The organism is Acinetobacter sp. RF15B, from assembly GCF_007558235.1.
GTDB classification, from domain to species: domain Bacteria; phylum Pseudomonadota; class Gammaproteobacteria; order Pseudomonadales; family Moraxellaceae; genus Acinetobacter; species Acinetobacter lwoffii_C.
In genome coordinates this window covers 1-46,449 of the sequence record NZ_VLSR01000020.1, presented here as the reverse complement: position 1 = coordinate 46,449, position 46,449 = coordinate 1, and the positions used below count along the sequence as shown (strand labels likewise).

Here is a 46,449-nt window from a genome sequence, read left to right as displayed (position 1 = left end):
AAGACTTCAACTCTTACGCAACGCACCGCGGTGACCATTTGACGGCGCAGCGTGCAACCTTTGCCAATCCGAAACTGTTTAATGAAATGGTGGTGCGTTCTGACGGCAGCATCAAACAGGGTTCAAAAGCACGGGTGGAGCCGGAAGGTGAAGTGATGCGGATGTGGGAAGCGATTGAAACCTATATGAACCGCAAACAGCCGCTGATCATTATTGCCGGCAAGGACTATGGTCAGGGTTCAAGCCGTGACTGGGCGGCCAAAGGGGTGCGTCTTGCCGGGGTGGAAGTGATTGTAGCAGAAGGGTTTGAGCGTATTCACCGTACCAATCTGGTCGGTATGGGAGTATTGCCGCTGGAGTTTAAACCGGGCACGGATCGTAAGACCCTGAAGCTGGACGGGACGGAGCTGTATAGCGTGATGGGGAATATTGCACCGCGTTCTGACCTGACTTTAGTGATTGAGCGTTCCACTGAGGATGGCAAGAATCAGATTATTGAAGTCCCGGTGACCTGTCGTCTGGATACTGAGGAAGAGGTGTCTGTCTATGAAGCCGGTGGAGTATTGCAGCGCTTTGCACAAGACTTTTTAGCAGCAAAAGCAGCCTGATGAATCAAACAGCCTAGAGCTATTCATGGGTCAAATAATTTTGAGGATGCTTAAATGGATCATAAGCCACAACTAAAAATTCCAGCCACTTATATGCGTGGTGGAACCAGTAAAGGTGTATTTTTTAAGCTGGATGATTTGCCGGAACAAGCTCAAATTGAAGGCGCAATAAGAGATCAACTCTTACTGCGCATAATGGGAAGCCCGGATCCTTATGGTAAACAAATTGACGGTATGGGCGGTGCAACATCGAGTACCAGCAAAACTGTCATTCTTTCTAAAAGCACTCAAGCAGAGCATGATGTCGATTATCTGTTTGGCCAGGTGTCTATAGATCAGCCTTTTGTAGACTGGAGTGGAAACTGCGGTAATTTAACTGCTGCGGTGGGGTCTTTTGCCATTTCGAATGGTCTGGTTGAGGCATCCCGTATTCCAGAGAATGGGATTTGTACTGTTCGAATCTGGCAGAAAAATATTCAAAAGACGATTATTGCACATGTGCCGGTTAGCAATGGCCAGGTTCAGGAAACGGGAGACTTTAAGCTGGATGGAGTAACTTTTCCGGCAGCTGAGGTGCAAATTGAATTTTTAGACCCGGCTGATGGAGAAGGCGACGATATGTTTCCTACCGGGAATGTGGTTGACCAGCTCGATGTTCCGGATATTGGCAGTTTTCAAGTAACCTTTATCAATGCCGGCATTCCCACTATTTTCTTAAATGCCAAAGATTTAGGCTACCACGGCACCGAATTACAAGATCATATTAATAGTAATGCCACGGCACTGGCACGTTTTGAAAAAATTCGTGCCCATGGCGCTGTCAAAATGGGATTGATTAAAGATATTTCGGAAGCCGCCACCCGCCAGCATGTCCCTAAAATTGCTTTTATTTCTGAACCGAAAAATTATACGACTTCAAGTGGTAAGCAGGTGTCAGAGGATGAGATTGATTTGCTGGTACGTGCTTTGTCGATGGGTAAACTGCATCATGCCATGATGGGCACTGCTGCAGTTGCGATTGGAGCAGCTGCTTGTATTCCCGGTACTCTAGTCAATTTGGCTGCCGGAGGCGGTGAACGCCATGCTGTCCGTTTTGGTCATCCCTCTGGCACATTACGCGTTGGCGCTCAAGCGAAGCAGCATCATGGTACATGGGTGATTGAAAAGGCCATCATGAGCCGAAGTGCGCGTGTGTTAATGGAAGGAAACATTCGCATTCCACCGCTATAAGTAGCGTTAACACCATTCAATATTCAATAGCTGGTTTTTTTAAATAAGCTAAACCGACCTATTGGCTGTATCAGATCAATAGTTGCAGGCTTGTTTATCGTTTAGCTGCTCTTGAATAATCGGTAGGAGAAAACCTGAAAATTCAAATTTTACCTTTTTGTCTTCAGCAAAATTTGAATCACTCAGGTATTAACAAATGCGTGAAGGAACATGAAACAAATTAATAAGATATTGGTTGCAAACCGTGGTGAAATTGCCATTCGTGTCATGCGTGCGGCAGCAGAGATGGGAATTCGTACCGTTGCAATTTATGCAGAAGAAGATAAATTTGCCCTACATCGCTTTAAATCAGATGAAGCTTATCGTGTAGGCGCAGGAAAAAAGCCCATCGCAGCTTATCTGGATATTGAAGATATTATCCGTATTGCACTGGAGGCCGGAGTCGATGCCATTCATCCTGGATATGGCTTCTTGTCTGAAAATCCTGAATTTGCTGAAGCCTGTAACCAAGCCGGAATTCGTTTTATTGGTCCTAAACCGCAAGTGATGCGTCAATTGGGTAATAAGGTGATGGCGCGCAATGTGGCGATTATTGCGGGTGTTCCTGTGATACCGGCAACCAAGGCCTTACCTGAAGGACTGGAAGACTGTCAACGGCTTGCTGCCGAGGTGGGTTATCCGCTGATGCTCAAAGCCAGCTGGGGCGGAGGCGGCCGCGGCATGCGGGTGGTTGAACAGGAAAGCGAGCTGGAAGAGGCGATTTTGGTTGCACGGCGTGAAGCCAGATCGGCATTTGGTAATGATGAGGTATATTTAGAGAAACTGATTCGTCAGGCACGGCATGTGGAAGTACAGATTTTAGGAGATATGCACGGTAATATCGTCCATCTGTTTGAACGTGATTGTACGGTACAGCGACGTAACCAAAAGGTCGTTGAGCGGGCGCCTGCACCTTATCTGTCTACTGAGCAAAGGAACAAACTGTGTGAAGCCGCTTTAAGGTTGGCTCGTGCTGTCGATTATACCCATGCTGGGACAGTTGAGTTTTTAATGGATGCTGAAACGGAGGCTTTCTACTTTATTGAAGTCAATCCGCGTATTCAGGTCGAACATACGGTTACTGAAGAAATCACCGGTATTGATATCGTCAAAGCACAAATCAAGGTGACTGAAGGCGCTAAAGTCGGAGATGGCAACAGCTTTATTCCATCTCAGCAACAAATCAGGTTATTAGGTCATGCGCTACAATGCCGCCTAACGACTGAAGACCCTAAAAATGGATTTATGCCGGACTATGGACGCCTGACAGCATTTCGTAGCGCCACCGGTTTTGGGGTGCGTGTAGATAGCGGAACCGCTTATACAGGTGCGGTGATTACTCCCTATTACGATTCTTTACTGGCCAAAGTGACAGTGCGTGGTGCGAGTAGTGATGAGGCCAATGCACGAATGCTACGCGCATTACGGGAGTTCCGTATCCGTGGCGTGTCTAATAATCTGGCATTTTTAGAAAATGTCATAATGCATCCTTTATTCACTCAAGGCACATGTACCACCCAGTTTATTGATACCACACATGACTTATTCCAGTTCAAACCGAAACAGGATCGTGCCACTAAATTACTGGAGTTTTTAGGCGATGTGACGGTAAATGGACAGCCGGAGCTAAAAGGCCGCTCACTTCCTGCTGCATTTCCAGCGCCCGCACAGTTACCGGCATTTCAACTGAGTCAGACAATTCCGACCGGAACCCGAGATCAATTTAAATTACTCGGTGCAGAAGGCTTTTCTGAATGGATGTTGAATCAAAAGCGTGTGCTGGTCACCGATACCACCATGCGTGATGCTCACCAGTCCCTGTTTGCAACCCGTATGCGTACGGCAGACATGCTGGTAATTGCACCGTATTATTCGCAGATGGCCAGCGAGCTGTTTTCGCTAGAATGTTGGGGCGGGGCAACCTTCGATGTGTCGATGCGTTTTTTAAAAGAAGATCCGTGGGAACGTCTGGCTCGACTACGTGAAGCTGTGCCGAACATTCTATTTCAAATGCTGCTCCGTTCATCGAATGCAGTGGGCTATACTAACTATCCAGATAATGTAGTTCGCCACTTTATTGCACAGGCAGCGCAAGGTGGTATCGACCTGTTCCGGGTATTCGATTCGCTGAATGCAGTCGACAATATGCGGGTGGCCATGGATGCGGTAAGAGAATCCGGTATGCTATGTGAAGCCGCAATCTGTTATACCAGTGATATTTTTGACCACAACCGCCGATATAACCTCAACTACTATGTTGAGATGGCAAAGCAATTGCAAAAGGCAGGGGCTAACATCCTGGCCATCAAAGATATGGCTGGTATATGCAAACCAGCTGCAGCACGTGAGCTGATCAAGGCATTGAAGGAAGAAACCGGATTACCGATTCATTTTCATACCCATGACACCAGTGGCATTGCTGCGGCCAGTGTTCTATCTGCCATTGATGCGGGTGTAGATGCGGTTGATACCGCTATGGATGCCATGAGCGGCCTGACTTCACAGCCCGGCATGGGATCGCTTGTTGCCGCACTAAAAAACACTGATCGGGATACCGGACTCAATCAAAACAACCTGCAACAACTTTCCACTTACTGGGAAGGCGTGCGTCATATCTATGCACCCTTTGAAGCAGATATGCGAGCGGGTACAGCCGATGTCTATCATCATGAAATGCCGGGTGGTCAGTATACCAATCTGCGTGAACAGGCGCGTTCGCTGGGCATTGAAGAACGCTGGTCGGAAGTCTCGAATGCCTATGCACAAGTCAACTTGCTGTTTGGTGACATTATTAAAGTTACCCCAACTTCTAAAGTGGTCGGGGATATGGCTTTGTATATGGTGTCCAACAATCTCAAGCCTGAAGACATTCATAATCCGGAGCTTGAGATTAATTTCCCTGAATCCGTAGTTTCACTGTTTAAAGGGGAGCTGGGGACACCGGCATCCGGTTTTCCGCAAGCATTACAGCACAAGGTCTTAAAAGGTACAGCGCCTTTAAGTGATCGTCCGGGTGCTGTTATGCCCTCTGTTCATCTGGAGAGTGAAAAAAACAGGCTTGAAAATCTCTTTGGTCAGGTGATCACCGAACAGGAACTGGCATCCTATCTCATGTATCCGAAAGTCTTTAGCGACTTTATGCAGCACAAACAGAAATATGGGACGACTTCAAGCATTCCCTCTTTAGCCTTCTTTTATGGCTTGAAAGAGCAGACTCCGGTTGAGATAGAAATTGAACGTGGTAAAACACTTGAAATTAAACTGTTGGGACGGTCGGAAGCAAAAGAGGGAATCATTGATCTGTTTGTGGAGCTGAATGGACAATTACGTCTGATTCAGGTGAGACAGGCGAATCAGAAAGAAACCAGCGCTCATCCACAAGCAGACCAGTCGAACCCGAAACATATCGGTGCTTCGATGTCGGGGATGATCAGTACGGTTCCTGTAAAGTCCGGTCAGTCTGTGAAAAAAGGCGATACATTATTTACCATTGAAGCCATGAAAATGGAGCTTGCGATTAAGGCTGAACAAGATTGTCAGATTGAGCAAGTTTTAATGAACCCTGGTAAACAGGTGAGAAATATGGATTTAGTCTTGGTGGTCCATTAAAAAGCTAAAAGTATAGGGGGATCAGCTATCCCCCTATACTCCCTCTCTTTCATACATCGTTTTGCCCAAGCCTACATGATCAATTTTATAGTTTGGTTGAAGCTCAAACCAGATTTATCATTCTAGTAGGTGAATATTAACCCAAAAAAGAGCCGCCTATAGGCAGCTCTTTTAATTTAACCGATCATTGATCAGGATGGTACAGACCTAAATCGACCAGATGTAATCTGAGCAGTCGGCGTAGCTCAAGCACTGCTTCCGGAGTCTCCTGAATCGAATGGCCGCCCTTGATCGTTTTACTGGAAGCCGCCCCTTCAAGATAGGCACTTTGATAAGACACAATACCATCAGACATGTGATTCACATCCTCACTGTCCGTTGTATTACCGATGATGGAGTGAAATTTAAAACCCGGAGGAGGTTGAATGCCTTTGGTCAGAGTCATAAATCTTGAATTTTCACTCAAATCGCTAGGCCCATTCTGAATCAGCTCATGGCCCATTTCATGGACAAAATCACTTAAACCAACTTCACCTTGGACTGTATCAGCAAAAGCCCCTAGAAAAGCACTTGGAATACGGATAATCTTACGGGCCAGCTTTGTATGCCAACGGTCTGCATATTCGGTTCCTTCATGCGGAGTCGCCAAGAAAATGGCACGACTGAAATTTGGAATAGGCCGCATTTCTAAACGTGCTTTAAATAGAGGATTATTGCGGAACTTGATCAGCTGAGTGTTTTTCACAGTGTTAAATGCAGACTGACTGATATCTGCCTGGCTGACCAATAAGCGGGAAATAACACCGCCCATACTATGTCCGACCAGCACCGCTTCCTTCTTGGCGGGTGCATGATTGTTGAGACGGGAAAAACTTTGCTGGAGCAGGGCATAAATCTGGTAACGGCTTTCCAGAATTGGCATATTGGTGGAGTAAAACACCTGCCAGACCTGAAAGTTTTCTCTTAAAACCGGATCACCCATAATGTCGTTAGTCAGACGAATCCAGGCTTCCGGACTGCTGGCCAAGCCATGAATTAAGACCAGAACTTTTTTGTTGGGATTATAAGGCTCCAGCATATACAGATGCGGCATCATCAGATTGTCATCACGATCAATCAGCGTCAGATAGGCCATACGCCCGAGATTGTTTTCCGCCAGCCAGAGACCGTAAGGAGCAGAAAAATTTGCAGCTAAAGCATATTCTTTATTTGCGACCTTAATTTTTTCATATTTATAAGGATCATAAAGATTCAAGTTAAAATGAGAGCTATTTAAAATCTGCTCAACAGAATGGGTGAATTGCGGAATAGCAGTAATGGTTGTCGCCAGATAGCGTGCCGAATGAATGTTCGGGTTAAAACCATTGCGGTATTGATGTTTTAGCGGATCAGCCAGATACTTTTTGTCTTCTTGCGAGGTTTTTTCTTCCGGCAAGACTGCGAGAAATTCGGAACCAAAACCATCACGGCGGGTAATCGAACGTAAGCCGAAAAAGTTCATGTTATAGGTGGACATCAACTTTTCAATCGACTGATTTTTCAGCTGTGGGAAATTGTCCAGATTAAGGGTATAGACACTCTTGCCCACCTGCAGGCGCTGGCCGGCTTCTTTACTTTCATGCCGCTCGGCATAAATATGAATCAGATGTGCGATTGCGAGGTTATAAAAATCCCGGATTTGGACCTGCCGGTTATCAAAAATCCGTTCCTGTGGTGCACGCTCAGTCTGAAATAGGTAGGCATAGCTGTAGCGAATGCTTTTATCCAGCATCAGTAATTGCTGTTCCTGACATTGTTGCTGGTTCTGCTTGTAAAGTTGCTGTTTTTCTTCAGAACGGGTTTTCGCCAGGGCGCTGGTGGTACATTCTGCCGATTTGCCAAGTTGCAAAGATTTAGCCAGATATAATTCACTCGAAGTAGAAAGTAATTGCTCATCCAGAATCTGCGGGATTTTTTTCAGCTCTGCCACACATTCGTCAGGTTGATCCATACAGATTTGTGCCTCTCGTCCGGTCATGGACAAAACATTCAGACTGGCTTCACTGAGTTTATCTCGGGTCAGAATACTGTCGCGCTCATTGCTAATCGAGACATTAATTGCCTGCTCCTTAACACTGACGACCTGACAGCCACTGAGTAGGCTACTCATGACCAGGGTGCACAGCAGAAGCTTTTTAGTTATTTTTTTATGCATACCGTTTGCAGACTCATTTAAATTCTTGAAACCATAATATTCTGTATTCTACTGATTTTTCCATAAAAATAGACTGCCGTAGCAGTCTATTTTTATGAGAGGTTTAAAAGAACAAGCCGATCATTGCGTCTTGGCAGCTGGTGCAGGCGTTGCAGTTTGCATCACTTGCCAAACGTTCCAGCGGCCGTTTTTCTCCACCTCCATGATCAGGCGGTCTGCAACTTCAGCTTCTTGCGGATATTTGATTTTGTAATTTTTCAACGTTTGGATCGCGTTTTTCTTCTGCTCCAGGGCAATATAATTATTTGCTGCCGACAGATAGGCTTCCTGCACACCAGCCTTCATGGCCTTGTCCAGATATGGAATTGCTTCACGGTGACCACCCCCTTCAGACAAGCCAAAGCCAAACCAGAAATTCACTTCAGGATCATCCTGATTCAGGCGAAGAATGCGCTGTGCATAGGTCAGGGATTTCGTGGTATAGACAGAACCCAGATCCAGGTTACGCGCCATCACACTGGCTTTAAAGGCACGCATCAATACATCGAAAGAGGCATTTTCACGTGCGGCGAGCGTATCCAGATGCTGGGAAACTTCACGTAATTTTGCTTCAAAACCACGACGTTCCTGACGGTCCGTAAAGCGAGGCGGATAATGGCGAGCCTTGCCTTCGACCATTTGCAGAAAATCATCCACCTCTGTAATGTCGATCTCATTGTCCTGTGCAAGAGTGGCATAATGCAGGGAAGAGGCCTTGCTGTCGACTAATGGAATGATCAGCTTATTGACATCTAGCGTGATCTTTTTAGAGGGATCATTCGGGTCGCTCACAACCATTTTGGTCACAGGTTGGGCTGCAGCTTTTTGCAGATGGACTTCAAACGGAGGTGGTTCGTTATAGTTGAAAGGATTTAAAGCATAAAATGGTGGTGTAAGTGCTGGTTCTACAAATACAATTGCATCTGTCGCTTTCTGTGCTGGTTTCTGTGACATGGTTGAACATGCAGTTAAAGTCAGGGTTAAGCAAGCAAGCGCCAAGGGCTTAAGAGTCATAATATCCGTCCATTTGTGTTATTTTTTAAAATAGCTGGTTTAAAAATCACATGATCGCCAGTCTATGAAAACTGTTAGAATCATGCAAGTCATTGCATGTTACAAAGTTAAGCGTATGGTCAGGCTTTGGACTGACTGCTTTGTGCTTCACATTCCCGTCGTGCTTCTTCCAGAATTGCAAGCTCTTCCTTGCTCAAAGGTGATTCATCAAGTGGCTTTTTAAACGATGGATCAAGCAGAGACAGGCGGTTGCATAAGTTATTCATGCGTTTTTCATTTTGCTGAATTCGATCCAGCAGTACACGCATTCCTTCCAGAATCGGATCAGACTGCTCTTCAGTGGCTGCATAAGGCAGAAAGCCAATACTCTCTGCATAGTCACGACGGCGACTTTCGCTATCATTTTTTGGTTTGTCTTTGGTAATGAAACGTGCCGGGTTACCGACTGCCGTTGTATTGGCTGGTACCGGCTTGGTCACTACGGCATTAGAACCGACCTTGGCATTTTTACCGACAGTGAAAGGGCCCAGAATTTTTGCTCCGGCCCCCACCACCACACCATCTTCCAGGGTAGGATGACGTTTCCCTTTGTTCCAGGTCGTACCCCCCAGTGTTACCCCATGATAAAGCGTGACATCATCACCAATTTCTGCAGTTTCCCCAATGACCACGCCCATGCCATGATCAATAAAAAAGCGGCGGCCAATTTTTGCCCCCGGATGAATTTCAATTCCTGTGACAAAGCGGCTAAATGAAGACAGGGCACGCGCCGTTCCTTTACAGTCTTTGTTCCACAGTTCATGTGCCATGCGATGCATGATCAGGGCATGAATACCAGGGTAGGTGGTTAAGACTTCGAGTGTATTGCGTGCTGCAGGATCGCGCGCAAAGACAGCTTTTATATCTTCTTTGAGCTGTTTTAGCATTAGTTTTGATCCTCATTCTGTTGTAATGTCTTTGAAGATTTTTTCCAAGTCCCGTTATTTAGAGCCTGAACACGACTAAAAATACCACGAAGTAAATGATATTCCATACGATCTAATTGTATACGTCCAAAAAGGCGACGCAAGCGTAAAGGCAATAATCTGGGATTTTTTGGATCCATAAATTCAATTTCTGCCAACATTTTTTCCAAATGCGGATAGAACTGCTCCATGTGCTCATGTGTCACCAGCGGCTCGTCCCATTGCATTTCAATACCATCAATCACTTGCATGGTGGCTTTAGGATCTTGTGGATGTTCAACCTGTTCCATGGCTGCCATACGAAGTTCATAGCAAATAATTTGAATCGCCTGAGCGACGTTCAAAACACCATAATCCTTATTCACAGGAATGGTTAAGTGATAATTGGCCATCGCCAATTCTTCATTGGTCAGCCCCCGATCTTCACGACCGAAGATAATCGCAACCTCATTCTGCTCTTGTGTAACCGCAGTGAGGGCTTTGCTTGCAGCTGGCCTGACATCCAGCAAGGGCCAGGGAATGGTGCGGCTGCGTGCGCTGGTACCGAATACAATCTGGCAGTCTTTAATGGCATCTTCAAGGGTTTCTACAATTTCGATCTGCTCGATCAGGTCAGTTGCGCCCGCGGCCAGCGCGTCAATATCCGGATGCGGATAGGTTTTCGGTGCCACCAGAACCAGCTTGGACAGGCCCATGGTTTTCATGGCGCGTAAGGCACTGCCAATGTTGGCAGGTAAGGTGGTATTGACCATGACAATACGCACATGGGAGAGATGTGCTGAAACGGTAGCATTGTCAATTTGACTCATGAACTTTCCAATTGTGAATGTTTTTAAATGAAATTACGAATATTGGGCCTGATTTTCCGCCTGATACAGGTCCATAGCATCCTCGATGCTCATATCGGCAGGTGGTGGCGGCACTTCGACAGGCTTGGCTTCTTCATAAGAGACGGCTCTGGCCGCTTTGGACTTAACTTGATATTCAATATGAATGGCCGATTTACCAAAGTAATCACGCAGCTTTATGAGCAGTTCATCCAGCGGCGCAACTTTCCAGTTGAGGCCCAAATGCAGTTCAGTACTGGCATAGTCATAATCCAGATATAAAATCACCGGAATATGCGTGCTCATGTCTACATCCGTATAAAGCTGTAAGATCTGCTGTAAATCACGTGCCAGTGTTTTGCTCTGGTGTTCAGCAGTCAGGGTGATTTTAATACTGTTAGCACGTTTCTGACGGATTTCATTTAAGCTAAAAGCTTTGGTCAAGCGGCCCAGTGGGCGGTCAAAACCTTCACGCTCATAAATTTCGCCTTCAATGACTACCACTTTGTCGACCTGGACAATCTCTTTAAAGCGCTGGAAACGTTCATGGTTGGTAGAAATTTCAATACGTGACGTACCATCATCCAGCGTAACCATCATCCGGTTCGGGAAGTTCGCCACATCTACCACCAGCCCGGCAAAGACCGTGGTTACGCCACGGCGTGTGGGGGTTAATTCATTAATTTGTGCAGGCACAAAGGCTTTCAGTTCATTGCGGTAGACATCAATCGGATGACCGGTCAGATACAGGCCGAGCGTGTCTTTTTCACCTTTAAGACGGACTTCATCTGACCAGGGTTTGACCGGTTTAGATGGCTTGCGCTGAACTTCTTCAACTTCACCAAACAGGTCCATAATGCCAGTTTCACGGTTTGAACGTGCCTGTTCTGCTGCCTGAACGGCTTGAGGCAGTTGTACCATCAAATCTGCACGTTCAATTCCCAGACAGTCCAGTGCGCCCGCACGGATCAACGCTTCCAGAGTTCGTTTATTGATTTTCTTCAGGTCGATCCGGTGACAGAAATCAAACAGGTCTTTATAAGGGCCTTGCTCGTTACGTGAGTTGATCACCGATTGCATTGCCGCTTCGCCCACGCCTTTAATCGCGCCTAGACCATACACAATAGTTTTTTCATCAATGGCATGGAATTGGTAAATCGACATATTGACCGAAGGTGGTAACACTTCCAGATTGTTTTTACGGCAGTCGTCAATCAGGAAGACCACGTTATCGGTGTTCTGCATTTCCGAGGACATGACTGCTGCCAGAAACTCAGCCGGATAATGGGCTTTTAACCAGGCAGTCTGATAGGCCACCAAAGCATAAGCAGCCGCATGTGATTTGTTAAAACCATAGCCGGCAAACTTTTCCATATAGTCAAAGATATGGTTGGCGGTGGCTTCATCAATATCTTTTTTTGCAGCGCCTTCAATGAAGATTTTACGCTGTTTGACCATTTCTTCAGGCTTTTTCTTACCCATTGCCCGGCGCAGCAAGTCCGCACCGCCCAAGGTATAACCGGCACAGTACTGCGCAGCCTGCATCACCTGTTCTTGATACACCATAATTCCGTAGGTCGGTTCCAAGACACCTTCCAACAGGGGATGCAGATATTCAAAATCGCCACCATGCATCCGGTGAATAAAGTCAGGAATCAGATCCATCGGACCAGGACGGTATAAAGATACAAAGGCAATAATTTCTTCGAACTTACTAGGACGCGCCTCTTTCAGCATCTTTTTCATGCCGACAGATTCAAACTGGAAGACGGCGGTGGTGTTGGCATTAGCAAATACGAGGTAGGCGTCTTTGTCATCTAGCGGGATATAGGCAATATCCAGCGGTTTTTCACTCTGAATGCGTTTATTGATGTTCTTGACCGCATCTTCAATCACGGTCAGGTTACGCAAGCCTAAGAAGTCAAACTTCACCAGACCGGCAGATTCAACATCGTCCTTATCGAACTGTGCCACGCGTCCGGTACCATCAGCATCGCACATGACCGCAGAGAAATCGGTAATCTTGGTCGGTGAAATGACCACACCACCGGCGTGTTTACCGGTATTTCGGGTAATGCCTTCAAGTTTGAGAGCCATTTCCCAGATCTCAGAAGCATCATCATAGTCAGGATTCGAGGGATTGGTCACCACATCCTTGAGTTGGGGTTCGGCTTCCAGCGACTCTTCCAATGTTAGACCCAACGGTTTGGTTGGAATCAGTTTAGAGATCCGATCTGCCAGACCATAAGATTTGCCTAGTACCCGTGCGACGTCACGAATTGCCCCTTTGGCAGCCATGGTACCGAAGGTTGCAATCTGGGACACCGCGTCACGGCCATAAGTGCGTGCAACATAGTCAATCACCCGGTCACGACCAGTAATACAGAAGTCTACGTCAAAATCGGGCATTGACACACGTTCCGGATTCAGGAAGCGTTCAAACAGCAGCTCGTAGCGTAACGGATCCAGGTCGGTAATTTTTAAACTATAGGCCACCAGTGAACCCGCACCTGAACCACGACCCGGGCCTACCGGTACGCCGTTGCTCTTGGACCATTGAATAAAGTCCATGACGATCAGGAAGTAGCCAGGGAAACCCATCGAGTTAATGATGTTGATTTCATATTCAATCCGCTCATCATAAGGCTTACGGATTTCTGCCCAGTGCTCGTCACGCTCTGCAGGCGGATAAAGGAAGTCCAGACGCTCTTCGAGACCTTCTTTAGACAAATGTGCAAAGTAAGTATCAATGGTATGACCTTCAGGGATCGGATAATCCGGCAGAAAGTATTTGCCCAGTTGCAAGGTTACATTACAGCGCTTGGCAATATGGTAGGTGTTTTCAATTGCTGCAGGAATATCCGAGAAAAGTTCGGTCATTTCCTCGGCAGATTTAAAGTACTGTTCAGGTGAATAAGTTTTGGGACGGCGGTTATCGCCCAGAACATAGCCATCTGCAATACATACACGCGCTTCATGTGCTTCAAAGTCATTGCGGGTCATAAAATGCACATCATTATGTGCCACGACCCCAATATTGTACTTTTTGGCCAGCTTAACCGCCTCAAGAATGAAGTTATCTTCATCTGGACGATTGGTACGGCTAAGTGCTAAATAGACACGATTCCCAAATTTTTCAATCCATTCTTCTAATAGTGGTTCAGCTTTTTGTGGATTGGAGGTAATAAGCATTTTTCCAACATCGGACTGTATGCCAAGCAGGGCAATCATGTCGTCGGACTGCTCCAGAATCCATTCTTTTTGTATGCACGGAATGTCCAGTTGCTGTCCGCGAATAAAGCCTTCGGAGACCAGCTCAGTCAGGTTACGCCAACCTTTATTGGTCATGGCCAGTAAGGTCATACGATGTTCGGCATCATTCAGGCGAATTTCTGAACCTAAAATCGGTTTAATGCCTTTGCCTAGGCATTTTCCATAAAATTTTACTGCGGCATGCAGGTTGGACAAGTCGGTGAGAGCAAGGGCAGGCATTTGCTCTTTCTCAGCAGCTTTGACTAAATCAGGTATACGTACGATGGATTCAGTAATCGAAAATTCTGTATGAATACCAAGATGAACAAAGTGCATAAATGAGTCCCTGCAAAAACCGCTCGATAGTTTAACATGGGATTTATTGTTGCAGTTTGAAATTGATGGGAAATGCTGAACTTTTAATTTAATTGAGCGGCTTATTTTTCTTTAGTCTTGAAAAATGAGCAACGCGGTTGGGTGCACTCATAAAAAACTTTTCTTAGTTTGCTGAGATCTTATTATATTACCCGCCAACGAGCCATGATCCATATATGAACTGTCAACCGGGCTGAATATGTCCTGCAGCGTTATAGGTGAGAAATAAAACCCTCCGAAGAGGGCTGAACTATAATTTTTATCTTAACCGCGATAGCCAGTCACCGATACTTTGAACAATCTGGACCAGAATCAATAAGACAATCACCGTCATGATTACCACAGACGTGTCAAAACGCTGATAACCATACGAAATAGCTAAATCACCAATACCACCAGCACCAACGGCCCCGGCCATCGCTGTCGCACCAATCAGGCTAATGGTTGCAGTGGTCAGATTGAGAATCAGGGAGCTACGGGCTTCGGGCAGGACAAATTTGAAAATAATCTGCATTGGAGTTGCACCCATCGCCTGTGCAGACTCAATAATGCCTGCATTTACTTCCAGCAACGAGGTTTCAATCAGGCGGCCAATATAAGGCCCGACATAAATGGTTAGTGGTACAATCGCTGCCCAAGTACCAATAGATGTTCCCACAATCCACTTGGTCAGCGGGATGACTGCAATCAGCAGAATAATAAACGGCAAGGAGCGAAGCGCATTCACAATTGGATTTAAACCGTGATAAATCACGCGATTTGGCAGAATGCCGTCCGGACGGGTTAGCAGTAAAATAATGGCCTGAACAAAGCCCCAGATACAGCCAAACAGCATGGCGAAAAATACCATGTGAAAGGTTTCCTGCAAGGCTGTGACGAACTGGTCCATGGACAGGGAGCTTTTCCAGAAAGGGGCAGTCAGCGTCGTCAACCACTGTACAATCAAATCTCTCATGCTTGTATTCCTGCTTGTGATACCTGCACACCTTGATCTTCCAGATATTGCAGGGCAGCGTTAATTTCAGTGCCATCGCCGGAGAGTTGAATAAACATCTGTCCAATCACGGAGCCATTAATTTCGGTCATATTGGCAAACAGAATATTCAGGTTAATATTGAACTGTCTGATCACCGCTTGAATCACGGTTTCCTGCGCTGAACTGCCGAGAAATTTTAAACAATAAATACTCTGCTGATTCTGATTTTCCAGATTGTTTAGAATATTCACAGGCAAATGCTGCTGTAAAACGGTCTGGATAAAGCCTCGGGTGGTCGGATGCTGCGGTTGACTGAAGATCTGCAAGGTAGAGCCGGTTTCAATCACATCACCTTTTTCCATTACGGCCACATAATCACAGATTGATTCAATCACATCCATTTCATGCGTTACCATCACAATCGTGATGCCTTGCTCTTCATTGATTTTTTTCAGGAGTTGTAATACGGATTTTGTGGTTTGTGGATCAAGTGCGGAAGTCGCTTCATCACAGAGTAAAATTTTAGGATGATTGGCAAGGGCGCGTGCAATACCGACACGCTGTTTTTGACCCCCGGAAAGCTCATCGGGATAGGCATTACGCTTATGTTTTAGATCAATAAAATCCAGTAATTCTTCCAGACGTTTTTCACGCTCATCCTTGTTCCAGCCCAGAAGTTTCATCGGCATTTCAATATTGGCCGCCACCGTTTGGGTTTGCAGTAAATTGAAATGCTGGAAAATCATCCCGATACCTGCACGTTCTTGACGCAATGCTTTCGCATCCAAGGCCGTAAAATCTGTACCATTGATAATAACTTGTCCCGAGCTTGGACGTTCTAGCAGGTTAATCAGGCGAATTAATGTACTCTTGCCTGCGCCACTATATCCAATAATGCCAAAAATACTGCCTGTCGGGATCTGCAGATTGATCTGATTCAGGGCATGCAAGGTTTGACCTTTCAGCTCATACTGTTTGGAAATATTTTTAAATTCAATCATAGTGTCAAAAATTGCATTGCCAGCAAAAAACAGGCAAGAAAAGCTTGCCTGTTTTTATATTGGGTAAAATATTACTGAGCTTCGGTCAAATAAGTAACGGGTTTGTTGACCGCGACTTTTGTGCCACCAAAGTGTTCATCAACATAGGCTTTCACAGCAGGAGTATGATACAGTGCGCCCACTTTTTGAAGTGCCGGGTCGTTCTGACGGTCTGCTGCCACCGCTAAAACATTCACATTCATTTTAGTGCTTTGATCAATTGGCTCATAGTAAATCGCATCTTTTAAGACGTTTAAACCGCCTTCCATCGCCAGAGTATTACCTAAAACAATCGCATCTACTTCGTCTTTTACGCGAACTGCAGTCGCCATTTGAATCGGTTTGATGACAATCTGCTTGGCATTTTCAGTCACATCGGCCGTGGTGCCTTTGACATAGTCAAATTCAGGTTTAAGTTTCACCAGACCGGCAGACTGTAATAGCAGGAGGGCGCGTGACTCATTTGCACCATCATTTGGAATGGCAATGGTGGCACCGGTTTTAAACTCATCCAAGGATTTTACCTTGCTGGAGTAAATCCCCATAGGCTCTAAATAAGTAGTCGCGAGCGGGGCGATTTTTTGTGTATTAGCATCATTATATGCCACCATATAGGCATAGGACTGGAATGCGTTTAGGTCAATTTCTTTATTGGCAACCGCAGTATTCATGGCAACATAGTCGGTAAAATTTTTTACATCCAGCTTGAGACCTGCTTGCTTGGTTTCCGGCAATGTTGCAATGTAGCGCCAGATGTCGGCATCTGAACCGGTAGATGCCAGCGTTACGGTTTGCAGTTCACCGGAGTTTTTAGCTTGAGCAGCATCACTGTCAGGAGCTTGCTGTTTGCTACACGCAGTTAAAGTGAATACAGATGCACTCAATAAGACACCCAGTAACTTTTTCATAAAAAATATCCTAATTCTTTGTTGCCTAAAGTATAAGCACTTTTAAGTCGTATTAAAGCAGCGTTTTATCGCGATCCTGCTTGAAAGTAAATCAGAATATGCACGGTATTTGCCTGAAGCATACATCTAAAGTTTCCAGCATCTACCCGATGAGCATCAAGCAGTCGTGTACCTTCTTTTGTATTAAAACTGGAGAGAGCCGCCTTTCAATGGTCGCCATCATAACAATAAAGCTATATTCAGAATAGTGAAGTGAAAATGCGATCTTATCTATTTAGTAGAATAAGGGTTAGAGGTTTCAACTAAAAAATCAATAAATACAAAGTATTATTTTTATTGAAAATCGGCAGGCTAAGTCATGGTTTAATTTATGATCTTTATAAGATTTTATCCAATCTAAATCATAAAAACGGATATAAGAGGCTTGGAACCACCTGTTTTTATTGTTTTTATCTGCAAAATATATTTTATGTTTATGACGCTGTAGGAAGCATGCTGCTCATAAATCAATTCTACAGGGGGTGAAAATATATTTAAGAAATGCTGGATGCGTAAACGTCGAGAGTGATCAAATTTTTAAACTTGCTAGACGCCAGTTTTTGTCATCAACGCTTTGGATCAAAGGTGGAAGAGGGAAGACTGATAAAATTTATAGTGATAAAAATATAAAAAATAATGCACAAAATCCAAATCTGGAACGATAAAAAGCCCTATATAAAATAGGGCTTTTACAATTAACGATTATAGAAAATATTAAGTATTTTCACGCGCAATCGCACGGTAGCCAATATCCTTACGGTATTGAACACCGTCAAAAGTGACTTTTTCACACAGTTCCAAAGCTTTGGCTTGTGCTTCACCAATGGTATTGCCCAGTGCAGTTACACAAAGTACACGGCCACCAGCTGTCACAATTTCACCCTTCTCATTGGCTTTAGTACCTGCATGGAAGACTTTGGCATCGGCCATTTCAGTGTCTAGGCCTGAAATCACATCACCATTGCTTGAAGTTTCCGGATAGCCACGTGACGCAAGTACGATACCGACAGTTTTACGCTCATCCCAGTCAGCTTCTGCTGGCAGCTTGCCTGCAAGACCTGCTTCCACCAGTTCCACCAAAGAAGATTTTAAGCGCATCATGATTGGCTGGGTTTCAGGGTCACCAAAACGGCAGTTGAATTCAATCACTTTAGGTTGGCCTTGCTCGTCAATCATCAGACCCGCATACAGGAAGCCTGTGTACGCATGTCCATCCGCTTTCATGCCATCAACGGTTGGGCGCATGACTTCTTTCATGGTTTTTTCGAAAACGTCAGCTGTCACTACAGGTGCAGGAGAGTAAGCGCCCATACCGCCCGTGTTCGGCCCCTGGTCACCTTCAAAAATGCGTTTGTGATCTTGTGAGGTTGCCATTGGCAGGATGTTGTCACCATCAATCATACAAATGAAAGAGGCTTCTTCACCCGCAAGGAATTCTTCAATAACTACACGAGAACCGGCATCGCCAAACTTGTTGCCCGCCAGCATGTCATCAATTGCAGCAAATGCTTCTTCGTTGGTCATCGCTACGATTACGCCTTTACCGGCTGCCAAGCCATCTGCCTTGATCACAATTGGCGCACCATTTTTTTCAACAAAGGCTTTGGCAGCGTCAACTTCTGTAAATACGTCATAGAAAGCAGTTGGAATGTTGTGGCGTTTTAAGAAGTGCTTCGCAAATGCTTTAGAGCCTTCAAGCTGTGCTGCAAATTGCGTTGGACCCCAGATTTTAAGATCAGCAGCGCGGCACGCATCTACGACACCATTCACAAGTGGTGCTTCTGGACCTACGATAATCAGATCAACCGCATTATTTTTAGCAAAGTCGATAATTGCAGCATTGTCTAAAATGTTTAATGCAACATTTTCGCATTTTGATTCGGTTGCAGTCCCGGCATTACCTGGCGCAACAAAAACTTTAGCAACTTTTTTATCTTGTGCGATTTTCCATGCTAAAGCATGTTCACGACCGCCGTTACCCAAAACTAAAATATTCATCGGTTCATACTCCATGAATCGAAAATGACATAAAGCCCTCAACTTAAAAAGGAGAGGACTTTATGCAAGATTAAAAATCTAGATTGTTCAGCATGTAAGACATTGTCATTACATTGGCACTACATAATTAGTGGCGGAAGTGACGCATGCCAGTGAAGACCATGGCAATACCAGCTTCGTCAGCTGCTGCAATGGTTTCTTCATCACGCATAGAACCACCCGGTTGGATAATGCATTTGATGCCAGCTTTTGCAGCGTTATCAATACCATCACGGAATGGGAAGAATGCGTCAGATGCCATTACTGCACCTTCAACTACGAGACCTGCATGTTCAGCTTTAATTGCAGCAATACGCGCAGAGTTGACACGGCTCATTTGACCTGCACCTACACCAATCGTTTGACGATTTTTCGCATACACAATCGCATTTGATTTTACATATTTCGCAACTTTCCAGGCGAAGATCATGTCATCAATTTCCTGTTCAGTTGGCGCACGTTTAGTCACAACTTTAAGGTCATCTTTAGTGATCATGCCCAAGTCCTGGTCTTGAACCAGTAAACCACCGTTGACACGCTTGTAGTCGAGTTGAGATTGACGCGCATCGATTGCTGGAAGTTCGCCACATACCAGAACGCGTACGTTTTTCTTCGCGCCTGTTACTTCAAGAACGCCTTCAGCAACGCTAGGTGCAATGATCACTTCAACGAATTGACGATCCACAATTGCTTGTGCAGTTGCGACATCTAGTTCACGGTTGAATGCAATGATGCCACCGAATGCAGATTCAGGGTCAGTTGCATAAGCCAGGTCATAAGCCGCCTGGATGCCATCTAAAGATACCGCAACGCCACATGGGTTGGCATGTTTTACAATCACACATGCAGGTTTAGCGAATGATTTCACACATTCAAGTGCTGCATCTGTATCTGCGATATTGTTATAAGAAAGCTCTTTACCTTGTAACTGTTTAGCTGTTGAAACAGACGCTTCAGTCGCTGTGTCTTCTACATAGAAGGCAGCAGATTGATGCGGGTTTTCACCATAACGAAGGTCTTGAACTTTATTTAATTGCGTATTGAAAGTACGTGCAAATTTGTCTGCCTGACCTTCTTCCTTACCTACGCGAGCGCCCAGATAAGATGCGATCATGCCATCGTATTGCGCTGTATGTTCAAACGCTTTAACCGCTAGGTCAAAACGAGTAGCATAAGACAAAGCACCTTCTGCTTTTAACTCAGCAATAACAGTTGAGTAGTCAGAAGCGTTTACTACAATACCGACAGAAGCATGGTTTTTTGCAGCAGCACGAACCATAGTTGGGCCACCGATGTCGATGTTTTCAATCGCATCTGCAAGTGAACAGTTTGGTTTTGCTACAGTGGCTGCAAATGGATATAAGTTCACAACAACAAGGTCGATGGCATCGATGTTGTGTTCTGCCATTACAGCTTCATCCAGTCCGCGACGTGCCAAGATACCGCCATGAATTTTTGGATGCAAAGTTTTTACACGGCCGTCCATCATCTCTGGGAAACCAGTGTGCTCTGAAACTTCAACTACGGCAATATTATTGTCTTTCAATAATTTGTATGTACCACCAGTAGATAAAATTTCTACCCCAAGAGCAGCAAGGTTTTGGGCAAACTCAACAATACCAGTCTTGTCGGAAACAGAGATTAAAGCGCGTTTAATAGTCATGATCTTCGTCACAGTTTTCAAGAATTAAAACAAATTAGCTAAATACAGGTCGAAAAAAATGCCTGCGGAAGCCGCAAGCATTTTATCATTTATTCACTCATTAAACCGTGAGCTTTTAACTTTTTACGTAAAGTACCGCGGTTAAGTCCGAGAATCTCAGCAGCACGTGTCTGGTTGCCACGTGTGTACTCTAGAACTACAGATAAAAGAGGCTTCTCCATTTCTGCTAGCACCATGTCATACACCTGAGAAGGTTGCTCGCCCTGCAGTTGTGCAAAGTAATGGCGAACTGCGCGATCTACATGAATACGTAGAGCGACATCAGATTGTGCAGTAAAAATAGGAGACTTGCTATTCATGCGAATTAATCCGAAAAATAAATATCACTTGGGTAAAGTGATATATAAAAGTGGTCTAGAAATTTAAATGAACTCCAATTTTAGATCCTAAAACTAGAGTTCTAAAACTTGGTCATTACATTGAGCTTGTAGCTTGACATATCTCTGCGGTTTGGTCGAAAAATAAGCGTAACAATAATTAAAGTTTTGTTACTGACCAAAATCCAAACAAAAAATCTGCTCAATACGCAATAAATTTTATAGCGCATTAGTTAAGACTGTATTTGTTGTGGAAAAGTAGCGAGGAGTTTGCAGCACATAGCTTTTGTGGCGCGTATAATACCATTTTCTAGGAAAAAGTGAGCAAGAAAACTGCATTTTTTTAAACTTTTTTCGATTTTTTAATAGTTTTTACCCATATTAAGGCCGAATTATTTCTAAACTATAATTATCGAAGTCTTTGCGGTCTACCGGAAGGCTAAATTTAAACTTGAAGGGACTGTTCTGAGGAATTCGCTCTACCTTTACCAGACTTTCAATCAGATACTCCTGTGAAGTCAGGTTGTAGGTCACGGTCTGCTTGCCATGTTTTTTCAGGTTTACTCTTAAAATAGGCAGGCTGAGACTGCGGTCATGGAGATTGACCAGTTCACCATTAAATTGTGTCTCGTTTTTAGCCACAGATCTGATCTTGACTTTATTAATATGAATTAGGTTGTAATGCTCATTAATATGCGAACAGTTAAACGTTTCGCAGATCTGGGTGAATGCCATACTCATGACATGGCTATTTTGCAGATATTTCGGATTAAACCAGAAAAACTGGAATAACAGCAGTCCAAGTAAGGACAGGTTTAACAGACTCCACCCGGCATAATAAAGTAAGCTTTTTTCCTGTTCCTTGTCCGACTCATCCCAGTTCATGCTGGGTAAGACGCTGATCGGGGTGGTGCTAAAATAGTTCAGGTTGTTTAGGTAAGTATGTAAGTCGATATTCGAGTTTTCGACTTTCTCATCAAAAATATTCAGAAAACTGTGCCGAGGCCGCTGAACCTGGTTGTTATGCTGCCCAGATGTGTCGGTTTGAGTAGGATAACGACTGTTATGATCGATAGTATCAAAAGCAGAGTCAGAAGCAGTGACCGAGTTCTGGTTCTCAGTCACCAGATGTGATAAAGCATTAAAAGTCGTGGTGCATTTGGGACAGCAAACCATACCTTGCGCTATGGTTAATTGTGCAACGCTAACCTTATAAGTTGTAGAACATGTAGGGCAATGGGTTTGCTTGTCACTCATATAGACTTTATATACTCTTTAATTTTTATGGCGTTTCCCCGAAATTCGGCACCAGTTTTCATCACGTTTTTCGACTTCTAATATATCAAAATGTTTTGAGTAAATGCTAGTAACTTCAGTCACTTGCTCTTCAATTACACCTGCAAGTGCGAACTCTGCCTCAGGTTTGACTAAATTTGCAAACTCAGGCTCAAGCATCATTAGTGGCCCCGCCAGAATGTTGGCTACAAACACATCTGCTTTCTGCTCGCCCAGCTCTGTATTGAACTCTTCCGGCAGGCCTACATAGAGTTTATCGAGTACGCCATTCAGTTCTGCATTTTGTTGGGTTGCCAGAACAGCTTGTGGATCGATATCAGTGGCATATGCTTTTTTCGCACCTAGTAATAGGGCGGCGACAGCCAAAATTCCTGAACCGCAACCATAGTCAATGACGATCTTTTCTTTAACATCAGTTTTTCCGAGCCATTGCAAGCAAAGGAACGTCGAGGCATGGTTTCCGGTACCAAAGGCCAGACCTGGGTCAAGTTTGATATTGACAGCATCGGCTTCGGGGGCTTGCATCCATTCTGGTACAATCCAGAATTTTTCTGCAATCTGAATCGGCGCATAGGCATCCATCCAGGTTCTTTCCCAAGCCTGGTCTTCTAAAAACTCATGCCGCATTGGAGCATCCGGGATTTGCAGGCGAATAAATGTTTCAAGAGCGCTGACATCAATTTCTTCATCATCTTCCTGTGCATAGATGCCAGTTACAATGACTTTATTCCAAAGTGGGGTTTCACCTGGAAGTGGTTCCAGTAAATCTTGGTTTTCGGCATCATCCAGTGTCACACTGACTGCACCCAAAGAGCTGAGTAAGGTTTCAGTAAAATCAACTTGAGCCTGATCAACCGTAATATGAATTTGTAACCACTTCACAGAAATTAACCTTTTCTACATGTTTTAAAAAGCTATTGTAACGGAACTTGGGAATGAGCGCTGCTATCTTGTGAGGCTATCACTAAATAAAAGAGCGCCATAGCTAGCACTGCATCCCAAAAACTTGACAGCTTAAGCCGGGTTTAAAGGATGCATTTTTAAAACGTGGAGTGCTATTGTGCGCTAGACAAGGCCGGTCGAGGGCTAATCGGTGCAAAGCGATTAAGCAAGAAACCAAAGATGGCAGCAAAAATATACATAAAGATCGAGTACACGGCAGCTGGCATGGCGACTGCTGTACTGGACATGACTGTCAACGCAATGGTCATGGCTAAAGTACTATTATGAATGCCAATCTCAAATGCACTGGCCCGAGCCTGAGCTGTATTGATATTCATCAGACGCGGAACAAAATAACCAATGCTCAGGCTGAAAATGCAGAACAGTACAGCGGCCAGACCTACTTGAGCCAAGTATTCAGCAATATTGCTACGTTCACTATAAATGGCACCTGCGATAATCAGGATCAGGAAAATGACTGCAAAGATACGCAGGGGTTTATTCAGTTTCTCGGTCAGTTTTGGAGAGTAGCGGCGAATCAGCATACCAATTCCCACGGGAAGCAGAATAATGCCAAAGACCTGCAGGATTTTTGCAAACTGTAAGCTGATTTGCTGGCTGTCCTGCATGAAGTGCATAATTGAAAAGTTAACAATCAATGGCAAGGTCAGCGCCGCAATCACTGAGTTAATGGCGGTCAAAGTAATATTTAGGGCCAGGTCTCCCTTAAACAGATAGCTAAACAGGTTGGCGGTACTCCCACCTGGAGAAGCAGCCAAGAGCATTAAGCCAACAGCAAGTAGAGGTGGAAGCGCCAGCAGCTTGCACAGTACAAAGGCAATACCAACCAGCAGTACGAGCTGACAGAACAGGGCGACCAGCACGGCTTTGGGATGCTGGGTCACGCGTGCAAAATCTTTGGGCGTCAGCTCCAGCCCTAAACCCACCATAATAATCGCCAGAGCGAGGGGTAAAAATATAGTAATAATGCCAGAATCCATCTGCATACTCCTTGGTAAAATTATTCTAATCGTTTTGATTTACTTTAGAAAAAGCATACAGCTTAAATCTGGTCATGCCAAGAAAATTACAAATTGGGTAAGTGACGGTTAGGTCTATAATTTACTTTTTGACGGCTGATCATCCAGCCAAAAATCGTGGCAAAAACATACATTACAATACTATAAATTCCGGCCGGGATAGCAATCGTGACATTGTCTAAAACCGAAATAGCAATGGTCAAGGCAATGGCCGTGTTATGAATGCCGATTTCAAAGGTGCAGGCCCGCACCATTCTTTCCGGAATCTTCATCATTAAAGGAAGACAATAACCGATAAACAGGCTGGAAAAACAGAGTAATACTGTCGCGGTACCGACGCTGGCAAAGTATTCAACCAGATTGAAACGTTCTCTGAAAATGGCAAAGGTAAATAAAATGCATAAAAAACTCACAGAGAGCAGGCGCATCGTGTAGTGCGCACTGATCGACAGTTGAGGGAGCTTGGCCCGTACCAGCATACCGATCATGACCGGAATAATTGTAATCAGAAAAACCTGTATAATTTTTTCAGGTGGTAAGCTGACGCTGCTTTGATCAGCAAGAAAATAATGCAATGACAGATTAATAATAAAGGGTAAGGTAAAGAGGGAAATAACAGTATTGAAAGCAGTTAAAGTGATATTAAGTGCAACATCCCCCTTATATAAATAACTGAACAAATTCGCTGTAGGGCCGCCAGGGGACGCTGACAGGAGCATGAACCCGACTGCCAGCAGAGGAGGCAAGTTTAAAACCAGACAAATCAGAAATGCCAGGCTGGTTAAAATCACCAGTTGAGAAAACAAGGCAATAAAAATTACTTTTGGATAGCGAAGTACCTTGAGAAAGTCTTTGAAGGTCAGTTCCAGTCCCAGCCCCATCATCATAATTGCCAGAGTGATTGGCAAAAATAAACTAAAAAACCCCGAGTCCATGAAGTTTCCTTCTTATTATTCATTTTTAAGTGTTTTGAAGTTTATCTTAGCTATACAAATAAGCAACAAAAAAATAAAAAACGGACAAAACCTAGTCAGTTTGCCCGTTTGAGTTGAATTGAAATTAAGCTGTTACTCTGGCAGCTTACATCCCTCTCTGAGTGGTTGCAGGCATCGTTTGATTTTGTTGCATCATATTGTTCTGAGGATGAGGAACGGTAAAACCTAAGGCACATTTGCCACGCATTTCAGTACCGTTAATGGTGACTGAGGTCACATTGCCTGTACTACAAGCATTATATAGTTCCGGTTCATCGCCTCTTAAAGAACTGGTGCCTGAAGATGGGAAAAATTGTGGCTCACAGGTACCATTCCAGATAATACCGCGGTAAGCAAAGCTGACTGGTGCACCTTGTGATTTGCCTTTACAAACCTGTTGGTATTTTTGTGCATTATAAACTTTCTCGACCTTATCATTTGCTGAAGCCACAAACGGGGCGAGACATAGACTACAGAGGGCAGCGGATAGAAACAAATTCTTATTCATCTTTTATACCTTTGGTTGTAATGTCAACATAAATAGCTTAAAAAATACTCAAAATTAAGCAATGTTAATCAAGTAATTTTTTAAGCTTAAATGTTTAATTTATATATAAAGTCTGCAAGTTAAGATTACATTGCAATATTCAGCAGGACTGAAAAAGTATGGTGTGGAGATAAATTACAGGGGTTCTGTCAAATTTAGGCTGAATTTTGCTATAATACTCAGCTATCCTTTTTTATCTCTCAATATACCACTATGCATTATCCTAAAGTTTACGATGTCATTGTTATCGGTGGCGGTCACGCAGGTACGGAAGCGGCCCTGGCTGCGGCGCGTATGGGGCGACAGACTTTACTCTTGACTCATAATATTGAGACTTTAGGGCAGATGAGCTGTAATCCGGCAATTGGTGGTATTGGTAAGTCGCATCTGGTGCGTGAAGTTGATGCCTTGGGCGGAGCAATGGCGCTGGCTGCTGATAAAGGTGGTATTCAATTTCGTATTTTAAACTCACGTAAAGGTGCAGCAGTACGTGCCACACGTGCGCAAGCGGATCGTGTACGCTACAAGGCTGCAATTCGTGAGACTTTGGAAAACCAGGCGAATCTGGATATTTTCCAGCAAGCTGCAGATGACCTGATTGTTGAAGGCGATACTGTCAAAGGCGTCGTGACCCAAATGGGCATTCGCTTTGATGCCAAAACTGTGGTGCTGACTGCGGGTACATTCCTGGGTGGCATCATCCATGTCGGTCTGGAAAAGTCGAGTGGTGGCCGTGCGGGTGATCCACCTTCTATTTCCCTGGCACATCGTTTACGTGAGCTGCAACTCCCTGTAGGGCGCTTAAAGACCGGAACACCACCACGTATTGATGCGCGCTCAGTTGACTTCTCAGTCATGACAGCACAGCCGGGCGATTTTCCGTCACCGACCATGTCGTTCATGGGAGATGCTTCAATGCATCCTGAACAGGTAAATTGCTGGATTACGCATACAAATGAAAGAACCCATGAGATTATCCGTGGTGGTTTAGACCGCTCTCCAATGTATACCGGTGTGATCGAGGGAGTTGGTCCACGTTACTGTCCTTCTATTGAAGATAAGATTCACCGCTTTGCGGACAAAGATTCGCATCAGGTGTTTCTGGAACCAGAAGGACTGGATACACACGAGCTTTATCCAAATGGTATTTCAACGTCATTGCCATTTGATGTTCAGTTTGAGTTGGTGCGTTCAATCCGTGGTATGGAGAATGCGCATATTCTTCGTCCAGGTTATGCAATTGAATATGATTATTTCAATCCACAAGCCTTGAAGTTTACGCTTGAGACCAAAGCGATCAATAACCTGTATTTTGCTGGTCAAATTAACGGTACTACCGGTTATGAAGAAGCGGGGGCGCAAGGTCTGCTTGCAGGCTTGAACGCTGCACGTCGTGCCTGGGACCAGGAGCAGTGGACCCCGAAACGTGATGAAGCGTATATGGGAGTCCTGGTGGATGACCTGATTACTTTGGGAACCAAAGAACCGTATCGTATGTTCACTTCACGTGCAGAGTACCGTTTGATGCTGCGCGAAGACAATGCGGATCAGCGCTTAACGCCAATTGGCCGTGAACTTGGTCTGGTAGATGATGAACGCTGGGCAGCATATTGTGAAAAAATGGAAGCTGTCGAGAGTGAAACAGGGCGTTTGCAAGATCTATGGGCAGCCCCGAATAACCCGATGGGTAAAAAATTCGTAGAGATGACAGGTGCAGATCTTTCCAAAGAATGTTCTGCGATTGATCTGCTGAAACGTCCGAATATTACTTTTGCACAAATCGCAGAACTTACTGGCTCTGAAGTGTCACAGCAGGTTGGTGATCAGATTGAGATTGCGGTGAAATACGCAGGTTATATCAACCGTCAGCATCAAGATGTGGCACAAATGAAGCGTCTTGAGGAAACCAGAATTCCTGCAGACTTTGATTATGACGCCGTCTCGGGCCTTTCCCGTGAAATTACTCTGAAACTGAAGGATGTGGGTCCTGAAACGTTAGGTCAGGCAAGCCGTATTCCGGGAGTGACACCTGCAGCAGTGCAGTTGGTGATGATTACGATTCGTAAGAATGCCCAAACCAAGAAGTCTGCTTAATAGTTTGAATTAAAAAGGCCCGCTAAATGCGGGCTTTTTTATTGAATCGGGAAGATGATCATTTAAAGTGATGATTCTATAGTTATAAGTTACTAATTTTGTAAGATATTGATAAATATAAATTTAATATTTTTTCTTATTTGGTGTTTCTCCTGTTGTTATTGATTTTAGATCTTATTCTTCTTAAATAAGCTCAGGGCTCGAGCATAAATCCTACTATTGTAGTGGTGTTTATTTAGCTCGATTCGCTGAACAATTCAATAGTAGGCTGAATATAGACAGAGCCTTTTATTGAAGGAGATCAATCATGATGTTGGCGCCAAAGGAGAAAACACAAAAACTCCTGGTGATTTTTTTGTGTTTTTGGGTCGCATTTTTTGAAGGCTTTGACTTGCAGGCACCTGGAATTGCTGCGAAAGGAATTGCAGAAACATTTGTATTGGGTCAGGTGCAGATGGGTTATGTGTTCAGTCTGGGTGTTTTCGGCATGCTCTTCGGGGCTTTTTTTGGTGGCCGTATTGCCGACTATCGGGGACAAAAACGTGTCTTGATGTTATCTGTGGCAATTTTTGGAATATTCTTTGCACTTACCGCGATTGCGCCGAGTGTTGAAATTTTATATGTAGCACGGTTCCTAACCGGACTGGGTTTAGGTGCGGCGATGCCCACCATGATTTCTGTAGTGGGAGATGAAGCGACAGAAGCCAACCGTGGCAAGTTAAATAGTCTGATGTACTGCGGCTTGCCTGTAGGAGCGATTTTTGTAGCGGGTCTGGCTATCTGCTTTCAGGACATCAGCTGGCAAACCCTGTTCCTGATTGGCGGCTTGACACCTTTGCTCCTGCTTCCATTTATGGCTTTTATTCTGAAGGATAAACCGCATACGGTTCAGTTCAAGCAAGCCGGGCAGCAGGATGTTGCTGTGCCAGCCATGGCAGATGTACTTTTTAAAGAACAGCGCTATAAACGTACCGTACCGCTATGGTTTGGCTTTTTCTTTACCTTGATGATTAACTATATTCTGATTAGCTGGTTACCGAACTTGCTGATGGAACAAGGTTTATCCAAGCAGGAGGCTTTTAGTATCATGCTGATCTTTCAGGTGGGAGCGGTGATTGGTACCTTGGGTCTGGGTTCTTTGCTAGATCGTTTAAAGCTGTGGCAAGTCGCGATGATTATTTATGTTGGTCTGGCGATTGCATTGATCCTGCTCTTTAGCAGTCAGGTGATTCCATTGCTGATCTTGGCAGGACTGATGGGTGGGATTTTCTCAACCGGTGGACAATCAATTCTGTATGGTATTTCCCCGATATTCTATACTGGTTCAGGTAAGGTCACAGGGGTGGGTACCGCAATCTCGCTTGGACGTTTGGGTGCGATGACTGGGCCATTGCTGTCTGGTAAGATCTTAGCTTTAGGTTTGGGTGCAACCGGTATTTTGTGGGCAAGTTTGCCAGCAGTCGTGATTTCTGCTGTGGCTGTAACCGCGCTATCTCGCTATAAGATAGAAGATAAATCCTGATTTAAGACGGTTTTTCTGAAAAAAGAAGGCTAATCATCTCATGCCAGTCATTGAAGCACTGACTGGCATTTTTTATATTTGAAGTTTGAGTGCCATTTACTGATCGTCATTAAACTAGGGTTGCTGTGATGGAAGTGGTATCGGGTTGTTATTCGGCTACTATTTTTTGCTAAGATAGGCTCAGATAAGATTTGAATATGAAAGATGAGCTATCAATTAATTCAGCTGGATATTGCAGCGACTGATAATATTGCCTGTCCACATTGTCAGCAGAACATTATTAACTGGCAAGAAGAGCAGTATATCCAGCCTTGCGAACATACCTTATTTATCGCCATGGATATTGGTTTTGAATATATTACCGATGAATTTGAACAGACCATGCTGCGTTCGGTGGATGATCTGCACGCCAATGATGATCTGGTCAATATGTTTGCCGAGATTAGTGTAAGTCGTTATCCAGACTATCTGATTTTAAAATCAGATCTGGGGATACAGGGATATTCCCGCTATATCGGTATTGCTCCCTGATTCTTTAAAAATCAGATTAATAAAAAACGCCCAATTAGTTGGCGCTTTTTTAGGACTGAGTTTAGGGTCTATTGATATTTCGTCTGTGTTTGCGACACTAAAGATCTATCTCGCAAGATTTTTTTAGTTCATATAACGCAGGAGACAAGAAGTTTAGTCACTCTAAATGAATGACTCATAACGAGATAACAAAAAACATATTCGTCTTCTTGCACAGTGAACACAGCGATGCTTTGTTCTTGCTTATAGAGCTAACACTCTCTTGGATTTCGTTATGAAACTTGACAAGAATCTCGCTATTTCCTTTCTTTTATGCCTCATCTGTCCAGTTTTAACTTGCGGCGCAATCCATTGATGAAATACACACCTGAATAACTAGGTTTCAGCTTCTTCTTCAACATCGTCATCGGCACTGTCCATTCCAAGTTCTTTGAGTTTGCGGGTGAGAGTGTTGCGTCCCCAGCCTAGCAGTTCTGCGGCATGGCGTTTACGGCCACGGGTTTGTTGTAGGGCTGCATTAATCAGAGTGCGTTCAAACATCGGGGTGGCAACATCCAGTAATTTCATTTCGCCATTTTTGAGTTTTTGAATAGCCCACTGGCCAAGTAATTCATCCCATTGAGGGGCTGCAATCTGATTTGGATTCGGAATTAGAGCGCTTGCATCCTGCTGCTGGATAGGAATCTGTTTTAACTCTGGTGGCAGGTCTTGAGGATAGATCTCACGACCGGTAATCATGACGGTGAGCCAGCGACAGGTGTTTTCCAGTTGACGCACGTTCCCTTGCCAGGGTAGCTTTTGCATATATTCTTGGGTCTCTGGGCGCAAGATTTTAGGGTTAACGCCTAACTCTTTGCCAGCAAGTGCCAAAAAGTGCTGTGCCAGCATTGGAATATCTTCACTGCGATGAGCCAGTTTCGGAATATGAATTCGAATGACATTCAGGCGATGATATAAGTCTTCGCGGAAACGTCCATCCTGTACCAGTTTTTCCAGATCCTGATGGGTGGCTGCGACAATACGGACATCGACTTTAACCGGAATATGACCACCGACACGGTAAAACTCGCCATCGGCCAGAACACGCAGTAGACGGGTCTGGGTCTCAAAAGGCATATCGCCAATTTCATCTAAAAATAAGGTACCCCCATTGGCCTGTTCAAAACGGCCTTGACGTTGTGTATTTGCCCCGGTAAAAGCTCCCTTTTCATGACCAAACAATTCGGTTTCGATCAAGTCTTTGGGAATCGCGGCCATATTCAGGGCAATGAAGGGTTTGTTACTGCGCGGCGAATGACGATGCAGGGCATGAGCGACCAGTTCTTTACCGGTACCGGATTCACCATTAATTAATACCGTAATATGCGACTGGGATAAACGGCCAATGGCACGGAAGACTTCCTGCATCGCCGGTGATTCGCCAATAATTTCTGTAGATTGAATAGCTGGTGCTGTTCTGGCAGATTCCTGCTGCTGTAATTTACTTAGATGTAAAATTGCACGATTGACCAAAGCCAGTGCTTCATCAATATCAAACGGTTTTGGCAGATATTCAAAAGCGCCAGTCTGATAACTGGATACTGCCGATTCCAGATCCGAGTGCGCCGTCATAATAATGACAGGCAGGTCAGGATACTTATGTTTGACTTTGCTTAAAAAAGTCAGGCCATCAATACCGGGCATGCGGATATCGGTTAAAATTACGTCGGGCGCATTACTATTTAACTGGCCGAGAGCCGATTGTGCCTCTTCAAAGCTGGTGACATCAAAGCCTTCTTCCTTGAAGGTTTTTTCCAGCACCCAGCGCATGGTCCGATCATCATCAATGATCCATATTTTATTGTGTGGCATGGTCTGACTCCCAAGGTAAATATAAGCTAAATATGGTTTTTCCGGGTGCGGAATGACAGGCAATGATGCCGTTGTGCTGATGGATAATATTTTGAGCAATACTGAGGCCAAGTCCGGTGCCTTTGGCACGGCTGGTAACAAGCGGATAAAAGATCGATTCCAGAATATCTTCCGGAACACCAGGGCCATTATCTTCAATATCAATACGGATCACTGAACGGTGCAGCGTACCGTTAATCGTGATCAGGCGCTGAATCCGGGTTCTTAAAATCAGCTCAGGCTGATGCTCGATGAAAAAATCTTTATTTTCCGTTATAGCTTGAATGGCGTTGGCACAGATATTCAGCATGACCTGAATCAATTGATCACGGTCTGCCAGAACTTCAGGCAAAGAAAGGTCATAATCACGAATGATCTTAATTTTTTTCTTGGTCTGGTTTACGATCAGCGCACGGACACGTTCAAGTGGTTCATGTACATTCACCATTTGATAACTCGGCAACTGGCGTGAACCGAGCATGGTATCGGCCAGATTTCTAAGTCGATCCACCTCACTGATAATAATGTCAGTAAATTCTTTATATTGCGGATCATTCAGGCTGCGTGCCAAGAGCTGGGTCGCACCACGAATTCCTCCTAGCGGATTTTTGATTTCATGGGCGACTCCACGAATGAGCAGGCGGGCAACCTGATGCTGCTGACTAAAGTTTTCTTCACGGGAGATTTTCAGCATACGGTCACGCTGATTTAGTTCAATCAGCAGAAGTGGGTGATAGTCCTTGCCAGCATTTAAGAGTGACACCATATAGTCCACATGAATGTCTTTAAAGTTGACATTTAGCGTGGCTTCACGGCGTGTATAAGGTTGAGCTGTTCTCAAGGTATTGAGCAGTGCTTCTTCAGTATTAAACTCATCGGTGGGTACATGCAGGATATTCATGACTGGCGTGCCGTATGCGCGTAATAAACTGATATCAAATAAGGCTTCGCAGGCCGAGTTGAGATAAAAGATATTTAGATCGCGGTCTACCAGCAAAATAGCGGTGGTCATATTGTCCACCAAAACACGATAGTCAATCGAATTAGGCTGATCCATTAGCAGTCGTTTCCCTGTTTTAAAATGGCGCAATGGCATCTTCATAAAGCCCAATAAAAAATTTAAAAGTTCAAGAGTTAGGCGGATTAAGCAAGATGTACGCCAACTTTACAACTCTATAAAATCCGGCTGAAAATGCACGAAATACGCGAGAAGCACATCAATAAATCCAGGTATAACGGATTAAATTCAGCCTGTAAACTAAAAATGATTCATTTTGGTGCATTGTTATTTGTGTTGGTTATTTTATAGCGTTATTTTGGTGCGTGATGCAAAGAGTCAGCTTTTCAACTATTTTTATGATTAGAAAAGTCATACAATACGCGCATTCTAGTGGAGCGCAGATTCATGAAATCCCCCAAAGTCGGTTTTGTTTCTTTAGGTTGTCCTAAGGCATTGGTAGATTCCGAACGAATTTTAACTCAGTTAAAGACTGAAGGTTATGATGTCGCATCGGATTATGACGGTGCTGATTTAGTTGTTGTAAATACTTGTGGTTTTATTGAATCTGCAGTACAAGAGTCTTTAGATGCAATCGGTGAAGCGATGAGCGCGAATGGACGTGTCATCGTAACAGGTTGTCTGGGTAAAGACGAAGACAAAATTCGTCAAATGCATCCGAATGTCCTGAAAGTGACAGGTGCAGCAGCCTATGAAGAAGTGATGGATGCGGTTCATCAATATGTGCCTGAACCACCAAAACACAATCCATTTATTGATCTGGTGCCTGAGCAGGGTATCCGCTTAACTCCTAAACATTATGCATACTTAAAAATATCGGAAGGGTGTAACCACCGTTGTACCTTCTGTATTATTCCGAGCATGCGTGGTGATCTGGTCTCTCGTCCTGTCGGTTCCGTACTTGAAGAAGCAGCAGCACTCAAACGCGCCGGTGTTAAAGAAGTACTCGTGATCTCTCAAGATACTTCGGCTTATGGCGTCGATACCAAATATAAGCTGGATTTCTGGAACGGTCAGCCGGTTAAAACCAAATTCTATGACATGTGCGAAGCTTTAGGTCAGCTTGGCATCTGGGTGCGTCTGCACTATGTCTATCCTTATCCGCACGTCGATGCAGTCATTGATCTGATGGCCCAAGGTAAAATTCTGCCTTATCTGGATATTCCATTCCAGCATGCCAGCCCGCGTATTTTAAAGCTGATGAAACGTCCGGCGCACAGTGAAAACACACTGGAGCGCTTAAAACTCTGGCGTGAGAAATGTCCGGAGCTGGTGATTCGCTCTACCTTTGTGGTTGGTTTCCCGGGTGAAACTGAAGAAGACTTCCAGATATTACTGGAATGGCTCAAAGAAGCGCAGCTGGACCGTGTAGGCTGCTTTACCTATTCACCGGTTGAAGGTGCAACGGCCAATGATTTGCCGGACCATGTGCCGGAAGAAATCAAGCAGGAGCGTTATGAGCGTTTCATGCAGGTACAGCAGGAAATTTCCGCGGCAAAATTACAAAAGCGTATTGGTCAGACCATGACTGTGCTGGTTGATGACCTGGAAGATGAATTCCCGGTTGCCGTTGCACGCTCTTATGCCGACGCCCCTGAAATTGATGGCAATGTCTTTGTAGAAGATATTGATAAAAACAGGATTAAGGCGGGTGATGTGCTTGAAGTTGAAATTACAGATGCAGACGAATATGACCTGTTTGCCAAGCTGATTTCGATCAAGTCTGCTTAAGATTTTGAATTAAAAATATTTTGAATTGAATACTTTGGAGTTGGAAGATGTTGGATTCTAAAAAACCTCGATTTGGTCGTATCCTGTTAAAGCTTTCTGGTGAAGCACTGGCAGGGAATAAAGACATGGGGATTGATGCCCAGATCCTGGATCAGATGTCTTTATCGATTGCCCATTTGGTTGGTTTGGGTGTTCAAGTCGGTATCGTGGTCGGTGGTGGTAACCTGTATCGTGGTAGCCAGCTACAAAAAGACGGTCTGGTCGGTCGGGTAACAGGCGATCAAATGGGAATGCTGGCAACTGTAATGAACGGTCTGGCCCTGCGTGATGCCTTGGTGCGCCGTAATATCAAAACACGCTTACTGTCAGCTTTACCAATTGGGACAGTGGTAGAATCTTATTCTAGCCGTGATGCTATCCGTCACCTGACACGCGGTGAAGTGTGTGTATTTGTTGCCGGTACAGGAAACCCATTCTTTACCACTGATACAGCAGCTTGCTTACGCGGTATTGAAATTGAAGCGAATCTGATTCTTAAAGCCACTAAAGTTGATGGTGTTTATAATAAAGATCCAAGCAAGTATGAAGATGCAGTAAAATACAATACATTGACCTTCGATCAGGTACTGGATGAAAAGCTGGGTGTGATGGATTTGACCGCTATTTGTCTATGCCGTGATCACAATGTGCCGCTACAAGTCTTCGATATGAACAAGTCTGGTGCTTTATTGTCCGTTGTGATGGGTGAAAATGAGGGCACTCACGTCACGAATTAATGACGTAAGTCCTGAAGCCATTTATACTAGCCGCTAATTTAGCATTTATCTCTTTAGAATTAAGTAAGGAAGATCATATGATTAACGATCTTAAAAAAGACGCAGAAGAGCGTATGAACAAGTCACTTGACTCATTGGAAAATGGTTTTGCAAAAGTTCGTACAGGTCGTGCACATCCATCTATTTTAAACGGTGTTATGGTTCCTTACTATGGCTCTGATGTGCCATTAAATCAGGTTGCTAACGTAGGTGTTGAAGACTCGCGTACTTTACTGGTTCAGCCATTTGAGCGTTCAATGGTATCTGCAATTGATAAAGCGATTCGTGAATCAGACCTGGGTCTGAACCCGATTACGGCAGATGCAATCCGTGTACCTATGGCCGCTTTAACCGAAGAAACACGTCGTGACATGCAAAAAGTGGCACGTAACGAAGCTGAAAATGCCAAAGTTGCAATCCGCAACATCCGCCGTGATGTATTAGGTGATATTAAAGCCTTATTAAAAGAGAAAGAGATTTCTGAAGATGATGAGCGCCGTGCATCTGACGACATCCAGAAAATTACAGATAAATTTGTTGCTGAAGTAGATAAACGCTTGGCTGCGAAAGAAGCTGAATTGATGAAGGTTTAATTCATCAATGACCACTGCTGAAGAAAACCCCCATCTTCCAAAACATGTTGCCATCATTATGGATGGCAACAATCGTTTTGCCAAAAAAAATCAGATGCAGAAAGGTGATGGACACCGTGAAGGAAAAACGGTTCTGGATCCGATTGTAGAACATTGTAAAAAAAGAAATATTCAGGCGCTGACTGTCTTTGCATTTTCCAGCGAAAACTGGAATCGTCCTCAATATGAAGTTGAATTGCTGATGAATCTGCTGCTAGATACGATTCATGAGCAATTGCCTCGCATGGAAAAGTTCAATATTGCACTGCGTTTTATAGGAGATCGCTCGCGTTTATCTCCTGAACTGCAATCACTAATGTTGCATGCTGAACAAAGGACTGCTAATTTCAACAGTATGACACTTACCATTGCCATCAGTTATGGCGGTATGTGGGATATGGCACACGCTGCGAAGCAGATTGCTGCAGATGTTTTAACAAATAAATTAAATCTTGATGCAATTGATACTGATGTCTTTGGTCAATATGTCTGTTTAGGTGATTTGCCTGCTGTGGATTTGCTGATTCGTACAGGTGGAGATTTCCGTCTGTCTAATTTCCTGCTCTGGCAGGCGGCTTATGCAGAGCTATATTTTACTGAAACTTTATGGCCTGAGTTTACTGTAGAAGAATTTGATGATGCGCTGGCTGTATTTGGTGGGCGTGAGCGTCGTTTCGGCAAAACATCAGAACAGATTTGTCAGGAAAAACTTGAGAACTAAACATGTTTGAGCGGATTATAACCGCATTGGTGTTGGTAGCCGTAGTGATTAGCTGCATGTTTGCTACCAAATCACATTATCCAATGTTTGCCTTAATGGTTGTGGCTGCTGGGGTTGCAGGCTATGAGTGGTTTAAGCTCATGCCGCGAAAATCTAAAAATGTAATCAAGCCGGTGGGATGGGGTTATGGTCTGATGACCGCAGCCTTATCTGCACTGGCCTTATATTACTGGGATGTTGCCTTATTATTATGGGCTGCTTCGATCATGACCTGGCTGCTCAGCATCTACTGGGTGAAATCCTATCCTGATTACGACGGCTGGTACAATGTCAGTCTGCAAGGTCTTGGTATTATTTTAATTTCAGCAGCTGTAACGGCAATCTTTTCGGTTTGGCAAAATTCACCTTGGTGGTTGATGTACCTATTCCTGCTGGTGTGGGGTGCAGATAGCGGGGCGTATTTTGTAGGGCGTAAATTTGGGAAGAAAAAGCTTGCACCGAATGTCAGCCCGAACAAGTCTGTCGAAGGGCTATATGGCGGTATTGTGACTTCAATGCTGATCGTAATCACCGTGGCTTCCTTATATCTGGAAATGACTTGGGCCGAACTCAGCCTATTTCTGATTTTATCTATCGTAACCGTCTTTAGTTCGGTCTTGGGTGATCTGTTTGAATCCATGATCAAGCGTCGTGCCGGAATCAAGGATTCTGGTCGTATTCTGCCCGGTCATGGCGGTGTGCTGGATCGGATTGATTCTTTGCTGGCTGCAGCTCCAATTTTTGCAACTGGTATCTATATCTTAAAACTTATTGGCGTAAATTTATAAATGTCACAAGCTGTTTGTATACTGGGTGCTACAGGTTCCATTGGTCAAAGTACTTTAAAGATTCTGCAGCAGCACTCTGAAGCTTACTCGGTTTTCGCTGTGACAGCGCAAAGTCGTATGATTGAACTGGCTGAAATCTGCCAGCAGTATCACCCCAAAGTTGCCGTGGTGCCTTCTGAAAAGGTAGATGAGCTTGCTCATCTGCTTGAGCAGCAGGGATTGTCTGATATCGAGATTTTGCAGGATGAAGCCGGTTTAATTGCAGTTGCCGAACATCCTGAGGTGGATATCGTGATGGCGGCAATTGTTGGTGCAGCAGGTTTATTGCCGACATTGGCAGCAGTAAAAGCAGCTAAGCGCGTTCTACTGGCCAATAAAGAAGCTTTGGTGATGTCCGGTGATATCATGATGCAGGCTGCGCGTCAGCATGGTGCCTTATTGCTACCTGTAGACTCTGAGCACAATGCCATTTTCCAGTGTCTGCCACAAAACTACTTTGAGGCAGAACGCAATGGCCAGCCGAAACTCGGCGTACAGCAGATTCTACTGACCGCCTCAGGCGGCCCATTTTTAAATCATAGTCTGGAAGAGCTTGAGCAGGTGACACCTGCGCAGGCCTGTAAACATCCTAACTGGTCCATGGGACAAAAAATTTCGGTAGATTCAGCGACTTTGATGAATAAAGGGCTGGAATTGATCGAAGCCTGCCATTTATTTGCAGTTGAAGAACAATTTGTTACAGTCGTTGTGCATCCACAGAGTATTATTCATTCCATGGTGCAATATGTAGATGGATCAACTTTGGCACAAATGGGCAATCCGGATATGGGAACGCCAATTGCACATGCTTTGGCATGGCCTGAGCGAATCACTACCCATATCGCACCATTAGATCTATTTATACATTCACAGCTTAATTTTCAGGAGCCGGATGTGGAACGTTTTCCTGCATTAAAGCTGGCCCGCCAAGCTATGCAGAGCGGCGGAATTGCACCGACGATTTTAAATGCAGCCAATGAGATTGCTGTGGCTGCCTTCTTGAATCAAGAGATTAGATTTACCCAAATTCCTCAGGTGGTTGAAAGTGTCCTGAACCAGATAGATAATCAGCCTGCATATGATCTGGAAACTATTTTGCAGGCAGATCAGACTGCACGAGGTTTGTCACAGCAATTTGTGGTGAATAAAGGAAGTTAAGACATGAACGCCTTGTTTATTATTGCCGCTGCAATCCTGTTACTCGGTCCCTTAATTGCGATTCACGAGTTTGGTCACTACATTGTGGCACGTAAACTGGGCGTTAAAGTGTTGGTTTACTCGATTGGTTTTGGCCCGACTCTGATCAAATGGACCTCCAAAAAATCAGGTATCCAGTATCAGCTCTCTGCTTTGCCTTTAGGTGGGTATGTCAAGATGCTGGATGAACGTGAAGGCAATGTCGCGGAAGAAGACTTACCCAAAGCCTTTAACCGTCAGCATCCCTGGAAGCGTATCGCGATTGTGGCTGCTGGTCCTTTAATCAATCTGGTGCTGGCTGTGGTTCTCTTCTGGGTATTGTTTTTACCTGCTCAGGAACAGCTAAATACCCGGGTCGGCAAGATTATTCCCGATACGCCTGCCGCTACTGTACATATGCAGCAAGGAGATAAAATTGTTGCGATAGACGGAACGAAGGTCGAAACCTGGGAAAAGCTCAGCTATGCGCTGGTCGATCGTGTCGGTGAAACTGGCAATATCAGTATTCAGGCTGAGCGGTCAGGTGAGACTAAAACCTTTCAGCTCCCTATTCAGAATTTTCTCAAAGATCAGTCTCAATCTCCCTTAGAAGAGCTGGGCTTCTTGCCTTATCGCCCGCAAGTTCCAGCAGTGGTCTCCAAGCTGACCGCCGATGGTGCAGCCATCCGTCAAGGGATGCAGGAGGGTGACCGTATCTTGGCCATTAATGGTACCTCGATGAAAGACTGGTACGATGTGGTGCAAGTGGTTCAGGCCTCTCCGGAAAAGCTGCTCAAGATAGAAGTATTGCGGGATAAACAGGTGGTACAGCTTGAAGTTATGCCGCAAGGAAAGCGTGACAATATGGGCAATGTCACTGGTATGCTTGGTGTACAGGGTGATCCGGGTAAAATTACCATTCCCGCAGAATATAAACAGACCATTCATTATAACCCGGCTGAAGCACTGGTCATGGCTTTTGATAAAACCGCGCAGCTTTCCTCCATGATTGTAAACTCGATTGTGAAGATGATCCGTGGAATGATCGGTTTGGATAACCTCTCTGGCCCAATTACCATTGCCAAGGTAGCCGGACAAAGTGCAGAAATGGGTTGGGAAACTTTTATTTCCTTTATGGCGCTAATGAGTGTAAGTTTAGGAATATTAAACTTATTGCCCATTCCAATGCTTGATGGAGGACATCTGGTTTACTATTTTATTGAATTAATTCGTGGTAAACCTGTTTCTGAACAAATACAATTGGTCGGATTTAAAATTGGTATGGTACTGCTCGGCAGTATGATGCTTCTGGCATTATTTAATGACTTTATGCGTTTATAAGAACGTAAATGAAATAAATTAACAGCGGAAAAGACTGGCATGCAGCACACACATTTATTTATGCCTTTGGCACTCGTTAGTGCAATGGCAGCAGCACAACAAGTATATGCAGTAGATGAATTCATTGTACAAGATATAAAATTTGATGGATTAGTACGTTTAACTCCTGAAAATCTGTATAGCTTGGTGCCGGTCAACAGTGGTGACCGTGTGAATGATCCTGTGATTGCCAATGCAATTCGTAGCCTGTTTGCATCAGGGTTATTTGATGATATCAAAGCCGTTCAGCAGGGAAATACTCTGGTTTTCCAGGTGGTAGAGCGTCCGGTTATTTCAAAGATTGAGCTCAAAGGCAACAAGTTGATTCCAAAAGAAGCACTTGAAGAAGGCCTGAAAAAAATGGGCTTGGCTGAAGGTGAGGTGCTGAGAAAATCTGCGCTGCAAACAGTGGAATCCGAGCTTGAGCAGCAATATATGCAGCAAGGCCGTTATGATGCTGATATTAAGGTAACCACCACTGCGCGACCAAATAACCGGGTTGAATTGCTGATTGATTTTGTAGAAGGCAAAGCCGCTAAAGTTTTTGATATTAATATCATCGGGAATACGGTATTTAAAGAATCCGAGATTAAGCAGGCTTTTGCGGTCAAAGAAAGTGGTTGGAGTTCAGTGGTTTCGCGTAATGACCGCTATGCACGTGAAAAGATGGCTGCGAGTCTGGAAGCCTTGCGTGCGATGTATCTGAACCGTGGTTACATCAACTTTAATATCGCCAACTCCAGCCTGAACCTGAGTGAAGATAAAAAAAATGTGTTCATTGAAGTTTCAGTCGATGAAGGTGAGCAGTTTAAATTTGGCCAAACCAAGTTCTTGGGTGATGCGCTTTATCAGCCTGAAGAGTTAAAAGCTTTACAGCTGTATAAAGAAAGTGAAGTGTATTCACAGGAAAAAGTAAATGCAGTCAAGCAGTTGTTGCTACGTAAATATGGTAATGCTGGCTATTACTATGCTGAAGTGAATGTGGTTCCTCAGATTAATGAAGAAACCAAGCAAGTTGATTTGAATTATTATATTAATCCAGGTCAACAGATTACCGTACGACGTATCAACTTTACAGGTAACTCCAAGACCGCAGACGAAGTATTGCGTCGTGAAATGCGCCAAATGGAAGGGGCACTGGCCAGTAACGAAAAGATTGATCTGTCAAAGGTTCGTCTGGAACGCACCGGTTTCTTTAAGAGTGTAGATGTTAAACCTGTACGTATTCCGGGTTCACCTGATCAGGTTGACCTGAATATTGCAGTAGAAGAGCAGCATTCGGGAACCAGTACACTGGCAGTTGGTTTCTCGCAAAGTGGTGGTGTGACCTTTCAGGCTGGCTTAAGTCAAACCAACTTCTTGGGTACAGGGAATAGCGTCTCTATAGACCTGTCCCGTTCTGAAACTCAAGATTATTATAACTTGAGCGTGATGGACCCGTATTTCACCATTGATGGCGTACGTCGTGGTTATAATCTTTACTATCGTAAAACCAAACTAGATGATGATTATAACGTCAATAACTATGTGACTGACAGTTTTGGTGGTGGGATCAATTTTGGTTATCCAATTGATGAAAACCAAAGTGTAAGTTTGGGCCTGAATATTGACCAGACTGAAGTCACGACTGGTCCCTATGTCTCGACCTATGTTCGGGATTATTTGTTAGCGAATGGTGGTAAAGCTAAAGGCGAAGGTAAGTATTGTTCGAGCGATAACCTAAAATCACAATGGGAGATTGATTTAGCAGCTGATCCTGATCTGGAAAAACCTTCTAATCCACCAGAAGGTTATTTTGATCGTCTTTGCCGAGATGGTAATAATCAAGATATTGGTTTTACCTCATTTGATGATGAGTTTGGTGGAGAATTCCTGACTTATAATTTAAATCTAGGTTGGTCATATAACACTTTAAACCGTCCAGTCTTCCCAACTACGGGAATGTCACATCGAGTCAATGCAGAAATTGCATTACCGGGCAGTGATGTGGAATATCAAAAAGTATCTTATGATGCACAAGCACTCTTCCCATTGGGTAAAGACTTTGTGCTGCGCGGTTACGGTAAGCTGGGCTATGGTAATGACCTGCCATTCTATAAGAACTTCTATGCTGGTGGTTATGGCTCAGTGCGTGGTTATGAGAACAGTACGCTTGGACCTAAATACCCTGGTGTAACTTATAACGAATCACACAAACGAGATTATGATCCAGAAGAAGTGGGTGGTAATGCGCTAATTCAGTTTGGTGCTGAGTTGGTATTGCCTGTGCCGTTTAAAGGGGATTGGGCACGTCAGGTGCGTCCAGTACTGTTTGCTGAAGGTGCTCAAGTATTTGATACTCAGTGTGATGTACCATCAGGTAAGCTGTATTTGACTGGTAAAATGGATGATCCTGGTGTAGATGCAAAACAATACTGTAAAGACAACTTCGGCTTTGATAGTGGCAATATGCGCTATAGCGTTGGTGCAGGCTTTACCTGGATTACCATGATTGGCCCATTATCACTCAGCTATGCTTATCCACTTAACGATAAGCCAGGTGATGATACCCAGAATGTACAGTTTGAAATTGGACGTACATTCTAAATTATTTATCCATGAAGAATATAAAATTTGCTCATGAGGTTGTGGCCTTGTGAGCAAATTTTTTGAAAGAGTAAAAACTATGAACAAAATAATGATGACAATGAGCCTGGTTTTAGCAACATTCGCGCCTTTGACTCAAGCAGCCGGGATTGGTGTAATTGATCTGGAGCGTGTGGTTGAAAATAGTACTTATTTAAAGCAGCAAAATACTGCATTCCAGCAAAAAATTCAGCCTCAAACCACCAAGATTGACCAGTTAAGTAAAGAGCTTGAGGCTTTACAGCAGCGAGCGCAGGCAAATAACAAAATCAGTGATGCTGAAAAGCAGAAAATGTCAGCTCAATATCAGGCTAAACTTCAGGAATTGGCTCAGCTTCAGCAAACCGTTCAAGGCAGTGTACAAAGCTCCATTCAGCAAATCCGGACAGTTTTTGATGGACGTGTGAAACAGATTGCAGAGCAATTGCGTAAAGAAAACAACCTAGATGTGGTTTTAAATAAAAATTCCACGCTTACTTATGACGCCAAGTATGATTTAACTGATAAAATGATTCAAAAGGTTAATGCAATTAAATAAATCAATGAATCATCAACAGCTTCAGTTAGCTGATCTTGCTCGCCTGGTTCAAGGCGAGTGTGTAGGTCAGGCAGATTTGCATTTGAGAGGTTTGGCCAGTCTTGAACATGCAACCTCACAAGATTTGGCATTCGTTAATGCAGACAAATATCTAGAGCAGGCCAATCACAGTCAGGCGGGTGCGCTCATTGTCACTGCTGAACTGAAACAGCAATGCACTTCACAGCAAAACTTTATTGTGGTGGATAATCCTTATCTGGCTTTTGCCATCCTGACGCATGTTTTTGAAAAAAAACATAGCATGACTGGAATTGAAAGTACGGCACAAATTCATCCTTCAGCAATAATTGCCGACGATGCCTATATTGGTCACTATGCAGTGATTGGTGAGCATTGTGTGGTGGGTGCAAATACGATTGTTCAAGCACATACATATCTTGATGATGCTGTGGAAATCGGTCAGGACTGTTTTATTGATGCACATGTGACCCTAACTGGCGAAGCTAAAATTGGTAACCGTGTCCGTATTCATGCCAATACGGTGATTGGTAGTGAAGGTTTTGGTTTTGCGCCTTACCAAGGGAAATGGCACAGGATCGCCCAGTTAGGTTCTGTTCGCATCGCTGATGACGTCAGGATTGGGTCGAACTGTAGTGTAGATCGTGGTGCTTTGGATGATACGATTCTGGAACAAGGTGTTATTATTGATAACCTTGTGCAAATCGCGCATAACGTTAAAATAGGTGCCAATACCGCTATTGCTGCGAAAACTGCTGTTGCAGGAAGTGTTTCAATTGGCAAAAACTGTATCATTGGTGGTGGTACCGCAATTTCTGGGCACTTAAATATTGCTGATAATGTGACTTTGACTGGAATGTCAATGGTGACAAATAATATTTCTGAAGATGGAAAATATTCTTCGGGGATTGGATTGTTTGAAAATCAGAAATGGAAACGCACAGTGGTTCGCCTCAGACAATTAGCAGATGTGCCATTGACCCAGTTGGTTAAACGATTGGATCATATGCAATCTCAAATTGAGTCCATTGAATCAACATTAAAGTTGCGTAAATAATTATGATGACAGAGTCGAATTTGCCTACATTGACGAAGCCTGAATTACCAATGAATATTCAAAAAATTCGTGAATATTTGCCCCATCGTTATCCATTTTTACTGGTTGATCGTGTAGTCGATATTACTGAAAATGGTATTGTTGGTTATAAGAACGTCTCGATTAATGAAGAGTTTTTGCAAGGTCATTTTCCGAATTATCCGATCATGCCGGGCGTGCTGATTGTTGAAGCATTGGCTCAGATTTCTGGAATTTTGGGTTTTGTCATGAATAACGAAGTTCCAAGTGAAGGTTCTTTGTTCCTGTTTGCTGGCGCTGAGAAGGTCAGATTTAAAAAACAAGTGGTTGCTGGTGATCAATTGGTTTTAAAAGCTGAATTAGTGATGCAAAAGCGAGGCATTTACAAATATAATTGTATTGCCACTGTAGATGGCGTCGTCGCAACAACCGCGGAAATTATGGTTTCGCATCAAAAAGTCGAGCAGGCATGAGCAATAATCCCCTTATTCACCCAACTGCCATTATTGACTCATCAGCAGTAATTGCTGCTGATGTGCAAATTGGTCCATATTGTATTATTGGACCGAATGTCACTATTGGCGCGGGTAGCAAACTTCATTCACATGTTGTGGTGGGTGGCTATACGCGTATGGGTGAATATAATGAAATTTTTCAGTTCGCCAGTGTGGGCGAAGTTTGTCAGGATCTCAAATATGCAGGTGAAGAAACCTGGCTAGAAATTGGTGATCACAACAAGATTCGTGAACATTGCAGTTTGCATCGTGGTACGGTTCAGGATCAGGGCATTACTAAAGTGGGTAGTCATAACCTGCTGATGGTGAATACGCATATTGCCCATGACTGTAGGGTGGGCGATCATAATATCTTTGCAAATAATGTCGGTGTAGCTGGCCATGTGCATGTAGGTGATTATGTTGTGGTTGGAGGTAACTCCGGAATTCATCAATTCTGCAAAATTGATTCATATAGCATGATTGGCGGTGCTTCACTTATTCTCAAAGATGTGCCAGCGTATGTAATGGTGTCTGGAAATCCTGCACATGCATTTGCCATGAATGTGGAAGGGATGCGTCGTAAAGGTTGGTCCAAGAATGTGGTCAATGGCTTACGTGAAGCTTTCAAGCTCATTTATAAATCGGGTCTGACCACTCAGGAAGCGCTTGAAAAAATCCGTAGCGACATTTTACCAGAAGTGCCTGAAGCGCAGCGTTTAATTGACTCTCTGGAGCAATCAAAACGCGGAATCATACGCTAAAGCATTTTTTATAAAAAAGACACCTTGAGAGTGTCTTTTTTATTTCTTGGATTCTCAAATGAAGTGCAACAGAGATTAAATTATTGGAACGAAGCAAGATGATCTAGCATTTTGCTTCAGACCGACCAAAGTCAAAGTTGCATCATGAACTATACTCATCTTACTCAAGAAGAAAGATATCAGATTTCTACATTGTTACGTGAAGGTTTTTCTAAGCGTTATATCGCCTGGAGGCTAAATCGCTCACCTTCCACTATTTCCAGAGAAATAGCACGCAATAGAGCAAGGAATGGTTATTTCGCTAAACATGCCAATAAATTAGCTCGCAGACGGCATTGTCCTAATCCTAAAAGAATCTCTCGAGAGGTTTGGGCACAAGTTATGGCTTACCTTGAACTTCAGTGGAGCCCCGAACAGATTGCTTCTCATGTTTCAGTCAGCCTGCATTCCATATACAGGTTTATACAGCAGGATAAAAGCAGAGGTGGTGTGCTCTTCCACAACTTACGTTTCAGAAATCAAAGGAAGAGAAAATATGGCTCTATCGAGACTCGTGGCCAACTGACAA

36 protein-coding genes and 1 pseudogene are annotated in these 46,449 nt (G+C 44.1%); 19 read left to right on the top strand and 18 right to left on the bottom strand.

Going from position 1 to position 46,449, the window contains the following annotated elements:
- From E2K74_RS12380 to E2K74_RS12370, 3 genes and pseudogenes are all read left to right on the top strand, one after another.
- Positions 1-608, top strand: a pseudogene (locus E2K74_RS12380) (Fe/S-dependent 2-methylisocitrate dehydratase AcnD); the annotation flags it as partial.
- 54 nt (positions 609-662) lie between these two features.
- Positions 663-1,838 (top strand): 2-methylaconitate cis-trans isomerase PrpF, encoded by a 1,176-nt coding sequence (gene prpF, locus E2K74_RS12375; protein WP_151207947.1) that lies wholly within the window; start codon positions 663-665, stop codon positions 1,836-1,838.
- A gap of 210 nt (positions 1,839-2,048) precedes the next feature.
- On the top strand, positions 2,049-5,486 hold the full coding sequence (locus E2K74_RS12370; protein ID WP_151207945.1) for a pyruvate carboxylase: 3,438 nt from the start codon (positions 2,049-2,051) through the stop codon (positions 5,484-5,486).
- A gap of 184 nt (positions 5,487-5,670) precedes the next feature.
- On the opposite strand, the gene E2K74_RS12365 is transcribed toward E2K74_RS12370, so the two are convergent.
- From E2K74_RS12365 to E2K74_RS12290, 16 genes are all read right to left on the bottom strand, one after another.
- Complete coding sequence (locus E2K74_RS12365; protein ID WP_171480681.1) at positions 5,671-7,680, bottom strand: esterase/lipase family protein; 2,010 nt, start codon at positions 7,678-7,680, stop codon at positions 5,671-5,673.
- A gap of 120 nt (positions 7,681-7,800) precedes the next feature.
- Positions 7,801-8,733, bottom strand: coding sequence for an ABUW_2363 family tetratricopeptide repeat lipoprotein (locus E2K74_RS12360; protein ID WP_151205434.1), 933 nt, complete (start codon positions 8,731-8,733; stop codon positions 7,801-7,803).
- 119 nt (positions 8,734-8,852) lie between these two features.
- The gene (gene cysE / locus E2K74_RS12355) at positions 8,853-9,659 is read right to left on the bottom strand and encodes a serine O-acetyltransferase (RefSeq protein ID WP_151207941.1); all 807 of its coding nucleotides are present in this window, start codon (positions 9,657-9,659) and stop codon (positions 8,853-8,855) included.
- Positions 9,659-10,507, bottom strand: coding sequence for an RNA methyltransferase (locus tag E2K74_RS12350; protein ID WP_151207939.1), 849 nt, complete (start codon positions 10,505-10,507; stop codon positions 9,659-9,661). The genes cysE and E2K74_RS12350 overlap by 1 nt, the downstream gene beginning before the upstream one ends.
- A 33-nt stretch (positions 10,508-10,540) precedes the next feature.
- Positions 10,541-14,113 carry a DNA polymerase III subunit alpha gene (dnaE, locus tag E2K74_RS12345; RefSeq protein ID WP_151207937.1) on the bottom strand — a complete coding sequence of 1,191 codons (3,573 nt, stop codon included), beginning with the start codon at positions 14,111-14,113 and terminating at the stop codon, positions 10,541-10,543.
- Between the two features lie 298 nt (positions 14,114-14,411).
- Positions 14,412-15,107, bottom strand: coding sequence for a methionine ABC transporter permease (locus E2K74_RS12340; protein WP_151207935.1), 696 nt, complete (start codon positions 15,105-15,107; stop codon positions 14,412-14,414).
- Complete coding sequence (locus E2K74_RS12335; protein ID WP_151207933.1) at positions 15,104-16,129, bottom strand: methionine ABC transporter ATP-binding protein; 1,026 nt, start codon at positions 16,127-16,129, stop codon at positions 15,104-15,106. Before E2K74_RS12335 ends, E2K74_RS12340 begins: the two co-directional genes overlap by 4 nt.
- A gap of 71 nt (positions 16,130-16,200) precedes the next feature.
- Positions 16,201-17,076 carry a MetQ/NlpA family ABC transporter substrate-binding protein gene (locus E2K74_RS12330; protein WP_151207931.1) on the bottom strand — a complete coding sequence of 292 codons (876 nt, stop codon included), beginning with the start codon at positions 17,074-17,076 and terminating at the stop codon, positions 16,201-16,203.
- Between the two features lie 753 nt (positions 17,077-17,829).
- Positions 17,830-19,113, bottom strand: coding sequence for a phosphoribosylamine--glycine ligase (gene purD / locus E2K74_RS12325; protein ID WP_151207929.1), 1,284 nt, complete (start codon positions 19,111-19,113; stop codon positions 17,830-17,832).
- A gap of 127 nt (positions 19,114-19,240) precedes the next feature.
- The gene (purH, locus tag E2K74_RS12320) at positions 19,241-20,815 is read right to left on the bottom strand and encodes a bifunctional phosphoribosylaminoimidazolecarboxamide formyltransferase/IMP cyclohydrolase (protein ID WP_151207927.1); all 1,575 of its coding nucleotides are present in this window, start codon (positions 20,813-20,815) and stop codon (positions 19,241-19,243) included.
- Between the two features lie 89 nt (positions 20,816-20,904).
- Positions 20,905-21,174: a DNA-binding transcriptional regulator Fis gene (gene fis, locus E2K74_RS12315; protein ID WP_001086304.1), complete on the bottom strand. Its 270-nt coding sequence runs from the start codon at positions 21,172-21,174 to the stop codon at positions 20,905-20,907.
- 399 nt (positions 21,175-21,573) lie between these two features.
- On the bottom strand, positions 21,574-22,449 hold the full coding sequence (locus tag E2K74_RS12310; protein ID WP_151207925.1) for a DUF3426 domain-containing protein: 876 nt from the start codon (positions 22,447-22,449) through the stop codon (positions 21,574-21,576).
- An 18-nt stretch (positions 22,450-22,467) separates the two neighbouring features.
- Positions 22,468-23,370: a 50S ribosomal protein L11 methyltransferase gene (gene prmA, locus E2K74_RS12305; RefSeq protein ID WP_151207923.1), complete on the bottom strand. Its 903-nt coding sequence runs from the start codon at positions 23,368-23,370 to the stop codon at positions 22,468-22,470.
- Between the two features lie 173 nt (positions 23,371-23,543).
- The gene (locus E2K74_RS12300; protein ID WP_151207921.1) at positions 23,544-24,431 is read right to left on the bottom strand and encodes a bile acid:sodium symporter family protein; all 888 of its coding nucleotides are present in this window, start codon (positions 24,429-24,431) and stop codon (positions 23,544-23,546) included.
- Between the two features lie 86 nt (positions 24,432-24,517).
- Complete coding sequence (locus E2K74_RS12295; protein WP_151207919.1) at positions 24,518-25,405, bottom strand: bile acid:sodium symporter family protein; 888 nt, start codon at positions 25,403-25,405, stop codon at positions 24,518-24,520.
- A gap of 145 nt (positions 25,406-25,550) precedes the next feature.
- A complete protein-coding gene (locus E2K74_RS12290) occupies positions 25,551-25,952 on the bottom strand; it encodes a hypothetical protein (RefSeq protein ID WP_151203829.1) in 402 nt (133 codons plus the stop codon).
- A 252-nt stretch (positions 25,953-26,204) separates the two neighbouring features.
- Here E2K74_RS12290 and mnmG point away from each other — a divergent pair, with 252 nt between their 5' ends.
- The 3 genes from mnmG to E2K74_RS12275 all read left to right on the top strand — a co-directional run bounded on the left by mnmG (position 26,205) and on the right by E2K74_RS12275 (position 30,138).
- Positions 26,205-28,085: a tRNA uridine-5-carboxymethylaminomethyl(34) synthesis enzyme MnmG gene (mnmG, locus tag E2K74_RS12285; RefSeq protein ID WP_151203827.1), complete on the top strand. Its 1,881-nt coding sequence runs from the start codon at positions 26,205-26,207 to the stop codon at positions 28,083-28,085.
- A 310-nt stretch (positions 28,086-28,395) separates the two neighbouring features.
- Entirely contained in the window at positions 28,396-29,607 is a 1,212-nt protein-coding gene (gene mhpT / locus E2K74_RS12280) for a 3-(3-hydroxy-phenyl)propionate transporter MhpT (protein ID WP_151207948.1), read from the top strand.
- A 204-nt stretch (positions 29,608-29,811) separates the two neighbouring features.
- Positions 29,812-30,138: a hypothetical protein gene (locus E2K74_RS12275; protein WP_151207917.1), complete on the top strand. Its 327-nt coding sequence runs from the start codon at positions 29,812-29,814 to the stop codon at positions 30,136-30,138.
- Positions 30,139-30,513: 375 nt separating this feature from the next.
- Here E2K74_RS12275 and glnG read toward each other — a convergent pair whose 3' ends face one another.
- Both glnG and glnL read right to left on the bottom strand, forming a co-directional pair.
- Positions 30,514-31,989 (bottom strand): nitrogen regulation protein NR(I), encoded by a 1,476-nt coding sequence (gene glnG, locus E2K74_RS12270; protein ID WP_151207915.1) that lies wholly within the window; start codon positions 31,987-31,989, stop codon positions 30,514-30,516.
- Positions 31,976-33,085 carry a nitrogen regulation protein NR(II) gene (gene glnL, locus E2K74_RS12265; protein ID WP_151203821.1) on the bottom strand — a complete coding sequence of 370 codons (1,110 nt, stop codon included), beginning with the start codon at positions 33,083-33,085 and terminating at the stop codon, positions 31,976-31,978. Before glnL ends, glnG begins: the two co-directional genes overlap by 14 nt.
- 348 nt (positions 33,086-33,433) lie before the next feature.
- Here glnL and rimO point away from each other — a divergent pair, with 348 nt between their 5' ends.
- The 13 genes from rimO to E2K74_RS12200 form a co-directional block, all read left to right on the top strand.
- Positions 33,434-34,777 (top strand): 30S ribosomal protein S12 methylthiotransferase RimO, encoded by a 1,344-nt coding sequence (rimO, locus tag E2K74_RS12260; protein WP_151207913.1) that lies wholly within the window; start codon positions 33,434-33,436, stop codon positions 34,775-34,777.
- Positions 34,778-34,824: 47 nt separating this feature from the next.
- Positions 34,825-35,553 carry a UMP kinase gene (pyrH, locus tag E2K74_RS12255; protein ID WP_151203817.1) on the top strand — a complete coding sequence of 243 codons (729 nt, stop codon included), beginning with the start codon at positions 34,825-34,827 and terminating at the stop codon, positions 35,551-35,553.
- A gap of 77 nt (positions 35,554-35,630) precedes the next feature.
- The gene (gene frr / locus E2K74_RS12250) at positions 35,631-36,185 is read left to right on the top strand and encodes a ribosome recycling factor (RefSeq protein WP_151203815.1); all 555 of its coding nucleotides are present in this window, start codon (positions 35,631-35,633) and stop codon (positions 36,183-36,185) included.
- A gap of 7 nt (positions 36,186-36,192) precedes the next feature.
- Positions 36,193-36,945: a polyprenyl diphosphate synthase gene (gene uppS, locus E2K74_RS12245; RefSeq protein WP_151207911.1), complete on the top strand. Its 753-nt coding sequence runs from the start codon at positions 36,193-36,195 to the stop codon at positions 36,943-36,945.
- Between the two features lie 2 nt (positions 36,946-36,947).
- A complete protein-coding gene (locus E2K74_RS12240) occupies positions 36,948-37,772 on the top strand; it encodes a phosphatidate cytidylyltransferase (protein ID WP_151207909.1) in 825 nt (274 codons plus the stop codon).
- Entirely contained in the window at positions 37,773-38,969 is a 1,197-nt protein-coding gene (gene ispC, locus E2K74_RS12235) for a 1-deoxy-D-xylulose-5-phosphate reductoisomerase (RefSeq protein ID WP_151207907.1), read from the top strand.
- Positions 38,970-38,972: 3 nt separating this feature from the next.
- Positions 38,973-40,328 carry an RIP metalloprotease RseP gene (gene rseP / locus E2K74_RS12230; RefSeq protein ID WP_151207905.1) on the top strand — a complete coding sequence of 452 codons (1,356 nt, stop codon included), beginning with the start codon at positions 38,973-38,975 and terminating at the stop codon, positions 40,326-40,328.
- A 39-nt stretch (positions 40,329-40,367) separates the two neighbouring features.
- Positions 40,368-42,953 (top strand): outer membrane protein assembly factor BamA, encoded by a 2,586-nt coding sequence (bamA, locus tag E2K74_RS12225; protein WP_151203805.1) that lies wholly within the window; start codon positions 40,368-40,370, stop codon positions 42,951-42,953.
- A 79-nt stretch (positions 42,954-43,032) separates the two neighbouring features.
- Positions 43,033-43,530 carry an OmpH family outer membrane protein gene (locus tag E2K74_RS12220; RefSeq protein ID WP_151207903.1) on the top strand — a complete coding sequence of 166 codons (498 nt, stop codon included), beginning with the start codon at positions 43,033-43,035 and terminating at the stop codon, positions 43,528-43,530.
- 4 nt (positions 43,531-43,534) lie between these two features.
- A complete protein-coding gene (lpxD, locus tag E2K74_RS12215) occupies positions 43,535-44,605 on the top strand; it encodes a UDP-3-O-(3-hydroxymyristoyl)glucosamine N-acyltransferase (RefSeq protein ID WP_151203801.1) in 1,071 nt (356 codons plus the stop codon).
- 5 nt (positions 44,606-44,610) lie between these two features.
- Positions 44,611-45,096: a 3-hydroxyacyl-ACP dehydratase FabZ gene (gene fabZ, locus E2K74_RS12210; RefSeq protein WP_373688392.1), complete on the top strand. Its 486-nt coding sequence runs from the start codon at positions 44,611-44,613 to the stop codon at positions 45,094-45,096.
- Positions 45,093-45,881 carry an acyl-ACP--UDP-N-acetylglucosamine O-acyltransferase gene (gene lpxA, locus E2K74_RS12205; RefSeq protein WP_151207901.1) on the top strand — a complete coding sequence of 263 codons (789 nt, stop codon included), beginning with the start codon at positions 45,093-45,095 and terminating at the stop codon, positions 45,879-45,881. The genes fabZ and lpxA overlap by 4 nt, the downstream gene beginning before the upstream one ends.
- Before the next feature lie 144 nt (positions 45,882-46,025).
- Positions 46,026-46,449: helix-turn-helix domain-containing protein (locus tag E2K74_RS12200; protein ID WP_151207899.1), on the top strand; the 424-nt coding region annotated here is incomplete at its 3' end.

Excerpts from the sequence above, each read along its gene's own strand:
- purH (WP_151207927.1), bottom strand. The coding sequence starts at position 20,815 with ATGACTATTAAACGCGCTTTAATCTCTGTTTCCGACAAGACTGGTATT.
- E2K74_RS12220 (WP_151207903.1), top strand. The coding sequence starts at position 43,033 with ATGAACAAAATAATGATGACAATGAGCCTGGTTTTAGCAACATTCGCG.
- E2K74_RS12295 (WP_151207919.1), bottom strand. The coding sequence starts at position 25,405 with ATGGACTCGGGGTTTTTTAGTTTATTTTTGCCAATCACTCTGGCAATT.
- E2K74_RS12330 (WP_151207931.1), bottom strand. The coding sequence starts at position 17,076 with ATGAAAAAGTTACTGGGTGTCTTATTGAGTGCATCTGTATTCACTTTA.
- rimO (WP_151207913.1), top strand. The coding sequence starts at position 33,434 with ATGAAATCCCCCAAAGTCGGTTTTGTTTCTTTAGGTTGTCCTAAGGCA.
- E2K74_RS12335 (WP_151207933.1), bottom strand. The coding sequence starts at position 16,129 with ATGATTGAATTTAAAAATATTTCCAAACAGTATGAGCTGAAAGGTCAA.
- ispC (WP_151207907.1), top strand. The coding sequence starts at position 37,773 with ATGTCACAAGCTGTTTGTATACTGGGTGCTACAGGTTCCATTGGTCAA.
- purD (WP_151207929.1), bottom strand. The coding sequence starts at position 19,113 with ATGAATATTTTAGTTTTGGGTAACGGCGGTCGTGAACATGCTTTAGCA.
- glnG (WP_151207915.1), bottom strand. The coding sequence starts at position 31,989 with ATGCCACACAATAAAATATGGATCATTGATGATGATCGGACCATGCGC.
- pyrH (WP_151203817.1), top strand. The coding sequence starts at position 34,825 with ATGTTGGATTCTAAAAAACCTCGATTTGGTCGTATCCTGTTAAAGCTT.
- E2K74_RS12370 (WP_151207945.1), top strand. The coding sequence starts at position 2,049 with ATGAAACAAATTAATAAGATATTGGTTGCAAACCGTGGTGAAATTGCC.
- uppS (WP_151207911.1), top strand. The coding sequence starts at position 36,193 with ATGACCACTGCTGAAGAAAACCCCCATCTTCCAAAACATGTTGCCATC.
- E2K74_RS12360 (WP_151205434.1), bottom strand. The coding sequence starts at position 8,733 with ATGACTCTTAAGCCCTTGGCGCTTGCTTGCTTAACCCTGACTTTAACT.
- bamA (WP_151203805.1), top strand. The coding sequence starts at position 40,368 with ATGCAGCACACACATTTATTTATGCCTTTGGCACTCGTTAGTGCAATG.
- lpxD (WP_151203801.1), top strand. The coding sequence starts at position 43,535 with ATGAATCATCAACAGCTTCAGTTAGCTGATCTTGCTCGCCTGGTTCAA.
- rseP (WP_151207905.1), top strand. The coding sequence starts at position 38,973 with ATGAACGCCTTGTTTATTATTGCCGCTGCAATCCTGTTACTCGGTCCC.
- frr (WP_151203815.1), top strand. The coding sequence starts at position 35,631 with ATGATTAACGATCTTAAAAAAGACGCAGAAGAGCGTATGAACAAGTCA.
- E2K74_RS12275 (WP_151207917.1), top strand. The coding sequence starts at position 29,812 with ATGAGCTATCAATTAATTCAGCTGGATATTGCAGCGACTGATAATATT.
- lpxA (WP_151207901.1), top strand. The coding sequence starts at position 45,093 with ATGAGCAATAATCCCCTTATTCACCCAACTGCCATTATTGACTCATCA.
- E2K74_RS12350 (WP_151207939.1), bottom strand. The coding sequence starts at position 10,507 with ATGAGTCAAATTGACAATGCTACCGTTTCAGCACATCTCTCCCATGTG.
- E2K74_RS12310 (WP_151207925.1), bottom strand. The coding sequence starts at position 22,449 with ATGAGTGACAAGCAAACCCATTGCCCTACATGTTCTACAACTTATAAG.
- cysE (WP_151207941.1), bottom strand. The coding sequence starts at position 9,659 with ATGCTAAAACAGCTCAAAGAAGATATAAAAGCTGTCTTTGCGCGCGAT.
- mnmG (WP_151203827.1), top strand. The coding sequence starts at position 26,205 with ATGCATTATCCTAAAGTTTACGATGTCATTGTTATCGGTGGCGGTCAC.
- E2K74_RS12340 (WP_151207935.1), bottom strand. The coding sequence starts at position 15,107 with ATGAGAGATTTGATTGTACAGTGGTTGACGACGCTGACTGCCCCTTTC.
- E2K74_RS12365 (WP_171480681.1), bottom strand. The coding sequence starts at position 7,680 with ATGCATAAAAAAATAACTAAAAAGCTTCTGCTGTGCACCCTGGTCATG.
- E2K74_RS12300 (WP_151207921.1), bottom strand. The coding sequence starts at position 24,431 with ATGGATTCTGGCATTATTACTATATTTTTACCCCTCGCTCTGGCGATT.
- glnL (WP_151203821.1), bottom strand. The coding sequence starts at position 33,085 with ATGGATCAGCCTAATTCGATTGACTATCGTGTTTTGGTGGACAATATG.
- prpF (WP_151207947.1), top strand. The coding sequence starts at position 663 with ATGGATCATAAGCCACAACTAAAAATTCCAGCCACTTATATGCGTGGT.
- fis (WP_001086304.1), bottom strand. The coding sequence starts at position 21,174 with ATGAATAGCAAGTCTCCTATTTTTACTGCACAATCTGATGTCGCTCTA.
- E2K74_RS12290 (WP_151203829.1), bottom strand. The coding sequence starts at position 25,952 with ATGAATAAGAATTTGTTTCTATCCGCTGCCCTCTGTAGTCTATGTCTC.
- mhpT (WP_151207948.1), top strand. The coding sequence starts at position 28,396 with ATGTTGGCGCCAAAGGAGAAAACACAAAAACTCCTGGTGATTTTTTTG.
- dnaE (WP_151207937.1), bottom strand. The coding sequence starts at position 14,113 with ATGCACTTTGTTCATCTTGGTATTCATACAGAATTTTCGATTACTGAA.
- fabZ (WP_373688392.1), top strand. The coding sequence starts at position 44,611 with ATGACAGAGTCGAATTTGCCTACATTGACGAAGCCTGAATTACCAATG.
- E2K74_RS12240 (WP_151207909.1), top strand. The coding sequence starts at position 36,948 with ATGTTTGAGCGGATTATAACCGCATTGGTGTTGGTAGCCGTAGTGATT.